We start from the raw sequence: 57,671 nt of genomic DNA on the forward strand, positions 1-57,671 counted from the left end.
CGTCAGCTTCTTGCGCGGCCCCCGAGCGGTGGTGTCGAGGGCGTGCAACTCCTCGAGCAGCGCCAGGCCGTCCTTGATCTGGCGGGCGTCGGGCGCGTCGACGAACGGGAAGCGCGCGATGTCGCCGAGGCCCAGGGACGTCATCTGCAGGATGACGCTCGCGAGGTTCGTCCGCAGGATCTCGGGGTCGGTGAACTCCGGGCGGGACGCGAAATCCTCCTCCGAGTACAACCGGATGCAGATGCCGTCGGCGACGCGGCCGCACCGGCCGGCGCGCTGACGGGCGGAGGCCTGCGAGATCGGCTCGATCGGCAGACGCTGCACCTTCGTGCGCTGGCTGTAGCGCGAGATGCGCGCGGTGCCGGTGTCGATGACGTAGCGGATGCCCGGCACCGTCAGCGACGTCTCGGCGACGTTCGTCGCCAGGACGATGCGTCGCCCGTGGTGCGGGGCGAAGACGCGATGCTGCTCGGCGGCGGACAGGCGCGCATACAGCGGCACGATCTCGACGTCGTGACGCGCGCGCCCCCAGTCAGCGCCCTTGAGCGCGTCCGCGGCGTCGCGGATCTCGCGCTCACCGGAGCAGAAGACGAGGATGTCCTGCGCCGAACCGTCACCGCTGCCTGAGCGCCACAGCTCCTGTGCGGCCTCGACGATGCCCGTCACCTGATCGACGTCCTCGAGCTTGGGGTCCTCCCCCGGCTTGCTCTGCGCGAGCTCGCGCACGAGGGGGCGATACCGCGTCTCGACGGGGTAGGTGCGCCCCGAGACCTCGATGATCGGCGCGGGCCCGTCCGGGCCGGCGAAGTGCTCGGCGAAGCGCTCCGGGTCGATCGTCGCGGACGTGATGATCACCTTGAGATCGGGGCGCCGCGGCAGCAACTGCTTGAGGTAGCCGAGGATGAAGTCGATGTTGAGGCTGCGTTCGTGCGCCTCGTCGATGATGAGCGTGTCGTACTGACGCAGATCCCGATCGCGTTGCATCTGCGACAACAGGATGCCGTCGGTCATGACGCGCACACGGGTCTTCTTCGACGACTCGTCGACGAAGCGCACCTGATAGCCGACCGTCTCACCGAGCGGCGACTCGAGTTCTTCGGCGAGCCGCTCGGCGACCGAACGCGCCGCGATGCGTCGCGGCTGGGTGTGGCCGATGGCGCCGGCGCGCCCGCGCCCCAGTTCGAGGCAGAACTTCGGCAGCTGCGTCGTCTTGCCCGAACCCGTTTCGCCCGCGACGATGACGACCTGGTGGTCGCGGATCGCCTCGAGGATCTCGTCTTTCGCCTCGACGACAGGCAGGTGGCCCGGGTAGCGCAGGACGTACGACGCTGCTTCCGATGTGGGGTCGGGGATGGCCTCGGCGGCCAGGGCCGGTTCGTCCCCTCGGGGCGACGCGTTCGCTCTGCTCCGGCGCGGCCTGCGCCGGCGGGACGATGAGGCGAGCGGCGGCCCGGGCGTCGCCGGATCGCCGTTCGAGGAAGGTTGCGAAGGTCTTGGAGTACTCACGATTCGCTCACTTTCTCACGCGCGCCGGTGATGGCCGCGCGCGTTCGGGCAGGGCCCAGCGCCCCCGCCGTCAGGGCAGGAGCTGGCTGAGCGTGTAGATGAGGAGGCCGACGAGGCCGCCGACGACGGTGCCGTTGATGCGGATGAACTGCAGGTCGCGCCCGACGAACGACTCGATGCGCTCGGAGGCGTCCTGCGCGTCCCAGCGCTCGACCGTCGAGGAGATGAGGGCCGTGATCTCGTGGCCGTAGCCCTCGACGCCGGCGGCTGCGACGTCCTCGAGGCGACGTTCGAGGCTCGCGTGGAGCGCGTCCTCGGTGCGGATGCGCTGCGCGAGCGCCCGCAGGTGGTGGACCATCCGCGCCCGCAGCTCGCCGTCGGGATCCATGAGAGCGTCACCGAGCATCCGACGCACCGACGACCACACGTTCAGGGCCGCGTCGGCGACGCTGGGGTGGGTGAGGAAGCGCTGCTTGAGGTTCTCCGCCTGCTGCTGGGTCTTCTCGTCGTGCTGCAGGTCGTGCGCGGCGCGAGCGAGGAACGCGTCGATCGCGCGACGCATCGCGTGATCAGGTGTGTCGCGCACCTCCGCGAGCCACTTGACGATCTCGAGGTGGATGCGGTCGACGACGGCGTCGTCGAGCCACTGCGGCGACCACCACGGCGCCTTCGCCCCGACGATGCGCGTCACCGCATCCTTGTTCTCGCTCACCCAGACGTGCATCTCGGTGATGCAGACGTCGACGAACCCGTGGTGCGTGCCGTCCGCGACGACCCCTTCGAGCAGGTGCCCGGCGAGTTCGCCGATGGGCTCGCGCTGCAGACGCGGGATGAGGACGGCGTCGAGGAAGTGGCGCACCTCGTCCTCGTCGAGGCTCTCGAGCGCCTTGTTGAGCTGCGGGGTGATCTGGGCGACGAGCCGCTCGGCCTGACCGGGGCGCTCGACCCAGGCCGCGACGCGTCGCGGGACGTCGACGCCGCGGATGCGCTCACGCACGAGATCGGGGGTGAGGAAGTTGGAGGCGACGAACTCCTCGAGGCTCTTGCCCAGCTGATCCTTGCGCGTCGGGATGATGGCCGTGTGCGGCACCTTGAGACCGAGGGGGTGACGGAACAGCGCGGTCACCGCGAACCAGTCGGCGACGGCACCGACCATCGCAGCCTCGGCCGCCGCGTTGACGTACCCCCACGCCCCGCCATGGCCGTGCGTGAGGATGTAGATGACGGCCGCGAGGACGAGCAGCCCCGTCGCCACGAGGCGCATGCGACGCAGCGCAGCACGGCGCTCGAGATCGGCGGGGGCCAGGTTCATCGTCGTGGACACGCCGCCACGATAGTCGGGCTCTCGCTCGCGCACCGCCTCGACGGCACCGGGTTTCGCTCAGGGCGCACTGCGGACGCCGGTGCGTGGCGGCCGCGGGGTGACGTGCGCGGCGTCTCGGGTGACAGGAGACGCAGGGGGCGTGCGCAGCCGCAGGAGCTCGGCGCCCGTCACCCGCACAGACGCCGCACGTGCGCCGCGAGATCGTCGAGGCCATCGCTCAGCTCACGCCACGACGCGTCGAGGTCGACGTGCCACGAGTGGACGCTCGCCCGCGTCGCCGGCATCCGGATGCGGCTCGCCGGGCGGCGCCGCGCGTGGGCATAGACGACGAGTGCTGCGTCGAGGTCGAGCGAGGCGGCCTGCACCATGACCGGGAAGAACGCGGCCGCGTCGTTCGCGACGGCGGCGGCCGGGTCGCGAGGAGTCCGCGCGGTGTCGCGACCTCCGCCCGTCATGAGGTGCAGCGGGTCACCCGTGCGGCGGGGCACGTCGTCGTCACCGAGGTGGTAGCGGGTGCCGATGACGAGGCGGGGGCCGCTCGCGTCACGCACGAGGATGTCGGCGGTAGCGCGCAGCGACGCGGCGTCGTCGAGCGCGAGCTCCTCGGCCTGCTCGACGCGATGCGCGGGCCACAACCGCGCCCGCAGCTCGGTGGCGACGAAGCGCAGGAAGACGAGGTCGACGTCGACGAGGAACGCGTTCGCACCGCGCTCACCCGCGTCATGACGGATCGAGAAACCGTCGATCGCGAGACGCGCCAGACCCATCGCGTGCTCGTAGTGCGCATTGAGCCGCGTCAACGGGATCTCGAGCGCCAGCTCCCGCGGATCGGCGTCGGCGACCCCGTCGAACCGCGCGAGCAGCTCGACGGCGAGACGCCGCGTCTGCGGGCTGAGGCCGGGGGCGCCGAGCACGCGGACGACGGCCGCGCGCAGCAGGTGGTTCTCGACGACGTCTGACGTGAACTCCTCGAACCGGCACACCGGGGCGCCGACCGTCCACGGTCTGCGGGCGAGCTGGTCGACGAGCAAGCGGCCCCGCAGCGTCGAACTCTCCTCCTCGCGCGTGCGATACCCGTGCAGCAGCCCGCGGCGGGTCGCCGCCTCGACAGCGCGCAGGACGACAAGCGCCGATCCGTCGAGCAGTTCGCCGTCACCCGCGAAATCGCTCGTCTCACTCCCCCACGCGATCGACGCGTCCTGCCCGCCGAGCATGGCGAAGATCGATGCCATCGGCACGCGCGGCACGATCCGCACCTCGAAACCGGGAACGCTGACCGTGCCGACCCACGACGTCGTCTCGACGACGACGGCCTCCGGATCGGCAGTGGCGAGCAACCTCACCCGATCCGAGCCGACCGAGAACAGGGCGCGACGCGCACTGCTCGGCACGCGGACCGGCTCCGAACGCGAGTGCTCCGCCAGGGTGAGGCGAACGCGCTCGTCCGGCGCGAGGGCGCCGACCGCGAGCGCCGTCATGACCCCTCGGGCGCCGCGTCGTTCGTGGCGCGCGCCGCGTCGTCGTCAGCATGCGCAGCCTGGGCGTGCCGTTCGAGCACGGCCTCCCAGGTGAACGTCGCGAGCACGTCCTCGCGCCCGTAGAGCTGATCCTCGATGAACGGGTAGACGCCGTACTTCCAGATGCGGGCGAGCGCGGCGTCGTCGAGGTCGCGCACCATGAAGTGGCTGTGGCCGATCTGCAGGTGCGGGCCGCGCAGGATCTGACGCAGCTCCTCGTTGACCCGATCGACGACGCCCGCCACCCACACGGGGCCGTTCTCGCGCTCCAGCCAGCGCGCCAGCAGCCCCTCCATCGGGCCTTCGTGCGGCATGAACGGCAGGAAGTGGAAGCGGCGTCGCAGCGCAGCGTCGACGAGGGCGATCGATCGGTCGGCCGTGTTCATCGTGCCGATGAAGTACAGGTTCGAGGGCAGCTGGAAGCCCTCGTCGGGCCGGTAGCTCGTCATGACCGACTGCGAGCGATACTCGAGCAGGAACAGCAGCTCACCGAAGACGCGCGGCAGGTTCGCGCGGTTGATCTCGTCGATGACCATGATGTGCGGCGTCGTCGGGTCGGCCTCGGCGGCCTCGGCCATGAGCGCCAGCGGCCCCTTGCGCAGTTCGTAGACCATTGCGCCAGCGGCGTCGAGACGCGGGCGGAAGCCCTCGAAGAAGTCCTCGTACGACGTGGAAGGGTGGAACTGCACGACGGCGCGCTTCGTCGGGTCGGGCTGCAGGGCCGCCGCGAATCGCTGCGCCATGAACGTCTTGCCCGTCCCGGGCGGACCGTAGAAGATGAGCTGCTTCTTGTCCTGCAGCAACTCGTCGATCTCGCGCAGGAACTCCTCGTCCACGAGCAGATCCGCCGCTGCCTCGGCGACCAGATCTCGTTCGGGGTCGACGCTCGTCTCGCCCTTGCGCAGCAGCCACAGCGCGAACTGCACCTGCCCCCACGGGTCGTTCGGCAACAACGGTTCGAGCTTGCCGCGCAACCGGTCCGCGGCGATGACCTGCAGCCGACCACGCGACAACTCGCGCCGACGCGGCAGGACGACACCGAGCGCCTGCGCGAGAGCGACCTTGCCGTCACGCCCCGTCATCGCGTACACGGGCAGGTAGCGGTGCGGGTGCGCGATCGCCAGGAGCTTCATCGCGACCGCCTCGTCGAGCGAGACCTCATCGGCGCCCTCGGGGTCGATGACCGCGTCGATGCGGTCGGCGTCATCGCCCTCACCCCACAGCAGGTGCGTGACGGAGCGCGCGAGGTTCTCGAGGCCACGCGCATCGAGCGCGGCGAGGCGTGCGTCGAGGACACTGTGCGTGCCCGTCGACCCGTAGGCGCCACCGGCGATGATGCGCTTGAACGTCGCGAGGTCGAACGCGGCGAGCGCCTCCGCTTCGAGCGAGGCCGCGAAGGTGCGGCGCTGCTCGACGTGCCACTGATCGCGCTCCGCCGGGTACGGACGGTCGGCCAGGAAGGCGCGCAGCGCGATGGCGAGCTCCTCGTCGATGCCCTCGACGGGCGCATCGGAGCCGCGCATCGTGTCGACCAGCGGCAGCACGCGGCGGACGGTGTCCTCGACGTCCGCGGCGAAGCTGCGCCGCCCCACCCCGTCGGGGTGCGGGAACCAGCGGCCGACGAACACCTCGCCACCCTCGTACGACGCCCCCGTCGGCGTCAGGCGGTCCGGCGCGCCGGCCGGGCCGAGATGGATGAACTCCAGACCGGCAGGCAGGTTCTGCTCGAGCCGCGAGCCGAGCTCCTCGTGACGTTCGGCGCCCGCCGCGGAATCCCAGCCCGACATCAGCCCGACGGCGATGCCGGAGCTCGTCATCCACACGCGCAGGGCGGGCGCTCCCCCGCTGCTCGCGGGCAGCAGCCACGTCGAGTGCGAATCGCTGCGGTAGGCCGCGCGCGAGGACGCCTCCGTCCGGGTCTGCAGGCTCGTCTCGGCGAGCTTGACGCCGGTGGCGCGCTCGAGCTGCTCGTGCAGGCTGCGCGCGACCAGCGCGGCATGACCGCGCAACTGCAGCGCCAGGGACGCGGCGCGGGCCTCCGACTCGCCGTCTGGATAGCCGACGCCCTGCTCGAAAGTACGGTGCAGTTGCGTCGACTCGGTCGCCAGCGCAGGCAGCGCCGCGCCGAAGCCGACGAACGACGGCTTCTCGCCCAGCGCCGTGACGACGCGCTGCGCCCGGTAGGCGCCGGCGGGGCTGAACGCACGGCACAGCGTCACGAAGTCGACGTAGCGCTCGGCGTGCGTGAGGTGGCGCCCCATCCACCCCAGGGTCGCGAACGCGTCCGCCCCACCAGGCCACAGCACCGGCCAGTCCCCCTGGCCGGAGGTGGCCCACACGAGCGACAGGAACGTCGGCACGCGCGCGAGATCAGGCCCACCGGATCCGATGACGTCCTCGAGACGCGCGATCGACGTGCCCGCCTCGTCGAGCGAGGTCGGGGTGACGAGCACCTTCGCCAGCACGTCCTCGAACTCGCCGAGGCGGTCCTCGCAGTGCGCTACGACGCGCGGCAGCCAGTGTCGCGCGAGCGCGCCGGCCCCGACATATGGGCCCGGCCGCGCGCCCCACTGCGCGAGGGCCTCGGCGAAGCGCTCGATGTCGGGGCGACGGATCATCGCCTCGACGTCAGCCGTCAGTTCGACGTCGCGGGCGTGCGCGAGCGCGTCGAGCTGCTGCCACGACGCGGCGAACGCGGGGTCGGCCTCGACGTGCTCGGCCATGAGGTCGTACGTGCTCCGCCACCGACCCAGATCGGTCTCGCGCTGGCCATCCGCAGCCTCGTCGGACCACGTCATGGGGGCTTGCATCACACCGTCACTCCCGGCACGGCGAACCCTCAGCGAGGGCCGCCGTCACCTGCGTCGAAGGGGGCATTCGGCGACGCGGAGCCTGCGGCTGCGGCGTCGTCGGTTCTGCCGGTCAGTCTAGCCTGCGACGCACCCTTCGGACGGTGTGCGTCCGGTGGCTCAAGAGGACGTCCGAAGGCGCCGGCGCCCACGCGATGGCGCGGGTACGCGCTTCGCGTGGGCGGTTCGTGGGCCGCTGACGCTGCACTCGTACACCGTCGCGGGACGGGTCGCGGCAGGTCGGTGCGGCTCAGCGCACGACGCGCAGCCTGATCGTCTCCGGCATCGCGCGCAGCTGGTCCAGGACGGCGTCGGGCAGCTGGGAGACGACGTCGGTGACGACGTAGCCGGTGTCCGAGGCGGTGTCGAGCATCTGACCCTCGATGTTGACGCCGTGCTCGGCGAGGATGCCGTTCATGCGCGCCAGCGCACCCGGCACGTTCTTGTGGAAATGCACGATGCGGTGCTGACCCGGGCGCTCGGGCAGGTTGAGCGACGGGAGGTTGACGTTGAGCGTCGTCGAACCACGCTGGACGTAGTCGCGCAGCTTCGCGGCGACGAACCGTCCGATGTCCTCCTGCGCCTCCTCCGTCGAGCCGCCGATGTGCGGCGTCAGCACGACGTTGGGGATGCCCTGCAACGGTGAGTCGAACGGATCGCCCTTCTTCTTGGGCTCGGTCGGGAACACGTCGACCGCCGCACCGGCGATGTGACCGGATTCGAGATGCGTCTTGAGCGCGTCGTAGTCGACGACGAAGCCGCGCGAGAGGTTGAGGAACAACGAGCGCGGGCGCATCGCGGCGAACTGCTCGGCGCCGAAGAAACCGGCGTTGCCGGAGCGCCCGTCGACGTGCAGCGTGATGACCTCGGCGATCGACAGCAGCTCCTCGAGCGACGAGCAGCGTGTCGCGTTGCCGAGGGCGAGCTTGTCGTCGGTGTCGTAGAAGTAGACCTGCAGGCCGAGCATCTCCCCGACGACCGACAGCTGCGAGCCGATGTTGCCGTACCCGACGATGCCAAGCTTGCGGCCGCGGATCTCGTGGCTGCCCTTCGCGTCCTTGTGCCACACCCCGTCGTGCAGCGCGCGGTCCTTCTCGCTGAGGCGGCGCGCCATCATGATGATCTCGGCGATGGCAAGTTCAACGACCGAGCGCGTGTTGGAGAACGGTGCGTTGAACACGACGATGCCCCGCCCCGCGGCGTGCGCGAGGTCGATCTGGTTCGTGCCGATGCAGAAGGCCCCGATCGCCTGCAGGTCGGGCGCATTGTCGAGCACGCGCGCGCTCACCTCGGTCTTGGAGCGGATGCCGAGCAGGTCGACGCCCTGCAGCGCCTCGATCAGCTCGTCCTCGTCCATCGCGCCGATGCGCATGTCGACCTCGAAGCCGGCCTCGCGCAGCAGCGCCTCCCCCAGGGGGTGCACGTTCTCGAGCAGCAGTGCCTTCACGGCCGGTTCCTTTCGCTGGCGGTGACGACGACCTGACGCGTCGCTCACATCATGAGACTTCATCGAGGCGATCGCAGGACGATCCATCTCAGCGGGCAAGACGGCAGGCGCCGTCGATGACTCTCGTCACCGGCGACGCCTGCCTTCATGCCTCAGCGAAGCATCAGCTGCAGCCGGAGGTGCTTCCGCAGCCCTCGCACACGTAGCAGCTACCGGCCGGACGCATCTTCGTCCCGCACGTCATGCACATCGGCGCATCCGCGGCGTGACCCTGGAACTTCTCGAGCAGCTCGGTGGAGCTGTGGATCTCGTTGCTCACCTCACGGGCCGAGGCTGCACCCGAGCCCGAGATGACCTCGTCGGCATGCTCCTCCTCCGACGTCGTCGGAGCTGCCGGCGCAGTGGTACCCGCGCGCTCCTGACGGGCCGGGGCGGCCGTCTGCGAGTTCGACTCCGCGTCGAAGCTCTCGTCGTCGCCCTCGCTCGGAGCGTAGGAACCCGTCTCGAGCTGACGCGCACGCTCGGCCGCGGTGTGGATGCCCATGAACGAGCGCGTGTCGAAGTCGAGGTAGTCGAGCGCCAGGCGGCGGAAGACGTAGTCCATGATCGACTGCGCCATGCGCACGTCGGCGTCGTCCGTCATACCGGCCGGCTCGAAGCGCAGGTTCGTGAACTTCTCGACGAACGTCTCGAGTGGCACGCCGTACTGCAGGCCGATGGAGACCGCGATCGAGAACGCGTCCATGACACCGGCGAGCGTCGAACCCTGCTTGCCGAACTTGAGGAACAGCTCGCCGAGGTCACCGTTCTCGTACGTGCCGGCGGTGAGGTAGCCCTCCGCGCCGCCAACGGCGAACGACGTCGTCTGCGACGAGCGACGCTTCGGCAGACGCTTGCGGACCGGACGGTACTCGATGACCTTCTCCGCAGCCGCGGTCTCGGTGCTGGTCGCGGCGGGCTCGGACTTCTTCTCCGCCTTGCCGTCGGACAGCGGCTGGCCGACCTTGCAGTTGTCGCGGTAGACCGCGATGGCCTTGAGGCCGAGCTTCCAGCCCTCGAGGTGCACCTCGGCGATGTCGTCGACGCTCGCGGTCTCGGGCAGGTTGACCGTCTTCGAGATGGCGCCCGACAGGAACGGCTGGCAGGCGGCCATCATGCGCACGTGGCCCATCGGCGAGATGGCGCGCGCACCCATGGCGCAGTCGAAGATCTCGTAGTGCTCGGGCTTGAGACCGGGCGCGTCGATGACGTGGCCCTTCTCGGCGATGTGCTCGACGATCGCCTCGATCTGCTCGTCCTGGTAACCCAGCTTCTTCAGCGCACGCGGGATCGTCTGGTTGACGATCTGCATCGAACCGCCACCGACGAGCTTCTTGAACTTGACGAGCGAGAAGTCGGGCTCGATACCCGTCGTGTCGCAGTCCATCATGAAGCCGATCGTGCCGGTCGGGGCGAGGACGGAGGCCTGCGCGTTACGGAAGCCGTTCTTCTCGCCGAGCGTGACGACGTCGGCCCAGGCCTTCGTGGCGAGGGCGTGGATGTCGCTCGCCATCGCACCCATGTCCTTGTGCGACGACAGCTCGTCGTTGGCCGCGCGGTGCTTGCGCATGACGCGGTTGTGCGCCTGGCTGTTCTGGGCGTAGCCGGCGTAGGGGCCGACGACGGCCGCCATCTCCGCGGAGCGCTTGTAGGCGGCACCCGTGAGCAGCGAGGTGATCGAGGCCGCCAGGGCGCGGCCACCGTCGGAGTCGTAACCGTGGCCCGTCGCCATGAGCAGTGCACCGAGGTTGGCGTACCCGATGCCGAGCTGGCGGTAGTCGACGGTCGTCTTGCCGATCGACTCGGTCGGGAAGTCGGCGAAGCAGATCGAGATGTCCATCGCCGTGATGACGAGTTCGACGACCTTGGCGAACGTCGCCGCGTCGAACGTGTCGTCTTCCTTGAGGAACTTCAGCAGGTTGAGCGAGGCGAGGTTGCAGCTCGAGTTGTCGAGCGACATGTACTCCGAGCACGGGTTCGACGCCGTGATACGGCCCGTCTCGGGGTTCGTGTGCCACGCGTTGATCGTGTCGTCGTACTGCACGCCCGGGTCGGCGCACTCCCACGCGGCCTTGTTGATCTTGTCGAACAGCTCACGCGCATCGACGGTCTCGATGACCTCACCGGTGTCGCGGGCGCGCAGACCGAAGCTGCCGCCGTCGACGACCGCCTGCATGAACTCGTCGTTAACACGAACCGAGTTGTTGGCGTTCTGGTACTGCACGGAGACGATGTCGCGGCCACCGAGGTCCATGTCGAACCCGGCGTCACGCAGCGCGCGGATCTTGTCCTCCTCGCGCGCCTTCGTCTCGATGAACTCCTCGATGTCGGGGTGGTCGACGTCGAGGACGACCATCTTGGCCGCTCGACGCGTCGCGCCACCGGACTTGATCGTGCCGGCCGAGGCGTCGGCGCCGCGCATGAAGGAGACCGGGCCGGATGCGGTGCCGCCCGAGGAGAGCAGCTCCTTGGAGGAGCGGATGCGGGAGAGGTTGAGACCGGCGCCCGAACCACCCTTGAAGATGAAGCCCTCCTCCTTGTACCAGTTGAGGATCGAATCCATCGAGTCCTCGACCGACAGGATGAAGCACGCGCTGACCTGCTGCGGGCTCGCGGTACCGACGTTGAACCAGACGGGCGAGTTGAACGAGAACACCTGGTGCAGCAGGGCGTAGGTGAGCTCGTGCTCGAAGATCTCCGCGTCCTCGTCGGTAGCGAAGTAGCCGTTGTCGCGCCCGGCCTTGGCATAGGTCAGCACGACGCGGTCGATGAGCTGCTTGAGGGAGCTTTCACGCGCGTCGGTGCCGACGGCGCCACGGAAGTACTTGGTCGTGACGATGGTGGAGGCGTTGAGCGACCAGAAGTCGGGGAACTCGACACCCGACTGCTCGAAGATCGTCTCGCCCGTCTTCCAGTTCTGCTGGAGGACGTCCCGCTTCTCCCAGGTGACCTCATCGTACGGGTGCACGCCGGGCGTGGTGAAAATGCGTTCGATCGTGACGCCGCCGGTGCGGCGTCCCGTCTTGGCGCGGGCCTTCGTCGTCTCGGTCATGACCGTGAGCCTCCTGGCAGGTGGGGTGAGCTGGTACGTGAGGGTGATCTGGGGGGCGCGCCCTCGGCAGGCGCGCGGGGTCAGGACGCCGAGGCGGCGTACTGACGCAACTCGCTGACCGCCGTCTCGAAGTCCTCGAGCGATTCGAAGGCCTGGTAGACGGAGGCGAAGCGCAGATACGCGACGTGGTCGAGTTCGCGCAGGGGCCCGAGGATCTCGATGCCCACGTCATGGGCGTCGATCTCGGCGGCGCCCTTCGAGCGAATGGACTCCTCCACCTGCTGGGCGAGAACGGCCAACTGGTCGTCGGTGACCGGGCGGCCCTGGCACGCCTTGCGAACCCCGGACATCACCTTGTCGCGCGAGAACGGCTCGCTGACCCCGGAACGCTTGACGACCGTGAGACTTGCGGTCTCCATCGTCGAGAACCGCTTGCCGCAGTTCGGGCACTGACGGCGCCGCTTGATGCAGGTGCCGTCCTCGCTCGAGCGCGAATCGACGACGCGGGAGTCGGTGTTGCGGCAGAACGGACAGTGCACGTCAAACCTTCCGACGGGGCTGGGAACACTCGGGACGGCGGCGCTCCACCCCGGGATTCCGGCCTCAGAGCGCAGATGCACATCAGCGGAGGAGAATCAACATCTAGGGGGAAGCGGGGGCCAAAGCCCCACATGTAGAGATATTAGGCCCCTGAGACCCGACGCGCAACAGCACCGAGGCCGCGTCTACTCGCCCTGCGCAACCTCGCGACGACCCCCGCCACTCGTGCGCCGCGGAATCCTGCGCCAGCCGGGGGAGGCGACTCACGCCCCCTCGAACCCCCGAACCCGACGATGGCGATCGTCACACTTCACGGTGCGGGGATGATCACCTTCTGGCCGGCCTGCACCTGCGACGAGCCGAGGTTGCTCTCGTGCTCGATCGCGACAACCGCCTGGTCGTTGCGCACGCCCGGCATCTCACGCGCCGCGATCTGCGAAAGCGTCTCCCCCGCGCGAACGGTGACCTCGTGCCGCTGCGTACCGTCGACACCGCTCGCCATCGCCCGGCCCGCGAGGATGGCACCCGCCACGACGACGAGAGCCACGCACACGGCCGTGAAGCGACGACGGGCGAAACGAACGCTCTGAGAGTTCGTGACGACCTGCACCGCGCCACCCGTGGGCACGAGGTGGAGGTGTGAGCGGGATGCCGCAGCGTCGACCCGCGCCACGCGGCGCACGTCGACACCCGAACCCAGCACGGGCTCACGTCGAACTGCAGTACTCGAAGCAACCATCGAAACCACTCCTTCTCTCGGGACACCCCCGAGGCGCCGCCACACCGTCACCGGTGCGGCTTCCTCACGCGACACGGTCAGCCCGGAGGGACCGATCGAACACGCGTGCGATAGAACAACTGTACGACACCCGAACGTGCTTTCGAACGGGGCGCACGGATTTCTTCGTACACATTTTTGAAAACTGTGTGCGACACCGCGTACTGTGGGTGATGTCAGATACACAAGCACCGCGCACCGACAACCCCGTCATGGCGGGCATTTCCGCCCCGCCGGAGGGTGCACGTGTCGCCACCGCGACCACCGACGTGCGACGAGGACCAGGAGGGGTCACACCATGGGTGACGTTCATTCGATGCAGGAGCGCACGCCGGGCAAGCTGACGCCACGCCAGCACAAGGTGCTCACCGTGATCCGACGTTCCGTCGACGAGCGCGGCTACCCCCCGAGCCTGCGTGAGATCGGCGAGGCCGTCGGTCTGACGAGCCCGAGTTCGGTGGCCCATCAGCTCGCCGCACTCGAGCGCAAGGGATACCTGCGCCGCGACCCGAACCGCCCGCGCGCCATGGAGGTCGTCTCCCCGGACTCGGGTGCGGCGACCCGCGGCTACCGCGGCAACGCCGTGTCTGCGCTATCCGAGTCGCAGCACGACGAGACGGGCTCGGGCGACGAGCGACCCACGCCGTCATACGTGCCGGTCGTCGGCCGCATCGCGGCCGGTGGCCCGATCCTCGCCGAGCAGGCCGTCGAGGACGTCTTCCCGCTACCGCGTCAGATCGTCGGTGACGGCGAGCTGTTCCTGCTGCGCGTCGTCGGCGACTCGATGATCGATGCGGCCATCTGCGAGGGCGACTGGGTCGTCGTGCGACGCCAGGCCGACGCCGCCAACGGGGAGATCGTCGCGGCACTGCTCGACTCGGAGGCCACGGTCAAGACGCTGCGCCGCAGCGAGGGCAAGACGTGGCTCATGCCCGCGAACGAGGCCTACTCCCCGATCGACGGCGACCACGCGAGCATCATGGGCAAGGTCACGGCCGTCCTGCGCAGCATCTGAGGCGCTGGCCCCGCCGCGCGGATCGGTCCAGCGTGTGGTTGCAACTCGACTCTCAGCCCCTTCTGCGCCCCGACGTTCGACGCCGAGACGTCAGGACGTCGCGAGGTCGAGCCCCAGCGCGTCGCACACGGCGGTGAGGGTCGGGCCGAGGGGTTCGCGCACGACGAGGTCGACCCGCTCCTCGCCACGCATCGCGCCGAGCCCGACGAGGGCGACCGGCTTCTGCTGCTTGAGGGCGGCGAGCACGAACCGGTAACCCGACATCACCTTGAGCGAACTGCCGAGCACGAGCACGCCCCGGCAGCGTTCCACTGCCCGCATCTGCGCCTCCACGACCTCAGGAGCGACGGACTCACCGAACATGACGACGTCCGGCTTCACCGTCGTGGCCTTGCAGCGCAGGCACGCCGGCACGATGACACCGCGCTCCAGCTCGACCGCGACGTCCGCGTCGCCGTCGGCGAGCAGGCGCGCCTGCGTCGGCAGCTGGGGGTTGAGTTCGCGCAGGCGTACCTGGAAGCCACGGCGCCCTTCCCGCGTCCCGCACGCGACGCAGACGACGTGCTCGAGCGACCCATGCAGCTCGGTGACGTCGCGGGCACCGGCACGCGCATGAAGGCCGTCGACGTTCTGCGTCACGAGGTGATCGACGAGGCCGCCACCCTGCAGTCGCGCCAGCGCGACGTGCCCGACGTTGGGTTCCGCCGCGTCGAAGATCTCCCAGCCGACGGCACTGCGCGCCCAGTACCGTTGACGCGCCTCGTGGGTGGCGAGGAACTGTTGGTATGTCATGGGAACCGTGCGGCGCGTGCCGTCGGGGCGCCGGTAGTCGGGGATGCCGGATTCGGTCGAGATGCCCGCGCCGGTGAGGACGAAGAGCCCTCCCGCGCGCACGAAATCGGTCAGTTCCGCGACGCCGCTCATCGTCCTGCCCCTCCCATAGGTCTGCGTTCGATTGTCTCAACAATGGATAAGAGCACGTTATTCTTGGTGCATGATCGATGCAGCCGGGCTCCGCGTCATGAAGGCGATCAGCGACGAGGGCAGCTTCACCGCCGCCGCTGCCGCTCTCGGCTATTCTCAGCCGGCCGTGTCGCAGATGGTGCGCCGTCTCGAGGAGAAGACCGGGACGGCTCTCGTGGAGCGCCTCGGCCGCTCGGTGCGGCTGACGGAGGCCGGGCAGGTGCTGGCGCGCACGGCGACGCCCGTCCTCAGTGCCCTCGAGGCCGCCGAGGGTGAGGTCGCCGCCATCGCGGGGTTGCGCGCCGGGCGGGTGCGCCTCATGGCGTTCCCGTCGGCATCGTCAACGCTCGTCCCGCGCGCCCTCGCACTCGTCAAGGAGCGGTTCCCAGACGTCAAGGTCAGCTTCGCCGAGGCCGAACCCCCGGAATCCCTGGCGAGCCTGCGTGCCGGCGATTGCGACGTCGCCGTGGCGTTCACGTACGACGACGCGGACCCGCTCCCCGCAGGCGAGGACCTGGACCCGTTCCTCACCCGCGGGCTCCTGCACGACGACGTGCGTCTCGCCGTCCCGCGCGATCACCCCCTCGCCGCAGCCGAGAGCGTCCGCATGGAGGAGCTCAGCGACGCCTCGTGGATCGCGGGGTGCCCCCGATGCCGTGGCCACCTCGTCAGCCTCGCCCAGGGCGCCGGTTACGCGCCCGACGTCGCGTTCGAGACGGAGGACTATGTCACCGTTCTCGGCCTCGTCGCGGAGGGCCTCGGCGTCGCGCTCATTCCCGAGCTGATCCTGCGCTCCACGTCGCATCCGGACGTCGTGACGTTGCCGCTGCTGCCGTCGAGCCGGCGCTGCGTGTTCGCCGTGACGACACCCGACCTGCAGCGGGTCCCCGCCGTCACCGCCACCCTCGAAGCCCTCGCCGACGCGGCAGCACGAGTGCCGAGCGCGCAGCACGCTCATCGCTGAGCCTGCAGGCTGATCGAGCCACCCGTCGCGAGGGCGTCCACGTCACCCTGCGTGTCGGTACGCCAAACCCGCGCGTCGTGCCGGGCCAACAGTTCGAGCGTCTTCTTCGTCGGGTGGCCGTAGTCGTTGCCGGCGCCCACCCCGATCACGGCCTGACGCGCGGCCGCCGCCTCGTAGAGGCGCTCGTTCTGGTTGGAGCTACCGTGGTGCGCCACCTTGACGAGGTCGAACGCGCGTCGCCGGGCGCTCTGACGCACCTGTTCGATCACCGCGGCCTGCGCCTCACGTTCGCAATCGCCCAGCATGAGCGCGTGATACGCGGGCGCCGATACGTCGAGCACGAGTGAGGCGTTGTTCTGCACCGACCCCTCCGTCATGACGCGGCGCGGCCACAGCACCTCGATCGTCACCTCGCCGATGACGAGGCGTTGTCCCGGTGCGAGCGCCCCGAGCGAAGCCCGAGGCTGTTCGAGCGCTGCTTGCACCGAACCCAACGCGCCCTGCTCGCCGCGCGATCGTGACGACGCCGCTGTACCGCGGCCTTTGAGTCCCTCGCTCTCCTGAGCGCCCTCCATGACCCACGTTCCGAGGACCGCCACCGGAGCGTCGGAAGCACGCAAGACCTCAGCCAGTCCGCCCACGTGGTCGGCGTGGAAGTGGGTGAGGATGACGGCGTCGAGCGTCGTGATGCCGTGGCGCTCGAGGCATTGCGCGGGATGGCCGTCGGCAGGCCCCACGTCGATCATGACGGCGCGCGTCGCCCCGGTGCGCACGAGCGCGGCATCCCCCTGACCCACCGCGCACTGCGCATAGACCCACGCGGGCGGTGCGGCCGACTCCCCCGGCAACGGCGCGAGCACAGCCGCCAGGAGCGCCCCCGCGACCCCGAGCGCGACGAGACCGAAGCGACCGGTGAAGACGATGGCCCGCCACGCGCACAGGAGCACGGCCACGACGACAATGGCGAGCACGACTCCGGCCAGCCCCGGGAGCCAGGGCACCGAGCCGCCGGGGACGGCGTCAGCGAGGCGGGCCACTGCGCAGATCACCCAGGTGGGCAGCCCCGGCAACCACACGAGCCACCCTGCGAGCGTCGGAGCGATGACGGCGACGGTCGACACGATCATGCCACCGAGCGTCGCCGGCGCGACGAATGGCTCGGCCGCGACGTTCGCGGGGATCGAGACCCACGACACCGACGAATTGAGGGCGACGAGCACCGGCAGGCACAGCGCCTGCGCGGCGAGCGGGACGCAGGTGATCTCGACCATCCCGTCGACGAACCGGCCGCGCCGCGAACCGAGCTTCGTGAGCAGGGCCTGCGACCAGCGTCGCGCGAACAGAACGAGCCCGAGCGTCGCCAGCGCCGACAAGGCGAAGCCGACGCTGACGGCAAGCCACGGATCCCACACCAACAATCCGACGATGGCTGCCGCGAGCGCCGGGCAGGCGGCGCGTTCGCGTCCCCACGACGTGCCGAGCACTCCCACGGCACCCATCGCGGCCGCGCGCACCACGCTCGGTTCGGGTCGGCACAGGACGACGTACGCGGCGAGCGCGACGAGAGCCAGGGCCACCCGCACCCGACGTGACGTGCGCGACCACCCCAACAACCACATCGTCGCGACGAGGACGACCGTCACGTTCGAACCGCTCACGGCGTTGAGGTGCGACATGCCGGTGGCGTTCATCGCGTCCGTCAGGTCGTCCGGTAGATGGGCCGTGTCGCCCACGACGAGCGCGGGCAACAGGCCGGCGGGGTCGTCCGGCAACTGCGACGAGGCGCCGACGAGCCCGGCCCGAACAGGTTCGAGTGTCGTCACCACCCAGGGCGGAGCGCCGACGACGTCCGGGGCACCGTTGACCTGCACGACGGCGCGCGCCGCCCCGAGACGCTGCGATGGGGCCAGACGCCCGCGCGCCCGCAGGTGGGACTGCCAGGTGAGGTTCGTCCACCGACGATCGCCGACGAGGATGACGGGCGTCGCGACCTCCTGCGTGCGTCCGCGCGCCGTGATGCGGTCGATCTGGGCCGGGACGACGAAGCGCTCGTCGCCTCCGGCGCCGACGACCCGGTGCGGCTGGCCCGTCACTCTCGCCTCGAGTGTCGCGACGGCGCGGTCACGGGCCAGCGTCGTCACCGGCCCGGCTTCCTCGTGCGCCAACGTCACCTGCGCCGCAGCGAGGACGATCGTCGTCAGCGCGATGACCAGCAGCGCCCAGAGCGCCCACCCCGACCCGTGGGATGACGCCGGATTCTCGTCATCCTCGCCCTCGTGCCGGGCTCGGGCTGACTGGTCCGCCCGTAGACCAGGCAAGCGCGTCCCGAACGCGAGGGCCCCGGCGACGATCGTCACGAGGGCGAGGACGACGACCACGATCGCGGGGTCGGGGCGAGCCGAGAGCAGGGTGGCGAGGGCCGCCCAGGCGACGCACGCGGCCGACAACAACCGCATGTCGTGGCCGCCGAGACTCACACGGTGACCTTGCTGCGCAGGCGATCGAGCATCTTGTCGCCGATACCGGAGACCTCACCGAGTTCGTCGACGCTCGAGAACCGACCGTTCTTCTCACGCCACTCGACGATGCGCTGCGCGAGAACCGGCCCGACCCCGGGCAACGTGTCGAGCGATGTCGCGTCCGCGGTGTTGACGTTGACGACGCCCCCGGCCGCGGCCCCGCCACCGGGCGCTCCCGGAGCAGTCGGGCCCGCCACGGCCGCCGGAGCGCCCGGTGCGGTGGCCCCTGCAGCCGGCGCCACGGGCACCGGCGGGGGGACGCTCTCGCCCGGGCGGGGGACGTGGACCTGCTCCCCATCGGCGAGCGGCCGAGCCAGGTTGATCGCCGTCGCGTCGGCACCCGACATCCCGCCGGCCGCCGTCACGGCATCCGCGACGCGGCTTCCGGCCGGCACCTGGACGACGCCCGGGCGCCGCACCGCCCCGACGACGTGAATGCTGAGAGGCGCGCCGCTCGTCGCGCCGGCGACCGAAGCCATGGCAGTGCTGTGAGACGGCGTCGACGCAGCACCCCTACTCCCCGTCGTCGCCACGCTGGCGCTCCCGGCGATACGCGGCGATGACGACGCGATGAGCGCCTTCGGTGCCGCACCGTCATCTCCGGAACTGAGCAGCAGACGCAGCCCCAGCACGGCGACGGCGAGCACCGCGCACACGCCGATGAGCAGGGCAGCCGGACGCGAGGGACGCCATCGGGCGTCCTCGAGGCCGTCCGGTGCTCGGACGAGTCGGCGGGCGGTGCGTTCCGGTTCGGGCACCCACGTCGGTTCGTGGCGGGCGCGTTCGATCTCGGCGAGCACCTCGTCGAGCCGGTCGTCGGTCTCGGGCAGCGTTCTGCGGGTCATGCCTCGACGGTAAGAAGCCCCATCCCTCCACGCTCGCTGACGCGAGCCGAAGGTGTGGAAACGCGTGCAGGCGCGTGCCGGATGGGCCCGTGGCCGTCACAGCTGTGGAAGAGGCGCGCCCGATGCGGCTCGCAGCAGCCTTCGTCAGCCCGGCGGTTCCGGCATCACCGCGACGACGGCGCCGAGTGCTCCGGCGCCCACGTGCGCGGTGACGACGGCTCCCAGGCGCGCCTGCACCGGCGCCATGGCCCACCGCACGGCTGACGACGACGCGGCGTCGGCCTCCGCTGCAGCGCGGGCACCGTCGCCCCGTGTTCCGTCCGGCGAGGACGCTCCGAGCGCAGCCACGTCGCCAACCTGGTCGGCCGCATCGGGGCCCGCCGCGCCTGGGGCACCGTCCGCTCGCGGACCCGCAGCCCGGCTGCCCGGCCGGGCCGGCCCCGTCGCATCGTCACCGGTGCCCCCAGACGAACCGGTCGAGCTCGCTTCAGCGGAACGCGCTTCACCGTCCCGCCCCGCCCCAGGGGACGCGCCACCGCCCAACCGGTCGACGAGCACCTGCGCCAACTCGGAGTGCTGCAGCGAGTGCACGGCGCAGACGCGTTTGCCCTCGCCGAGGTTCTCGGCCTGAGCCAGAGCCCACGTCCCGAGCCGCTCGACGGCCTTGCCCCGCGATCGCACGCGCGTGAGCGGCGCGATGACGCCGTCGTCGACCTGCAGCAGCGGTTTGATCGACAACGCCGAGCCGAACAGAGCCCCGGCTCGCCCGATCCGCCCGCCGCGGCGCAGCGGTTCCAACGAGTCGACGTAGAACGCCGTGCGCGACGACGCGCACGTGGCGCGCGCCGCCTCGGCCACGGCGTCGACGTCATACCCGGCCTGCGACCAGCGCAGCGCCGCGAGCACGCCGAAACCGAGCGCCATGCCCAGCGTGCGCGAGTCGACAACCTCGACGTCCAACCCCGCCTCGAGCGACGCCAGCCGCGCCGAGCTCACCGTCGACGACAACGCCTGCGATGCGTGCAGCGACACGATGCTCGTGCATCCGGCGTCCGCGAGCGCCCGGTAGGCCTCGACGAACGCCGCCGGTGACGGGCGCGACGTCGTCACCGCTATCCCCTCGGCCTGTGCGGAGGCGACCGCGTCAGCCCCCAACTCGTCCTCGGGGCGCGTGACGTCGCCGATCGTGACGTTGAGCGGCGCGACCCTCAGCAGGCTCGCCGCGTCAGGCGCGCAGCCTGCGACCAACTCGGCGGGGAGGCAGGCGGTCGAGTCGGTGACGACACCGACCCGACCGGCCCTGCCACCGGCTCGAGCCATCAGCCCGCGACGATGTTGACGAGCTTCGGCGCGCGCACGATGACCTTGCGCACCTGCTTGCCCTCGAGGAAGTTCTGCACCTTCTCGCTGGCGAGCGCCGCGGCCTCGAGGTCGGCCTCGCTGATGTCGGCGGCGACGTCGAGACGGTCACGCACCTTGCCCGCGACCTGGACGACGGCGACGACGGTGCCCTGCACGAGGTGCGCCGGGTCGGCTGTCGGGAACGGCTCGAACGCGAGGCTCTGCTCGTGTCCGAGGCGGCGCCACAGCTCCTCGCCGAGGTGCGGGGCGAGCGGCGCCGTCATGAGGACGATGGCCTCCGCGGCCTCGCGCGGCACGGCGTCGAGCTTCGTCAGCGCGTTGTTGAGTTCGATCAGCTTCGCGACGGCCGTGTTGAAGCGCAGGTTCTCGTAGTCGCCGGTGACGCCGTCGATCGTGCGGTGCACGAGGCGTGTCGTGGCCTCGTCCATCCCCTCCTCGTCGACCCGCAGCTCACCGGTGTTCTCGTCGACGACGTTGCGCCACAGGCGCTGCAGGAAGCGCTGTGATCCGACGACGGCGCGCGTCTCCCACGGTCGCGAGGCGTCGAGCGGACCCATCGACATCTCGTAGACGCGGAACGTGTCGGCACCGTAGGTGTCGCACATCTCATCGGGCGTCACGACGTTCTTGAGCGACTTGCCCATCTTCCCGTACTCGCGGGTGACTCGCTGGCCCTGCCACTCGTAGATCGTCTCGTCGCCCTCGACGCGCTCGCGCACCTCCGCGGCCGGCACGGGTTGGCCGCGCCCGTCGCGGAAGGCGTACGCCTGGACCATGCCCTGGTTGAACAGCTTGCGGAACGGCTCCTCACTCGAGATGAGGCCGAGGTCGAACAGCACCTTGTGCCAGAAGCGCGCGTACAGCAGGTGCAGGACGGCGTGCTCCGCGCCACCGACGTACAGGTCGACGCCGCCCGGGTCGTTCGCGACACCCTTGCCGAAGCCGCGGCCCTTGCCGAGCCAGTACTCCTCGCACCCCGCGTCGACGAAGCGCTCGGTGTTCGCGGGGTCGGCATAGCGCAGCTCGTACCAGCACGAACCGGCCCAGTTGGGCATCGTGTTCGTCTCACGCGTGTACCTCTTGACACCGTCGCCGAGGTCGAGTTCGACGCTGACCCACTCGTCGGCGCGCGACAGCGGCGACTCGGGCATCGACTCGGCGTCCTCCGGGTCGTACGTCTTCGGCGAGTAGTCGGCTACCTCGGGCAGTTCGACGGGCAGCATCGACTCCGGCAGCGCGTGGGCCGTCCCGTCCTCGTCGTAGACGATCGGGAACGGCTCGCCCCAGTAGCGCTGACGCGAGAACAGCCAGTCGCGCAGGCGGTACGTGGTCGTGCCCGTGCCACGCTCGTTGGCCTCGAGCCACTCGATGACCTTCCTCTTCGCCGTCTCGATGTCGAGCCCGTCGAGCGACAGCCCGGCCGTCGACGAGTTGATCGCGGCGCCCTGGCCCGTGTACGGCTGATCCTCCGGGTGGCCCTCGCTCGGCTGGACGGTGCGCACGATGTCGAGGCCGTAGGCCTGCGCGAACTCCCAGTCACGCTCGTCCTGCGCGGGCACGGCCATGATCGCGCCCGTGCCGTAGCCCATGAGGACGTAGTCGGCGACGAACACGGGCACCGCCCGACCCGTCACGGGATTCGTCGCGAAGGCACCGGTGAACACACCCGACTTGCCCTTCTCCCCCGCCTGACGCTCGACGTCGCTCTTGCGCGAGGCCTCACGGCGGTAGGCGGCGACGGCGTCGCGCGGCGTCCCGGCACCCGCCGTCCACGACTCATTCGTCCCGGCTGGCCAGGCTTCCGGGACGATCGTCTCGAGCAGCGGGTGCTCCGGCGCGAGCACCATGAACGTCGCGCCGAAGATCGTGTCGGGACGCGTCGTGAAGACCTCGATCTGTTCGCCCGAACCGGCCTGGGTCGCGACGTCGAAACGCACCGACGCGCCGTTGCTGCGCCCGATCCAGTTGCGCTGCTGCAGCTTGATCGACTCGGGCCAGTCGAGGCGCTCGAGATCGTCGACGAGACGGTCGGCGTAGTCGGTGATGCGCATCATCCACTGCGGCAGGTTGCGCTTGAACACCGGGAAGTTGCCGCGCTCGGTGCGGCCGTCCGCCGTCACCTCCTCGTTCGCGACGACGGTGCCGAGGCCCGGCGACCAGTTGACGGGGGCGTCCGACTTGTACGCCAGGCGGCGCGCGTTGATCGCCTCAGCGCGCCCAGCGGCGTCGAGGTCGCCCCACGCCTCGCCCGACGGCGTCGCGACGCGGCCGCTCTCGTACGCCTCGACGAGGGTGTCGATCGGGCGGGCCTTGCTCTCGTCCGGGTCGTACCAGGCGTCGAAGATCTGCAGGAAGATCCACTGCGTCCACTTGTAGTACGACGGGTCGATCGTCGCGAACGTGCGGCGCGCGTCGTGCGACAGCCCGAGCTGGCGCAGCTGACGACGCATGTTGACCATGTTGTCCTCGGTCGTCTTGCGCGGGTGCTGGCCCGTCTGAACGGCGTACTGCTCGGCAGGCAGCCCGAACGCGTCGTAGCCGAGGGTGTAGAGGACGTTCTTGCCCTGGGTGCGCTGATAGCGCGCGTAGACGTCCGTCGCGATGTAGCCGAGCGGGTGACCGACGTGCAGCCCCGCACCCGAGGGGTAGGGGAACATGTCCTGGATCATGACCTTCTCACGCCCGGCGACGCCCTGCTCGTCCGCCCACGGTCCGCTCGGGTTGGGGGCCTCGAAGGTGCCTGCCTCCTCCCACGCGTCCTGCCAGCGGCGCTCGATCTGCCCCGCCAGTTCCGCGGTGTAGCGCTGGCTGTGTTCGGTCTCGCTCAAGGGATCGTCCTCACATCGCGTCGGTGCGGGCAGGCCCCGCGAAAGTTCCGGCTCATTATGTCAGGGCGGCCGGGGGCACGTCGTCGGCGTTTTCCCGCGCTGGCCGGTTCGGGCAGCGCGTCGCCTCGTCCTCGGCCCGCCCGGGCCCTGGCATGACGAAGGCCGCCACCTCGGGAGGTGACGGCCCACGTCATGCGAAGCGCTTCTCGCGAAGCACCACGGCGATCAGATCTGGTTGAGCTGCTTCGCCATGGCCGACTTCTTGTTGGCGGCCTGGTTCTTGTGGATGACTCCCTTGGAGACAGCCTTGTCCAGCTTGCGCGAGGCAGCAGCGAGGGCCGTCGACGCGGCGTCCTTGTTGCCGGCCTCGACCTCGGCGCGGAACTTGCGGATCCACGTGCGCAGTTCGGACTTGTAGGCCTTGTTGCGCTCGGTACGAATCTCGTTCGTCTTGATCCGCTTCATCTGCGACTTGATGTTTGCCACGAAAATCTCACTTCTTCGGTCGAATGTGTTCTGTCGTGAGGGCGACAGACGGCCTCTCGGATATGGCGTGGGGACACCTGGCGATGAGAGACCGCTGGTTACTGCTGTTGCGTGTGCGCACGACCTGAGCCCACACGCACTCGCTCAAATCTACCAGCCAAGCGACCGCGCGGCGCAATCGGGGCGGCGGGCCCGAGGCCGTCAGTGACGCTCGCTCGGCGCGTGGCGCTGACGACAGATCTCGAGGACCACGTGCTCGACGGCGTACTGCGGATCGCGTCCACCACCCTTGACGGCGAAGTCGGCCGCGGCGACGGCCTGGATCGCGCGTCCGAGACGGACGCCGTCCCATCCGCGCGACGCCGTCCGCGCCTTGTCGACCTGCCAGGGTGGCATCCCCAGCTGCTTCGCGAGATCCGCACTGCGTCCACTGCCGGCCGAGGCGACCTTGGCGACCTGGCGCAGCTGCGAGGCGAGGACGGCGACGATCGGCACGGGATCGATCCCAGAGGCGAACGCGTGGCGCAGCAGCCGCAGGGCCTCGGGCGCGTTGCCGGCGACGGTCGCGTCGGCCACGCGGAAGCCCGTCGCCTCCACCTTGCCGCCGTGGTAGGTGCCGACGGTGTTCTCGTCGACGATGCCGCTCGTGTCGTCGACGAGCTGACGGCACGCCGCGGCGAGCTCTGAGGTGTCCTTGCCGGCCGCCTCGAGCAGCGCCCGCACGCCCTCGGGTGTGATGCGGCGGCGTGCGCGACGAAACTCGTTCATGACGAACGCCGACTTGTCGCGATCCGACTTGATCGCCGGCGCCTCGATGACGCGCGCCTTCGCCTTCTTGAGTGCATCCAGCACGCGCTTGGCGCGGTTGCCGCCCTTGTGCAGCACGATGAGGTTGGCGTCGTCGAGACCGACCTTCAGCGCGTCCTCGAGCTCGTCGACAAGGGCGTCCGGCGCCTCGTCGAAGTCACGCACGACGATGACGCGGCGCCCACCGAACAGGCTCGGCGACAACTCCGTCGTGAGACGCCCGGGCTGGTACTCGGCGACGTCGATGCGCACGATCTCGGCCTCCGGGTGCGCGGCCGTGATGGCCTCGAGGCTCTCCTCGACGGCGCGCTGGGCGAGGATGCGCTCAGGCCCGGTGACGAGGATGATCTGCGGGACGTCGCTCATGCCGTCACCCTGTCACTCGCCACCGACAACGCGCCCGCGCCACACCATGCGCCATCCGCCACGTCAGGATCCCTGCGGGCGCAGGCCGAGCTGTTCGCAGCGCGCGACGACGGCGTCCTCGCTCATCTCGAGGTGATCGGCGAGTTCGTCGAGCGTCAGGCCCATGCCGATGCCCTCGCGCAGTTCCTCGTCGGCCTCGGCCGTCCAGGCGTGCCCGTCGGTGACGGCGGTGCGGGCGCTCTCCTCGGCGGGGGCAGGCTTCGGCGGGGGTGCCTGCAGCGCGCTGGCGGTGCCCATGCCGCTGACGCCGGCCGCCTGCGCCGCGGCCAGGGCCCGGGAGCGCGCCTCCTCACGCCTCGCCCCCGACGCGGCGTCGGCACCGGCCTGCCCGGCCTGCTGTGACGTCGCGGGTTTCTTCGTCGGCGCCTTCGTCGAGCGGGTGCCGGCCTCCGCGACGGCGCGGATCGGGGGCGCGTTCTCGTCGAGGCGCGCGAGGGCCTTGAGGATGAGCGCGCGATCCGTCGTCGGCCAGAACGGTGGGAGCGACCGCTGCAGGAACCCGGCGTAGCGCGCCGTCATCATGCGCGAGTCGAGAAACGCGACGACGCCGCGATCGTCGGCATGACGGATGAGGCGACCGGCGCCCTGCGCGAGCCGCAACGCCGCGTGCGTGCCGGAGACTGCCATGAACCCGTTGCCACCCATCTTGGCGATGGCCTGCGAGCGCGCCGAGGCGAGCGGGTCGTCGGGGCGAGGGAACGGGATGCGGTCGATGATGACGAGCTGCAGGCTCGAACCGGGCACGTCGACGCCCTGCCACAGCGTCATCGTGCCGAACAGGCAGGTGTTCGCGTCGGAGGCGAAACGGCGCACCAGCGTGCCCATCTGGTCCTCGCCCTGGCACAGGACGGGGAAGTCGTCGCCGAGGCGTTCGCGCATCGCCTCGGCGGCGCTCTGCGCGGCGCGCATCGAGGAGAAAAGCCCGAGCGTGCGCCCGCCCGCGGCGCGGATCAGCGTCTCGATCTCCTCGAACGCCTGCTCGGACATGCCGTCGCGCCCCGGCGCGGGCAGGTGCTGCGCGACGTAGGCGATGCCCTGCTTGGGGTAGTCGAACGGTGAGCCGACGTCCAGGCCGTTCCACGCCGGGCCACCCGCGCCGCGCAGGCCGAGCGTGCCGGCGACAGCGTCGAAACTGCCGCCCAGTTCGAGGGTCGCCGACGTCATGACGACGGTCCGCTCGCCGAAGATCTTGTCGCGCATGAGCATCGCGACGCTCATCGGCGCGACCCTCAGCGCCGTGATGTTCGCGCGCGCATTGTGCGAGATCCACAGCACGTCGAGTTCGCGTTCTTCGAGGATGCGCTCGCAGGTGGAGAAGATGTCGTCGATCGCCGCGCGCGCCATCTGACGCACGCCGTCGTTGTCCTGCGGGTTCTTGGGCTTGAGCTCGCTCGCGATCGAGCGTGCCGCGTCGAGGATGGCGCGGATTGCCATCTCGAGCGGGTCGGACAGCCCGAGCAGCCGCCCTTCCTGGTGTTGCTCGAGGGCGTCCTTGAGCAGGTCGGCCGAGCGCTTGAGGTCGTCGGTGTCGGCGAGGCGCCCGCACCGTTTCGCGGCGGCGCTGATCGTGCCCGTCGTCAGCTCGTCGGTGATCGTCGCCGTCACCCGATCGACGAGTTCGTGCGCCTCGTCGACGACGACGACGTCGTGCTCGGGTAGCATCTGGCGGCCCTCGAAAGCATCGATCGCCATGAACGAATGGTTCGTGACGACGACGTCGACCTCCTTCGCGTCGGCACGCGCCAGCTCGACGAAGCACTCCTCGACGACGGGGCACTTGCTGCCGAGGCATTCGTGGCTGGAGACCGACACCTGCCGCCATGCCTTCTCCGAGACGCCGGGCACGAGCTCGTCACGATCCCCCGAGTCGGTCTCGTTCGCCCACTCGCGCAGCCGGACGACCTCGCGGCCCGTGCGACCCGCGTCGGCGTCGACCTGGCCGACACCGAGCAGCGTGTCGGCGTCGTCGTCGGGGTAGCCGCCCGCCAGCTTGTGCTGGCACAGGTAGTTGCGCCTGCCCTTGACGAGCGCGTACGTCGGACGCCGCCCGAGCAGCGGCTCGAGGGCATCGGCGAGGCGTGGCATGTCGCGGTCGACGATCTGCGCCTGCAGCGCGAGCGTCGCTGTCGCGACGACGGCCGGCTTGTTGACGTCGAACGCGTGCCGGATCGCGGGAACGAGGTAGGCAAGCGACTTTCCGGTGCCGGTGCCCGCCTGGACGAGCAGGTGCTCGCCCGTCTGGATGGCCTGCTCGACGGCCTGCGCCATCTTCGCCTGGCCGGGGCGCGGCACCCCACCCACACCACTGACGGCGGCAGACATGAGCTCATCGAGGGAGGGCAGTTCGGGCATGCCCCAACCCTAGGCCAGCGCGTACCGCGGCACCGACTCGAGCGCGCCGGGGCTGTGGATCAGCCTGCGCCGCCACCCTGACGGCGCCCCCAGCCGTCACGACTGGGGACGACGACGTCACTCCCCCGGCAGCAAACCGGGCAGCGCCGGCGCGTGGTCGGAGCAGATGTAGTGCGCGACGAGCGCGGTCCAGCCCGTCTGGTGCGCGGCGCCGAGGCCGACGCCGGTGTCACCGTGGAAGTACTCGCTGAACGTCACGTGCTCGTCCCACAGCGGGCCCTCGGGGTACTCGCGCTGATCGCCCGGGCGTCCGTTCGGCCCGAGACGGAACAGGTTCGTCAGGCGATCCTCGAGGTCGAGGACGATGTCGGACAGCTTCATGAACCGACCCGAGTTCGTCGGGTATTCGTACTCGGTGTCGCCAGGCGTCGAGGCCGCGTAGAGGCGCAGCGCGTCGACGACGAGGAAGTTGACGGGAAACCACACAGGCCCACGCCAGTTCGAGTTACCGCCGAACAGGTCGATGTCGGACTCGCCCGGCGTGTAGTGGATCGACATCTCCCGCCCGCCGATCTGGGCGGTGTACTCCTCGCGGTAGGCGGCCGACAGCGAACGGATGCCGTATTCGGAGAGGAACTCCTCCTCGTCGAACAATCGCTTGAGCAGCAGATCCCGTCGGCGCTTGGAGATGAGCGACAGCGTCAGCTTCTCACCGCCCGAGTCGTGCTCGGCCTGCGCGATCGCCTTCATCATCGCGGGCTCGCGCTCCATCATCCACTCGACCTCACGGACGAAGTCGGGCAGTTCGTGCTGCACCCAGCTCGGCGCGATGAGCACGGCCATGAGCGGCAACAACCCCACCATCGAACGCACGCGAAGCTGCGTGATGTGGCCTGCCGGGTCGGACAGGGCGTCGTAGAAGAAGCCGTCCTCCTCGTTCCACAGGCTGGAGACGACGTCGGGGCTCGTGCGGTCCATCGCCCGGGCGAGGTTGATGAAGTACTGCAGGAACGTCGTCGCGGCGTTGTCGTAGCCGCGCTCGCGCCGCGCGAGCTCGAGCGCCATCCGCAGCATCGACTGGGAGAAGAACGCCATCCAGCTCGTCGCGTCCGACTGTTCGAGCTTGTAGCCGGGCGGCACGTCGGTGGAGCGGTCGAAGAGTGTGATGTTGTCCATGCCGAGGAAGCCGCCCTCGAACAGGTACGTCCCGTCGGCGTCCTTGCGGTTGACCCACCACGAGAAGTTGAGCAGCAGCTTGTTGAACACCTGGATGAGGAAGGACTGATCCTGGCCGCCGTCGATGGCGTACACCTGCCAGCACGCCCAGGCGTGGACGGGCGGGTTGACGTCCTCGAACGCCCACTCGTACGCGGGCAGTTGGCCGTTCGGGTGCTGCGCCCACTCGCGGCACATGAGGACGAGTTGATGCTTGGCGAACTCGGGGTCGATGTGCGCGAGCGGCACCGTGTGGAACGCCAGATCCCACGCGGCGAACCACGGGTACTCCCACTCGTCCGGCATCGAGATGACGTCCGCGAGCGCCAGGTGCCGCCATCCGACGTTGCGCCCCGGGCGCCCGTCGAGGCCGGTGACGCGCGAGACCGGCGGCGCCTCGCCGGCCGGGTCGCCGGCGAGCCACTCGTCGACGTAGTAGCGGTAGAGCTGCTTGCCCCACAGCAGACCCGCGAAGGCACGACGCGCGATGCGCCGGTCGTCGGGCGAGGCGGAGGTGGGGATGACGGCGTCGTAGAACTCGTCGGCCTCGTCGCGGCGCGTGCGCATGACGATGTCGAAACCCTCACCGAATGCGGGATCGCCGGGCGGCGGCTCCTGGTGGGCGGTGCCCTTCGGTTGGTGCGCGGTGGAACGGCCCACCCCGCGCATCCGCAGCCTGACGGTGACGCTCTCGCCCGGGCCGATGTCGTCGAAGTGGTACCAGAACCCCACCTTTGTGCCGTAGTCGAGGCGGATCGCCTCGCTGTCACCGTGCACGATGCGGGCGTCGAAGCCGTCCTTCGTCAGCTCGCGACGGTTGAACTCGTGGCCGAAGACGGCACCTTCGTTCGTCTCGTTGTCGCAGAAGATGATGCGCGGGCTGCCGTCGGCATGCAGCTCGTAGTCGCCGAGCCAGCCGTGCTCGGCGCGCACGGTGTTCGCGTCGACGAGTGAGATCGACGGCTCCCGGTCGTCGCGCCCCCACGACCAGGTGTTGCGGTACCAGGCCTGCGGGACCAGGTCGAGCGGTGCAGCATCGGGCCCGTGGTTGGTGACGGTGTACTCGAGGCACAGGTCGGTCGGGTTCGCCTTCGCGTGCTTGACCTCGACGTCGAAGAAGCGATTCTCGGCGAAGACACCCGTGTCGATCAGCTCGTACTCGTCGTCGGTTCGCGAACGCTGCGCCGCCTCGGCCCGCAGATGGTTGTAGGGGAATTTGGCCTGTGGGTAGCGGTAGAGCCAGCTCGCCCACGAGTGCGTTGGCGTCGCGTCCGTCGGCCACCAGACCTCCTTGACGTCCTCGCCGTGGTTGCCCTCGTTGTTCGTCAACCCGAACAGGCGTTCCTTGAGTCGGTCGTCCTTGCCGTTCCACATGGCGAGGGAGACATTGAAGAAACCGAACCGGTCGCACAATCCTGCGAGGCCGTCCTCGCCCCAGCGGTAGGCGCGCTGGTGCGCGTGGTCGAACGGCAGATACGCCCACGCGTTGCCGTCGGCCGAGTAGTCCTCGCGCACCGTCCCCCACTGCCGCGACGCCATGTACGGCCCCCACAGCCGCCAGGGGTCGCTGTCCTTCGGCGCCTGGGCAAGACGGCGGTGCTCCGCGGTGGCGGTAGGGCGGGAAGTCGATGACACCCCCGCATTTTAGGTGAAGTGGGGGGACACACCACCGCGCCGTCTGACAGGTGAGCCATCTCACCCGCGTGGGCACCGACGAGCCACCACCCCCACGGGAGCGTGACAGTGGTGGCTCGTCGTCGGCCGTCGCTGAACTCGCGACGGCGTGGCTTCAGGCGTTCGTCAGGTACGCCTGGAGTTCACCCTCGAGCTCCGGCATCACCTTGGCGTGGACGTAGGTGCCCTCGCCGCGGTGCTCGATCGAGAGGACCTCCGCGTCCGCGTGGAGGCGGCTGAGCAGGTCGCCGCGCTCGTACGGCAGCAGGACGTCGACACGGCGCTCCGGCTTCGGCAGCTCGTCGGCGATGAGCTGGAGCAGCTCGGGCAGGCCCGCGCCGGTGCGCGCCGACACCGCGATCGCGTACTTCTCGTGGCGCATGAGCCGATCGATGACGTCGGGGTCGGCGACATCGGCCTTGTTGATGACGATGATCTCCTTGACGTCGCTCGCATCGACGTCGGCGAGCACCTCGCGCACCGCGGAGATCTGAGATTCGGGGTCGGGGTGCGAACCGTCGACCACGTGCAGGAGCAGGTCGGCGTCCGCGACCTCCTCGAGCGTCGAACGGAACGCCTCGACGAGCTGGTGCGGCAGGTCGCGCACGAACCCGACGGTGTCGGCGAGGGTGTAGGCCCGCCCGTCAGCCGTCTCGGCGCGACGCACCGTCGGATCGAGCGTCGCGAACAGCTGGTTCTGCACGAGCACGCCCGCGTTGGTGAGGCGGTTGAGGATCGAGCTCTTGCCGGCGTTCGTGTACCCCGCGATGGCGACGCTCGGCACGTTGTTGTGACGTCGGCCGCTGCGCTTGGTGTCGCGCGTCGTCTTCATCTCGGCGATCTCGCGGCGCAGCTTCGCCATGCGCGTGTTGATGCGACGACGGTCGAGTTCGATCTTCGTCTCACCCGGACCGCGCGAGCCCATGCCCTGACCGCCCGCGGCCTGACCGCCGGCCTGGCGCGACATCGACTCACCCCAACCGCGAAGACGCGGCAGCAGGTACTGCATCTGGGCGAGCTCGACCTGGGCCTTGCCCTCCTTGCTCTTCGCGTGCTGGGCGAAGATGTCGAGGATGAGCGCGGTGCGGTCGATGACCTTGACCTTGACGACGTCCTCGAGCGCGCGTCGCTGGCTGGGCGCCAGCTCGCCGTCGGCGATGACGGTGTCGGCGCCCTCGGCGATGACGATCTCCTTGAGTTCCTCGGCCTTGCCCTTGCCGAGCCACGTGCCGGGGTCGGGTCGCAGCCGGCGCTGCACGACGCCGGCGAGCACCTCGGAACCGGCCGTCTCGGCGAGCGCGGCGAGCTCGCGCAGCGAGTTCTCCGCGTCCTCGGCGCTGCCCTCGCTCCAGACGCCCGCGAGGACGACCTTCTCCAGGCGCAGCTGGCGATACTCGACCTCGGAGACGTCCTCCAGCTCGGTCGACAGACCGTGGACACGTCGAAGCGCCGCGCGTTCTTCGCGCTCGAACTGGTCGCCGTCATAGGCGTCGACGACGAAGCCGCGCTCGTCGTAGGTGGGGGACGCGTCGTCACTGTCGGCGAGAGCCTGGGCTCGGCGGGACAGGAAGTCGGCGGGGTTGCGCTCGTTCAGGGCTGGATCCTCACGTCGAAGGTCGTCGTTCGTTGCGGTGCGGTTCATTGTCTCGCAAGCGAGAGCCGCACCAGCATCGTCGCAGGAGAGAACGTCCGGGGCCACCGATTTAGTCCCGTCGCGCAGGAGGCAGCGGCCGGTCGTCGGGGCTGATCGCCTCGGGTGGCTGCCTGGTTGCGGCTTCCGGATGCCCCACGGACACGCCGTAGGCTGGGCCCTGATGAACGACCACTACTTCAGCGCCGAGCCCGCCTCCGCCGACGAGCGTCGCACCCTCACGCTCCGCCTCGCCGACCGCGCGGTCTCGATGACGACAGCACCCGGCGTCTTCTGCCCCGATCGCCTCGACGCCGGTACCGCCGTCCTGCTTAACCACGCTCCGACGCCGCCGCCGAGCGGGACGTTCCTCGACGTCGGTTGCGGGTGGGGCCCGATCACGACGACGCTCGCGCTGCGCTCCCCGTCAGCGCAGGTCTGGGGCGTCGACGTCAACCGTCGTGCGCTCGACCTGTGTGCCGACAACGTTGCGGCGCAGGGGTGTTCGAACGTCACCGTCGCGCAGCCGTCGCAGGTGCCGGACGACGTCCGGTTCGACCTCATCTGGTCGAACCCGCCGATCCGGGTCGGAAAGAAGGTGCTGCACGAGCTGTTGCTGACATGGCTGCCGCGCCTCGTCGTCGGCGGGCACGCCTTTCTCGTCGTGCAGCGCAACCTCGGCTCGGACTCGCTGCAGAAGTGGCTCGCCGAGCAGCTCGGCTCGTCGTATGCGATCGAGCGGCTGACGAGCGTCAAGGGATTCCGCATCCTCGCGATCGAACGCCTCGACGACGGCGGGCCGCTGCCGCTGCCGGCGTCCGACGACGTCACCCGCAGCAGCGACGCCTGACGCGAGCGGTCACAGAGGCAGCCTCACAGCTGCGACAGGTCGATCTCGCCGTCGGCGACGAGCACGGCGGGGCCGGACAGCGCGACCTCGGTGCCCTTGATGTGCACGCCGAGCGTGCCCCCGAGCACGTCGACGCGCCAGTCGACCTGATCGGCCGGCTGGCCGCCCCACCACCACGTCGCGAGCGCCGCGGCAGCCGCGCCGGTGCCGCATGAGCGGGTCTCCCCCGAGCCGCGCTCGTGGACGCGCATGCCGATGTGCGCGTGCTCGATGGCGTGGACGAACTCGACGTTCGAGCCCTGCTCGGGGTGCGGGTCGATGTGCGGAGCGTCGCTCAGGTCCAGGGCCGACAGGTGCACCGACGGCGGCAGCGCGACGACGGTGTGCGGGTTGCCGAGGTCGAGGCTCAGGGCGGGCAGCGGGTCCGGTGACCCGTGAACCTGGACGACCGAGTCCATCCCCCGCCGCTCGGCCTCCTCTGCGCGGGCGAGGCGCCACTGGCCGAGGTCGACGGCCCAGCCGTGCGGCACGGCCACCATCTCCTTGAGCCCGGCACGCGTCGCGATCACGAACGGCGCCCCCTCGTCACCGCTCACGAGACCGCGGGAACGCAGGTACTCGGCGAAGACGCGCGTGCCGTTGCCGCACATCTCGGCCAGCGAGCCGTCAGCGTTGCGGTAGTCCATGAACCACGTCGCCTGCGGCGCGAGATGGGCGACCTCGGGCACGTTCGCCGTGCGCACGACACGGATGACGCCGTCGGCGCCGATGCCGGCGTGGCGGTGGCACAGGTAGGCGACCTGCTCGGGCGTCAGGTCGAGCTCGCCGGATTCGTCGGGAACGAGGACGAAGTCGTTCTGCGTGCCGTGGCCCTTGGTGAAGTGGATGCGCGTCACGCGCTCATCGTGTCACACCGCGTCGGCGTCAGGTTTCGCCACCGCGCCGTGCCGCTCCGGCGCGTAGGCGACGATCTCCGCGAGCGTACGACCGAGCAGATCGGGAGCGTCGAACGGCAGCCACACCGGCCGCGGATCGGGCCGGAACCAGGCGCGCTGACGGCGCGCGAACTGGCGCGTCGCGATGGCCGTCTCGGCCTTCGCTGCGGCCTCGTCGAGGTCGCCGTCGAGCTGTCGCAGCGCCTGGCTGTAACCGATCGCGCGGCTCGCCGTGCGGCCCTGACGCAGGCCGCGGGCGTCGAGGGCGCGCACCTCGTCGAGCATTCCGGCGGCCCACATGAGGTCGACGCGGCGTTCGATGCGGGCAACGAGGACGTCTGGGTCGGCTTGCAGGCCGAGGACGATCGTCGGGCGCAGGAAGGTCTTGGTCGGCGCGCTCGCGCTGAACGGGCGCCCGGTGATCTCGATGACCTCGAGGGCCCGCACGACCCGCCGCACGTTGCTTGCGAGGATGTCGCGTGCTGCCTGCGGATCCTTCGCGGCCAGCTCGCGATGCAGGGCGCCGGAACCCTCGGCCACCGCGCGTTGTTCGAAGTGGGCGCGCACCAGCGGATCCGTCGGCGGGATGTCGAGGACGTCGAGCGCGGCGCGCACGTACAGGCCCGAACCGCCGACGACGATGGGGCGCCGGCCGCGCGCGAGGATGGCGGCGATGTCGGCGCGCGCCCCCTCCTGGAAGCGAGCGATCGTCGCCTCGTCGAGGATGTCGAGCGTGTCGATCTGGTGATGCGGGATGCCCCGACGCTCGTGCGGCGCGAGCTTGGCCGTCCCGACGTCCATGCCGCGGTAGAACTGGGAGGCGTCGGCGTTGACGATCTCGCCGCCGAGACGCTCTGCGAGGTCGAGCGACAGGTCGCTCTTGCCCGTCGCCGTCGGGCCGACGAGCGCGATGACCTCCAAGGGCGCGGGAGTGCCGTTCACGGCATCCATTGTGGCGGATGCGCCGGTCATGAGGCGCCCAGCGTGGCCGCGGCCTGCGTCCGTCGCGTGACGGCGACCAGCCACGCCGCGATGAGCGCCGCCAGAACGACGAGCGCGCCGACGAAGAGGCTCGCGCCCGCCCAGCCGGAGCGGGAGAACGGCAGCCCGACGAGCGCCCCGACGACGGACGAGCCCGTGTAGTAACCGAAAAGGTAGAGGGAACTGGCCTCCGCGCGGTGCTCGTCGGCCATGGCGCTCACCCAACCGCTAGCGCTCGAATGAGCGGCGAAGAACGCGCCCGTGAACACGAGCATGCCGACGAGCACGCCGGGCAACCAGTCGACCCACGCGAGGGCGAGACCGACGAGCATGAACGCGATCGACGCGAGCAGCACCCGGCCGCGGCCGAACCGGTCGGCGAGGCGCCCCGCCCACGCCGACGTCACCGTCCCCGACAGGTACATGACGAACACGAGGCTGACGAGCGCCTGCGGCAGCGCGAACGGCTCGTCGAGCAGACGGAAGCCGAGGATGTTGTAGAGCGACACGAACCCGCCCATGAGCAGGAACGCAATCGCCACGAGCGCCATGACGCGTGCGTTGCGCAGATGCGTCGCGACGTTGTGCATCGATGCTCGAACACCGATCGGTTTGGCCGCGAAGAACCGGCTCGGCGGCGCGAGGCGCACGAAAACGGCCGTGAAGACGAGGGCCACGACGGCTGCCGCCTCCATCGCCCACCGCCAACTGACGACGTCGAGGGCCAGCCCCGCGACGAGGCGCCCCGACAGTCCACCGATCGTCGTGCCCGCGATATAACGGCCCATCGCGGCGCCCAGATCGCGCCCGTCGACCTCCTCCGCGAGGTACGCCATCGCGACGGCCGGCACGCCCGCGAGCGTCAGGCCCTGCAGCGCGCGACCGGCGAGCACGACACCGAGATCGTGCGCGAGCGGGATGAGCAGGCCGATGAGCGCGGAGACCAGAGCCGACGCCGCCATGACACGGATGCGCCCGAACCGCTCCGACAGGATGCTCGCCGGCACGATCGCGAAGGCCAGCACGCCCGTCGTCGCGCTGACGGCGAGCGCCGACGTCGCCGGGGAGACATCGAACTCGCGAGCGAGCTGCGGCAGGACGGCCTGCGCCGAGTACATCGAGATGAACGTCGCCATCCCCGCCGCGAACAGCGCGGTCGTGATCCGGGTGTAGCCGTTGGTGCCGCGCCGATAACCGCGCGGCGCCTGCGGCGTCAGCTGCGCACTCGTGGGAATCCTGCTCCTGTCGTGACGAGATCGTCGGACGAGCCGACGTGGGTGCCTCACGTGCGGCGGCGCGATGGTCAGCGCCGCCGTCGCTGCCGCGCGAGGTTCAGTTCGCGGCGCAGGCTGGCGCCGTCGCGACGGGCATCTGCGGCTGCCCGATCGACGGCATGCCGAGGCTGACGGCGGGCTTCGCGGCGCCGGTCGGCGTACCGTCGGCCGCCGCGTCCTGCAACGCCTGCCAGGCATCACCACCGCGGGTGCGGCGCACGCTGTACGTGCCGCCGTCGAGACCGGAGTCGGCGACGAGGTGGTGCGGCGCGCCGTACGTGACGTCGACCGTCACCATGTCACCGGGGCGCGGGCGCTTGGCACCCTCCGGCACGGCGAAGTGGACGAGACGGTTGTCCCGCGCCCGGCCCGACATGCGGTGCGTCTCGGCGTCCTTGCGGCCCTCGCTCGGCGCGACGAGCACCTCGACGGTGCGCCCCTCCTGCTCGCGGTTGCCCGCCCAGGAGACGCGTTCCTGCAGCTCGATGAGGCGCTCGAAACGCTCCTGGACGACCTCCTTGGGGATCTGGTCGTCCATCGTCGCGGCCGGCGTGCCAGGGCGGATCGAGTACTGGAACGTGAACGCCGAGCTGAAGCGGGAGGCCTCGACGACGTCGAGGGTGCCCTGGAAGTCCTCCTCCGTCTCGCCGGGGAAACCGACGATGATGTCGGTCGTGATCGCCGCGTCCGGCATCTTCTCGCGGACCTTCTCGATGATGCCGAGGAACTTCTTGCTGCGGTAGCTGCGGCGCATGTCCTTGAGCACCTTGTCGCTGCCCGACTGCAGCGGCATGTGCAGGCTCGGCATGACGTTCGGCGTCTCCGCCATCGCGTCGATGACGTCGTCGGTGAACGCCGCGGGGTGCGGGCTCGTGAAACGCACCCGCTCGAGGCCCTCGATCTCGCCGCACGCGCGCAGCAGCTTGCTGAACGCGTGACGGTCGCCGAACTCGACGCCGTAGGTGTTGACGTTCTGCCCGAGCAGCGTGATCTCGACGACGCCCTGCGCGACGAGGGCCTTCACCTCGGCGAGGATCTCACCGGGGCGGCGGTCCTTCTCCTTGCCGCGCAGCGCCGGCACGATGCAGAACGTGCACGTGTTGTTGCAGCCGACGGAGATCGACACCCAGCCGGAATAGGCCGAGTCGCGACGCGTCGGGAGCGTCGAGGGGAAGACCTCGAGGCTCTCGAGGATCTCCACCTGGGCCTCGGCGTTGTGACGGGCACGATCGAGCAGGGCGGGCAGCGAGCCGACGTTGTGCGTACCGAAGACGACGTCGACCCACGGCGCGCGCTCGACGATCGTCGCGCGGTCCTTCTGCGCGAGGCAGCCGCCGACGGCGATCTGCATGCCCGGCGTCGCGTCCTTCGTCGGACGCAGGTGCCCGAGGTTGCCGTAGAGCTTGTTCGCTGCGTTCTCGCGGACGGCGCACGTATTGAACACGACGAGATCGGGGTTCTCGGAGCGCTCCGTCTCCGGAAGCGCCGCGAAGTCGGTGTAACCGGCCTGTTCGAGCAGCCCCGAGATGCGCTCGGAGTCGTGGACATTCATCTGGCACCCGTGGGTGCGCACCTCATACGTCTTAGCCATGGCCATCCAAGTCTACGCCGGTCGGCGTGGTCGAGTTCCGGGGCGCTACGGGGCCTGATTCGTGCTCGCTCATGACGCTTCCTCCTGCACCTGCCGGATGACGGACCACACGAGCTCGCCCGAGTAGCCCTTGCGAGCGAGCAGCCCGGCGAGGCGGCGCGTCTGCGTCGGCTCGTCAAGCCGGCTCATCGTCACCATCTTCTTGCGCGCCAGGACGAGAGCTTGCTCGCGTTCGACATCGTCGTCGACCTGTTCGAGCGCGACGGTCGCGACGTCGTCGTCGATGCCCTTGCGCTTGAGCTCCTGACGCAGCGCGCGACGGGCGAGCCCCCGGGAGGCGAGCTTCGAACGCACGAGCATGGCGGCATAGGCCTCGTCGTCGACGAGCCCGATGTCCTCCATGCGGTCGAGGACGACGTCGATGACGTCCTCGCTCACCTCCTTCTCACGCAGCTTGTCGGCGAGCTGCGAGCGGCTGCGCGGCATCGCCGTGAGCTGCGTGAGGACGATCTCGCGCGCGTACCCGATCGGGTCCTTCTCGCGCTCAGATGCCTCGGCTTCCCGTCGCGCCGCTGCCCGCTTCTCGCGCCGCTCGGCTTTCTCGGCCCACGTCAGCTGCTTCTTGGCCTTGCGATTGGCGCCTGAGCGCGCGCCTACGCCCGAGGACGAGGCGCCGAAGGACGACGTACCGAACGATGATTGGCCGAACCCGGACGACGAACCGCCCCGACCCTGGCGCCGGCGCCCGGCGCGGCCGGGCCGGGCGCTGGCGTTGTCGCCGTCACCACTGTCGTCACCGGCGAAGCGGCTTTCGTGGCCCGCCGAGCCGAAGGGACGAGCGACTCCGGCGGCAGGGTCGCCGGTCGACAAGCCGCGCGCCGTGGCCGGTCGCTCGTCGCCCCACGTCTGTGACGCGGCGAGGCTCGCCTCGCCGACGTCGACGGGGTCGACGAAGTCGGGCAGCCCCAGAGACTGCCTGACGTCGTCAGGTCGTGAAGGCATGTGTCGCGCTCACCGTCTCCCACACGCGGCGACGTCGATCCCCGGTCGGAGCGGGGGCGTCACCGCCGCGTCGTGGCGTCGATCAGAAGTCGACCATGACCTCGGCGTCGATGGGCGCGTCCGGGTCGAGGCCCTCGAGCACCGCGTCGTCGTCCGGGATGATGCCGAGCTTCTTCTTGATCTTGAGCTCGAGTTCATCGGTGAGCTGCGGGTTGTCCTTGAGGAAGGTGCGGGCGTTCTCCTTGCCTTGCCCCAACTGGTCGCCCTCGTACGTGTACCAGGCACCCGACTTGCGGACGAAGCCCTGCTCGACACCCATGTCGATGAGGCCACCCTCGCGCGAGATGCCCTGGCCGTAGAGGATGTCGAACTCCGCCTGCTTGAACGGCGGCGCCACCTTGTTCTTCACGATCTTGGCGCGAGTGCGGTTGCCGACCGGCTCCGAACCGTCCTTGAGCGTCTCGATGCGGCGCACGTCGATGCGGACGGACGCGTAGAACTTGAGGGCCTTACCACCGGTCGTCGTCTCCGGGGAGCCGAACATGACACCGATCTTCTCGCGCAGCTGGTTGATGAAGATCGCCGTCGTGCCGGTCGAGTTGAGCGCACCGGTGATCTTGCGCAGCGCCTGCGACATGAGGCGCGCCTGCAGACCGACGTGGCTGTCACCCATCTCGCCCTCGATCTCGGCCCGGGGCACGAGCGCAGCGACCGAGTCGATGACGATGATGTCGAGCGAACCGGAACGGATCAGCATGTCCGCGATCTCGAGCGCCTGCTCACCCGTGTCGGGCTGGCTGACGAGCAGCGAGTCGGTGTCGACACCGAGCTTGCGGGCGTACTCCGGGTCGAGCGCGTGCTCGGCGTCGATGAAGGCCGCGATGCCGCCGGCCTTCTGCGCGTTGGCGACGGCGTGGAGCGCGACCGTCGTCTTACCCGAAGATTCCGGGCCGTAGATCTCGACGACACGGCCACGGGGCAGGCCACCGATGCCGAGCGCGACGTCGAGCGCGATCGAGCTGGTGGGGATGACCTCGATCGGAGGACGCACGTCCTCGCCGAGGCGCATGATCGAGCCCTTGCCGTGGGCCTTCTCGATCTGAGCCATCACGGTGTCGAGCGACTTGATCTTGTCGCCCGATGCTGACGGGTTGGGGGTGGTGGGTGCCTTGGCCATGGCCGTTCTCCTTCGAAATCGTGGGTGGTCGCGCCTACCGGCGATCGACGAGGAGGCCGACGTGCTGGGTGACCTCGTGTCGAATCAGACGCTAGATGCGACCACCGACAACACCGGAATCACGGGCCACGCACGCTGTGGAGAAGGGTTCCCCGGCGTCGCATCTGTGGACCACATTACACGAAATAGAACACGCGTTCGAACATCGTCGCGTGGCGTGTCCGCGTGCGGTCGACGAGCCACCTCAGACCCGCGACGGCGGCACCCGCCATCCTCGTTCCGCTCACCCCTACCCACTGCCGGGACGACCCGCCCGGCTCATCGGAACCGAGACGGCCTCACTCGAACGGGTGGTCGATGACGGGCCGGTCGCGGCCCAGGCGGCGCTCTTCGGGGATGTCGAAGGCGTCGCACACGGCCAGCCAGACCCGTCGGGCGGGGACGCCGGCCGCGAGCGCCTCGTTCGCGGTGCGCCCGTCGAGCGCGCCGAAGACGTGGCTGCTCGCCACCATCGAGCCGTAGGCGTCGCCGAACTCGTCTGCCATGAGGCGGTTGAACTCACTCTCTCGCACCCCGCCACCCTCGCCCACGGGCCACTGCGGGGGCAACCTGACGGGGCGGAAACCGCGAAACGACGGGTTGTCGGCGCCGCGTGGCACGCTTGGGCGCATGAACAGCCCTGTCGTCGAACGTTTCTGGCCGGCCACCCGTGAGTGGTTCACGGGCACGTTCGGCGCACCCACCCCCGCTCAGGAGGGCGCGTGGGAAGCGATCAGTGAGGGGCAGCACACGCTCGTCGTCGCCCCGACCGGTTCGGGCAAGACCCTGAGCGCCTTCCTGTGGGGGCTCGACCAGGTCATGCACGCCGGCGACGACGCGCAGCCCGACGTCGACCACCGCTGCCGGGTCCTGTACGTCTCGCCGATGAAGGCCCTCGCCGTCGACGTCGAACGCAACCTGCGCTCCCCCCTCGTCGGCATCCGTCACGCGGCGACGCGCCTCGGCCTGAGCGAGCCCGAGGTCTCGGTGGCGGTGCGTTCCGGCGACACGACTCCGAAGCAGCGGCGCGACTTCGCGAGCAAGGGCGCCGATGTCCTCATCACGACCCCGGAGTCGCTGTTTCTGCTTCTGACGAGCAACGCGCGCGAGCGGCTGAAGGGCGTGCAGTACGTCATCATCGACGAGATCCACGCCGTCGCGGGCACCAAGCGTGGCGCGCACCTCGCCGTCACGCTCGAACGCCTCGACGAGTTGCTCGACTCCCCCGCGCAGCGCATCGGCCTGTCGGCCACCGTCCGCCCGATCAGCGAGGTCGAGCGCTATCTCGCCGGCGGGCGCCCCGTCACGACGGTCGCGCCGCCGATCACGAAGACGTGGGAGCTCGACGTCGTCGTCCCCGTCGAGGACATGGCAGACCTCGCCTCCAGCCCGCGGGACGACGACGCCTCGTTCGACGATCACGCCCCGGAGCGGACGGCGTCGATCTGGCCCCACGTCGAGGAACGCATCGTCGACCTCATCGCCGCGCACACCTCGACGCTCGTGTTCGCCAACTCGCGGCGACTCGCCGAGCGTCTGACGGCACGCCTCAACGAGATCTGGGCCGAGCGCCTCGACGCCGCGGCGCAGGCGGAAGCGCTCGGCAGCTCAGCCGGGGCAGACGACATCGACCTCGACGAGGCCGATCTGAACGACGACGACGCGATCGACGCAGACGCGGACAAGCCAGCGCAGGCATCGTCGAGCTCCCTCGTCGACCCGTGGGCCACAGGCCCCGTCGGCGACGCCATGACCGGCGCTGCCCGGGCTGACGAGGCTCGCGCCGGAGATGGCCGGGCAACCCGCGACGAGGTCATGCCTGGGTATGACGCGCGCGCCTCGACCCCACCTGCGGCGCTCATCGGCGGTGCCGGGACGTCGGCGGGCACGCCGGCCGTCATCGCGCGCGCTCACCACGGGTCGGTGAGCAAGGACGTGCGGGCGGAGATCGAGGGCCAGCTCAAGGCGGGGCGCCTGCCCGCCGTCGTCGCGACGAGTTCGTTGGAACTCGGCATCGACATGGGCGCGATCGATCTCGTCGTACAGGTCGAATCGCCACCGAGCGTGGCGAGCGGGCTGCAGCGCATCGGCCGTGCGGGTCACCAGGTCGGGGCGACGAGCCACGGTGTGCTCTTCCCCAAGTACCGCGGCGATCTGCTGAGCGCCGCCGTCGTCGTCGACCGCATGCGGCGCGGCCTCATCGAGTCGATCGCGGTTCCGGCCAACCCCCTCGACGTTCTCGCGCAACAGGTTGTCGCGATGGTTGCGATGGACGAGTGGCGTCGCGATGACCTCGAACGGGTGCTGCGTCGCGCGGCGTCGTTCGCGGGTCTGACGGGCAGCGTCCTCGACTCCGTCCTCGACATGCTGTCGGGGCTGTACCCGAGCGACACCTTCCGTGAGCTGCGCGCCCGCATCGTCTGGGATCGCAGCGACGACGTGCTGCGCTCGCGCCCCGGCGCGCAACGACTGGCCGTCACCTCCGGCGGCACCATCCCCGACCGCGGCCTGTACGGCGTCTTCCTCGCGGGCGGCGACGGGCCGGGGCGCCGCGTCGGCGAACTCGACGAGGAGATGGTCTACGAGAGCCGCGTCGGAGATGTGTTCACCCTCGGCACGAGCACGTGGCGCATCGAGGACATCACGCGCGATCAGGTGCTCGTCACCCCCGCGCCGGGGCAGGTGGCGCGGTTGCCGTTCTGGAAGGGTGACGCACTGTCGCGACCCCTCGAACTCGGTGAGGCGATCGGTGCGTTCACCCGGGAGATGGCCGAGACGAGCGACGACGACGCCCTCACGCGCGCCCGCGAACTCGGGCTCGACGAACTCGCCGCCCGCAACCTGCTCACCTACCTGCGTGAGCAACAGGAAGCCGTCAGGCACATGCCGACCGACCGCACCGTCGTCATCGAACGCTTCCGCGACGAGATGGGCGACTGGCGCATCGTCGTGCACTCCCCCTTCGGCGCGTCCGTGCACGCACCGTGGGCGCTCGCCGTCAGCGCCCGGATGGCGGAGCGGTTCGGCGTCGAGGTGCAGGCCATGCACACCGATGACGGGCTGGTCTTCCGCCTGCTCGAGACCGAGGGCGATGACGACACCCTGACGAACGCCCTCATCGAGGCGATCGTGCTCGACCCGGACGACGTGGCCGACATCGTCACCCATCAGGTCGGCGGCACGCCCCTGTTCGCGGCGCGATTCCGCGAGTGCGCCGCGCGTGCGCTGCTGCTGCCGCGCGGTAACCCGGGCAAGCGTCAGGCGCTGTGGCAGCAACGTCAGCGGGCCGCGCAGCTGCTCGAGGTCGCGAGCGCCTACCCCAGCTTCCCGATCGTCCTCGAGGCGGTGCGTGAGGTGCTGCAGGACGTCTACGACGTGCCCGGCCTCGTGAATCTCATGCGTTCCATCGCCAAGCGCGAGGTGCGTGTCGTGCACACGCAGACGACGTCGCCGAGCCCGTACGCCAAGGCGATGCTGTTCAGCTACGTCGCGCAGTTCCTCTACGAGGGCGATTCGCCGCTCGCGGAGCGGCGCGCCGCCGCGTTGTCGCTCGACCCGGAGTTGCTCGCCGACCTGCTCGGGTCCGCCGGCGGACTGTCCGTCGCCGACCTGCTCGACCCCGACGTCGTGCGGTTGTTCGAGTCGCGCACCCAACGGCTCGCGCCCGACCGGCGTCTGCGCCATGCCGAGGATCTCGCCGATGCCCTGCGCGCCCTTGGCCCGCTGACGCTCGAGGAGATCGCCGCAAGGGCTGTGCCGGCCTCGACGTCGTCGGCCGACCCGGTGGTATCGCAGGCGGAGTCATCCGGTCCGGCGCCGACGGCGGCAGGTGAGCTGGCGGAGACCGGCGACGACGCGGTGGAGGCGACCTCGACGGACGTGACGGCTGACGACGTGGGGTCGGACGCGGCCGACCATGAGTCGGAGCTCGACCCACCTCCCGGTGCCGAGGCCCGCGACGTCGAGCCGTGGTGGCGCGAACTCGTCGCGGCCCGGCGCGCCATCGAGGTGCGTTGGGGCGGTGACGTGCGCCTCGCCGCGATCGAGGACGCGTCGCGTCTGCGGGATGCGCTCGGTGTCGCGCTTCCGCCCGGCGTTGCGCAGGCGTATCTCGAACCCGTGACGGCGCCGCTCGACGATCTACTGCTGCGATACGCGGCGAGCCACGCCCCGTTCACCGCGGCCCGCGCGGCGCGACACTACGGCCTCGGCGTCGCCGTCGTCACGAGTGCGCTGACGCGGCTCGCGCACGACTCGCGCCTCGTCCACGGAGCTCTGCTGCCCGACTCGCTCGGCGGCGGCGATCGTGACGGGGAGTTCTGCGACCCGGGCGTCTTGCGCACGCTGCGACGCATGTCGCTGGCGTCATTGCGCGCGGAGATCGAACCGGTCGCCGCGGAGCAGTACGCCCGTTTCCTGCCGCGCTGGCAGCAGGTGGGTGGGGGGCTGCGCGGACCCGACGGTGTGCTCGCCGCCCTCGAACCGCTCGTCGGGGTGCCGCTGCCCGCGTCCGCGATCGAGAGCCTCATCCTGCCGGCCCGCGTGACGAACTACCGCCCCTCCGACCTCGACGAGCTGCTCGCCGCCGGTGAACTGCTGTGGCAGGGGCACGGCAGCATCTCCGCCGACGACGGTTGGATCAGTTTCCACTTCCCCGACACCGCTCCCCTGACGCTGGCCGCGCACGCCCTTCCGAGTGAGCTCGACGCCCCCGGCCGTGAGGCGCCCGCAGAAGAGCGGTCGACGGCCGCTGCCGCATCGTCCGAGATTGCGAGATCTGGTGCCGCCCGATCTGACGCCGAGCCAGATGCGCAGACATCCGACGCGGCGGCCTCTGGCGTTGTCGATAACACCGACGATGCCGACGTCAATGGCTCGGGTGTGAGCGAACCACCCGCCGACCAACTCGCCGAGGTGGCGGGTGCCGCCGCCCCGATGACGGCTGACTCAGGTGCGCACGGCGCGACCGCTGAGTCCCGCGACGACAGGACGGCAGCGCCCACTCAGACCGGGACGCAGAAGGGGCGTTCGCCCCTCACCGGCGCCGCAGTGGCGCGAGCCCTCGGGGCTGGTGGTAGCCACCTGTTCGCCGATCTGCGCACTCGCCTGGCAACCGCGGACGACTCGGCTCTCACGAGCGCGCTGTGGGACGCGGTGTGGAACGGTCACGTCAGCGGCGATACGTTCGCGCCCGTGCGCGCTCTGCTCGCCGGCGGCGCGAGTGCGCACAAGCCGCGGGTGTCGACGGCGCGCGGCTCGCGGTATGCCCGCCTGCGGGGTCCGTCGTTGTCGTCGCGTGCCGGCCGCCCCAGCGCAGCGGCCGCCGGTAGGACCCCTCCGACCGCCGTCGGACGATGGCGCCTCCTGCCCGCAGCCGAGGATGATCTCACCGAACGCACGTTCACGCGGGCCGAGGGGCTGCTCGCCCGCCACGGCATCGTGACGCGCGGCGCCGTCGTCGACGAGGACGTCGTCGGCGGGTTCGCCGCCGTCTACAAGGTGCTCGCCGGCGCCGAGGAGCGCGGGCTCGTGCGGCGCGGCTACTTCGTCGAAGGTCTCGGTGCCTCGCAGTTCGGGGCGTCGGTCGCCGTCGATGCGCTGCGTGCGACGCGCGCGCCGGAGCCCGATCCGTGGGGTTCGCGGCCCGTCGAGTGTCTCGTGCTCGCGGCCTGCGACCCGGCCAACCCGTTCGGTGCGGCGCTGCCGTGGCCTCCGGCACGTGACGAGCACGCCGGTCACCGTCCCGGGCGCAAGGCGGGCGCGCTCGTCGTCATCGCCGACGGCGCTCTCGTCGCCTACGTGGAACGCGGCGGCCGCACGGCCCTCACCTGGACGGCCGAGGACGCCGTCTGGCCGGAGGTGGGCGCACGATTGGCGGGGCTCGTCAGCGGCGGCCAGGTCGACTCGCTCAGCATCAAGACGGTGAACGGGATCAGCGCCCTCACCTCGGAGGAGCCGATCGTGAAGGCGCTGATGGACGCGGGGTTCGTCGCCGGGCCGCACGGCATCCGCAAGCGACGCTGAGCATCACCACGGCGGGCTCCCCGCGACGGCGCCGCTCAGCCGAGGGCCGTCACGCAGCCTTGGCGACCGCCGCACGGTTGGGGTGCAGGACGAGGGGTGCGTGCGCAGCCTCGGCGCGCGCGACGTTCTGGGCGACGAGGTGCAGTGTCTGCGACATCGGCAGCTCGAGCGCCTCGCAGACGGCGGCGAGCAGCTCGGACGAGGCTTCCTTCTCGCCGCGCTCGATCTCGCTCAGGTAACCGAGCGAGACGCGCGCCGCCTTCGAGACCTCGCGCAGGGTGCGCCCCTGCGCCTGACGCTGGGAGCGCAGCACGTCACCGAGCTCTTCGCGAAGCAAGATCATGCGTATCTCCTGGTGACGATGGCACGTGCGTGCCAGTTGTGGTTGCTCTCACTGTAGCGGCGACGGGTGACAAACCTCCGAGGGCCGCCGTGGACGAGCCGCCGACGACGGTTTCGTCGGCGGCGTGTTCCATACGGATCGTGTGAGCCCTCACGCCTGGTCGAGGCTCATCCGCCATGCTGCTTCGCTCGCAGCCTGACGGATCGCCGCACGATCACCGCTGAAGGTGAACTCTTGAACGTGACAACGCACACCGTCGGGCTCGGATTCCCGGTCCACGACCGCGATCGCCACGTAGCAGCGTCCGACAGGTTGACCGTCCTGTTCGCTCGGCCCGGCAACGCCCGTCGTCGCGGCGGCCACGTCGGCTTCGAAGAGACGTAGCGCACGGCGCGCCATCTGGGTGGCGACCTCGGCATCGACGGCTCCGCGTTCGGCGAGCAGAGCTTCGTCCACCCCGAGGACGGCGGCTTTCGCCTCCGTCGCATAGGTGACGGCCGCGCCGCGCAGCACACGGCTGGCGCCGGGGACGTCGGCGATCCCCGCGCTGACGAGCCCCGCCGTCAGCGATTCTGCGCAGGCGAACCTCAGCCCGCGACGGGTGAAATCCTCGACGAGCCGCTGAGCCGTCTCGGACGCTCCCACGCTCATGCCGACCCTTCCGTCCCGCGCCCCCCATGACGGCGGTTGAGCCGCGCCGCCTGGACGAAGTAGTCGACGCCGGTGACGACGGTGACGACGATCGCGCCCGCGAGAATCGCCCACGCCAGCGCGTGCCCGACCCACGGCAGCGGCAGCACGAACAGGCCGGCTGCGAGTGCCTGCAGCGCCGTCTTGATCTTGCCGCCGCGGCTGGCCGGCATGACGCGGTGGCTGCGGCGGATGACGACGAATCGCAGTGCGGTGACGGCGATCTCGCGCGCGAGGATGAGCACGGTCGCCCACCACGGCACGACGTCGATGAGTGACAGGCCGACGAACGCCATGCCGGTGAGGGCCTTGTCGGCGATCGGGTCCATCAGCTTGCCGAAGTCGGTGACGAGTCCACGCTTGCGGGCGATGTCGCCGTCGATGCGGTCGGTGATCGCCGCGACGGCGAACAGCACGAACGCGATGATGCGGAACGTGTCGTCGTGCCCGCCGCGAGCGACGAGGAACCAGCCGAAGAACGGCACGAGCGCGATGCGACCCATCGTCAGGGCGTTCGCAATGTTCCAGTCGCTGACGGTCTCGCGGCCCGCAGGCGCGTCGACGGGGGCCGCAGGCTCGCAGGCTGCGTCGTCCGTCACGCCACCCTCGGTCGCCTCGGGCGTGTGGCCCTGAGTCGCACGATGCGCCACGTCAGCGCAGCTCCCCGACGAGGTCGATTCCTTCGGTGGCGACGACCTCGACCTCGACGATGTCGCCGACGCGCAGTTCGCGCCCGTCGGGGGCCTCGACGTAGGTCATGCCGTCGACGTCCGGGCCCTGCTGCCCGGCGCGGCCGACATGGCGAACGGCGGCCTCGGGGTCGTCCTCGTCGTCCGACTCGGTGGCCTCGATGAGCACCTCGAGACGCTCCCCAATGCGCTCCTCGGCGCGCTGCAGGTTGAGCTCCTCGGTCAGGGTGCGGAAGTGCTCGAGGCGCGCGTCGATCTCGTCCTGCGGCAGCTTGTCGGCATAGGTCTCGGCCTCGGTGCCGTCCTCGTCGGAGTAGCCGAAGACACCGACGACGTCGAGGCGCGCCGCGACGAGGAACTGTTCGAGTTCGTCGAGGTCCTTCTCACTCTCGCCCGGGAACCCGACGATGACGTTCGAACGGATGCCCGCGTTCGGCACGCGGCGACGCACGTCGTCGAGCAGGCTGAGGAAGGACTCGCGATCGCCGAAGCGCCGCATCGTGCGCAGCAACGGGCCGGAGGCGTGCTGGAACGAGATGTCGAAGTACGGCGCGATGCCAGGCGTGTTCGCCATGACGTCGAGCAGGTCGGGCCGGATCTCCGCGGGCTGCAGGTACGACACGCGCACACGTTCGATGCCGTCCACGGCGACGAGCTCGGGCAGCATCGTGTCGAGCAGGCGCAGGTCACCGAGGTCCTTGCCGTAGGAGGTCGAATTCTCCGAGACGAGGAAGACCTCCTTGACGTCGTGCTCACCGAGCCAGCGCGCCTCCGCGAGGACGTCGGCGGGGCGACGCGAGATGAACGCGCCGCGGAACGCGGGAATCGCGCAGAACGCGCACCGTCGGTCGCAGCCGCTCGCGATCTTCAGCGGCGCCCACGGGCGTCCGTCGAGGCGGGCACGGATGACGCGCGGCGTCGCGACGGGCGAGGCCACCTCGACGTCTGACGGCTCGCTGACCGGCGCACCGTGGCCGGGCAGCGCGAGACCGTCGGCGCCCTCCTGCCGCTTCGCGGGCGAGATCGGCAGTAGCTTGCGGCGGTCGCCTGGCATGTGCGCCTCGGGCTTGTGGCCGTTGAGCACCGACGTCAGGTGCGTCGACATGTCGGTGTAGGAATCGAAACCGAGCACCGCGTCGGCCTCGGGCAGCTGATCGGCGAGCTGCTTGCCGTAGCGCTCGGCGAGGCAGCCGACGGCGACGACGGCCTGCGTCCGCCCGGATTCCTTGAGTTCGTTCGCCTCGAGCAGCGCGTCGATCGAGTCCTTCTTCGCCTGCTCGACGAACCCGCACGTGTTGACGACGGCGACGTCCGCCTCTGCGGCATCGTCGACGAGCGTCCAGCCCTCCGCGGACAGACGCCCTGCGAGCTCTTCGGAGTCGACCTCGTTGCGCGCGCATCCGAGGGTGATGACGGCGACGCTGCGGGTGGGGGCGGAAGTCATGCTCGAAAGTCTAGTGGCGCCGCCCTCGCCCAAGGTTCGGCCCACGCCGAGCGACCTATCATTGGCGCGTGTATGACGCCCCTCTGATCGTCCCGGCCGTCCTCCTCGCGTTCGTGCTCCTCGTCTCCGGCGTCGCGAAGCTCGCGGATCTCGAGACCGCCGCCCAGGCCTTCACGAGCCTGCGCCTGCCGCGATTTCTCATGCGGTGGAAGGTGCCGACGCTGCTGCCGGTCGCCGAGATCGTGCTCGCGATCGCGCTCATCGTGACGTCGGGGTGGCTCGCGGCCGTGGTCAACGTAGCGGCCGTGCTGCTGTTCGTCGCCTACCTCGTCGTCATCGTGCGCGCGCTGGGCTTCGGCGAGCCCGTCACGTGCTCGTGCTTCGGCAAGCTCGGCCTCGGCTTCGTCGACCGACTCACTGCGGTACGCAACGTCGTCCTCGTCGCGCTCGCGGCGCTGTCGCTGTTCGACGCGGCGCGTGGTGACGGCGTCCTGGCGCGCCTGCGTGATTTCGACGGCGGCGAGTGGGCCTGGCTCGCGGGCGTGTTGGGCGCGGTGCTGCTGACGTGGCTCATCGCTGGCCACCGCGGCGACGACTCGGTGGCTTCTGCGGTCTCGGGCCCGGTGGCCACCGCGGGCGGCGGCGACGAGGACGACTACCTGCGCGTCCCCGTCCCCTTCGCCGCCGTCACGACGCCGGGCGGGCAGCGCGTGACCCTGCGCGATCTCGCGGCGCGTGAAGCCGTTCTGCTGCTCTTGGTGTCACCGACGTGCGGCTCGTGCATCGACGTCATCGAGCACGCGCGCACCTGGCAGCGCACCATGCCGGCGCTGCGCACGAGCCTCGTGCTGCCGATGGCGCCGCGCGAGGTCGTGCCGGGCCTCGACGACGCCGACGACTTCGACCTGCTCTTCGACGAGACGTACGCCGTCGCGCGGCTGTTCGGCGTCGGCACTCCCTCGGCCGTGCTGCTCGGCGCCGACGGCAAGCTCGCCGGCGGGCCGGTGGGCGGCACGAAGGACGTCATCGCTCTCGTGGGTGACATCGCCGACCAGCTCGATGCCGCGCCGAACGAGAACCCCGCCGACACCTCAACCGTGGGGGTTTCGGACGCCGCGCCATTGGACCCCGCAGTTGCCCCGGCCACCGGCGCCGCGGCCCCGAACCCTCCGAAGCCTCACGCGAGTGGCGCCCCGGCCGCCGACGCCGCCGCGTCGAGCGCCGTCGAGTCTCACGGGGTTGACGCCCTCACCGCTGAGACGCCCGTCGCCCCTGATGGCACTCGCGCCGGTGATGCCCCTGAATCTCCGGCCGCCTCCGTCAACCAAGCGCCTCAAGCCGCGGGCGTTCACAACGTCTCTGACCCCTCAGAGGCGAGCGACGATGATCTGCTCGACTACGTGCCGACGCCGACGCCGTTCATGATGTTCGAGGACGCGACGGGCGCGACGACGTCACTGCGACAGATTGGCGCGATGGGCCCAGCGATCTTTCTCTACGTCTCACCTTCGTGTGGGTCGTGTCTGCACGTCATGGACGCAGCGCCGGCTTGGCAGGAACAGCTCGGTGCCCTGCCGATCCACTACGTCGTCACGACGCAGCCGCAGGCGGACGTCATCGTCGAGCGCGGCACCGACCCGGCCCGTGTCATGATCGACGAGCCGCTCGCCATCTCACAGATGATGCGGGTCGGCACGCCGACGCTGTTCGCCGTCGGCCCGACGCAGGAACTCATCGCCGGCCCCGTCTCGGGATTCGATGCCATCGAGGCGACGATGCAGGACATCCTCACCGAGGTCGCCGCTGCCCGCCCGGCTCACTCCTGACGCACCCGTCCTGTCCCCTCGCAGACGTCCCCATCGGCGATTTACGTCCACGTTCGCGATTCCCGTCCTCTTCTGCGAACGGCGTCCACCTTCGCGATTCCTGTCCACAACGGCGATTCTTGGCCACCTTCATGGAAGTGACCAAGAATCGCGAATGTGGACGGGAATCGCACATGTGGATGTGATTCGCCGATGGGGACGGGAATCGCAGATGAGGACGCGCCCGAGCCGCCGGCGGGCGGGTCAGCGGCGGGCGGACGAGCGGGTCAGCGGGCGTTGCTCGTGAGGTTCCAGGCGTCCTCAGAACCGTCGTCATCGGACGAGTCGTGCCCGTCGTAGTACTGCTCGCCCGGCTCGGCGAGGTCGGCCTGCGACTGCGCGACGAGGTCGATCGGCCCCGCTCCCATCGAACCGCCCGCACCCATCGAGCCGGGTGCACCCGTGGAACCCCCGGAGCCGCCCGAACCCCTACCGCCGAGGGCGTCGTCCTCGTCAGCATCCGCGAAACCGTCGCCACCCGACGCATCGGGCACGTCCTCGCCCTTGAGCAACGCGAGCGTCTGCGGCAAGTCGTCGGGCTTGACGAGCACGTCGCGCGCCTTCGACCCCTCGGACGGGCCGACGATGGCGCGCGATTCGAGCAGGTCCATGAGGCGCCCGGCCTTCGCGAATCCGACGCGCAGCTTGCGCTGCAGCATCGAGGTCGATCCGAACTGTGTCGTGACGACGAGTTCGGCGGCCTGCAGCAGCACGTCGAGGTCGTCGCCGATGTCGTCGTCGATCTCCTTCTTCGGCGCGACCTGCGCGACGTCCTCGCGGTAGTTCGGCGCGAGCTGGCTCTTGACGTGCGCGACGACGGCGTGGATCTCGGATTCGTTGACCCATGCGCCCTGCACGCGCATCGGCTTGCTCGCACCCATCGGCAGGAACAGCGCGTCACCCTGACCGAGCAGCTTCTCGGCACCGGGCTGGTCGAGCACGACGCGGCTGTCGGCGAGCGACGACGTCGCGAACGCCAGGCGCGACGGCACGTTGGCCTTGATGATGCCGGTGACGACGTCGACGGACGGGCGCTGCGTCGCGAGGATGAGGTGAATGCCCGCGGCACGCGCGAGCTGCGTGATGCGCTGGATCGACGCCTCGACGTCGCGCGGCGCGACGAGCATGAGGTCGGCGAGCTCGTCGACGACGACGAGCAGGTAGGGGTACGGCGCGAGCTTGCGCTTGCTGTCGGGCGGCAGCTGCACCTTGCCCGCGCGCACCGCCTTGTTGAACTCGTCGATGTGCTTGTAGCCGAACGCGGCCAGGTCGTCATAGCGTGCGTCCATCTCGCGCACGACCCACTCGAGTGCCTCGGCGGCCTTCTTCGGGTTCGTGATGATCGGCGTGATGAGGTGCGGGATGCCCTCGTACGCCGTCAGTTCGACGCGCTTGGGGTCGACGAGCACCATGCGCACCTCTTCGGGCGTGGCCCGCATGAGCAACGACGTGATCATCGAGTTGACGAAGCTCGACTTACCGGCGCCCGTCGCACCCGCGACGAGCATGTGCGGCATCTTCGCGAGGTTCGCGACGACGTAGCCGCCCTCGACGTCCTTGCCGACACCCATGACCATCGGGTGCGTGTTGTTGCGCGCCGCCTGGCTGCGCAGCACGTCGCCGAGGCTGACGAGTTCCTTGTCGGCGTTCGGGATCTCGATACCGATGGCCTTCTTGCCGGGGATCGGCGACAGGATGCGCACGTCGGCGCTCGCGACGGCGTACGAGATGTTCTTGCTCAACCCCGTCACACGGTCGACCTTGACGCCGGGGCCGAGTTCGACCTCGTAGCGCGTCACCGTCGGGCCGCGCGTGAACCCGCTGACGACGGCGTCGATACCGAACTGCTCGAGTACCTCGGTCAGCGCGTCGACGACGCGGTCGTTCGCGGCGGAACGCTCCTTGGGCGGGGTCCCCTGTTCGAGGACGTTCGAATCGGGCAGCGTGTACGTGACGTCGCCGCCCATTGCGAGCTGCTCGACACGAGGTGGAAGCTGTTCGGTGGGCTGAGCCTCCACCTGACGTTGAGGGACGGCTGCGGCCGGCGCAGCCTGCTCGACGCGCGTGGCACCGGCATCCTGACGGGCCGCCGCGGCCTTCGGCGACTCCCCCGGCCGCTGTGCCGACGCCGGGCGCGACGCCTGCGCCGCACGTGCGGAGGCCTGGTCGACGACGGCATCGTCGACGGAATCCATGGGTGCGGAGCGGCGCGCTGCCCCACCTGCCGCCTCCCCTGCCGGCGACGCTCCGGAGCGCGATGCCCGGGCTCGCGCGAGCGCAGCGGCGCTCGCGTCGCCGGCGCGCTCGTCGTCAGAGCCGCCGTCGGGCATCTCTCGCGTCTGATCGACGCCCGCCGGGGCGCCGTCGATCGTGTCGATGTCGTAGATCTGCTGCTCACCGCGACGGCGGTTGAGCGGGTTGCGTGATGTGCCACGGCCCTTGCCGCGCGGTCCCTTGCCGACGACCTCGGCGGCCTGCTCGTAGGGCTCATCGCCGCGCCGGGCGTCGTCACCCGCGCCGCGACGCGAGCCGCCCCGCGCGCGGTTGCCGATGTCGGCGCCGTGCAGGTCGTCGGCGACGGCGTCACGCTGAAGCAGCTCGCCCTCGTCGTCGCGTTCATCGAGGGGGTGGCCGAAGATCTGCGCCTCGACCTCGCGGATGCGCTGCGGGATGCGATTGACGGGCGTGCGCGTCAGCACGAGGAAACCGAAGAACGACACGAGCGCGAGGATGATGCCCGCGCCCCACACCGTGAGCGCGGCAGACAGCGGCCCTCCCGTGATGACGCCGAGGATGCCGCCTGCGCCGCGCACCGCGGTCGAATCCCCTGTCGACGGACGCCCGCCGACGAGGTGGGCGATCCCCGTCGAGCCGAGCGCGAGGATCGTCAGCCCGATCGTCATGCGGTTGGTCGGCTGGTGCCCCCGCGGGTGGCGGAACATGTGGATGGCCATGCCGGTGAGGACGACGGGCAGGACGTAGGCGATGACGCCGAACGTGCCGGCCGCGACGGCGTGGACGACGTCCCCGAACATGCCGGGCAGCCCCCACCACTCCCTTGCAGCGACGACGATGCCGAGGGCGAGGAGGGCGAAACCGAGCCCGTCGCGACGGTGTTCGGGTTCGAGGTCAGAAGCGGCGGCGCCGACGCGGCGGACGGTGCCGCCGGCGACGTGCGAAACACCCATCCACGCGCCACGAGCAGCGCGACCGGACGCGGAGGGACGCGCTTCAGCAGCCCCTCGCGACGAGCCGGTCTTGCGCGCGGGTGCATTCTTCGTCGTGCCGCCCGAACGTGGTGCGCTCGACTTCGGCGGGGTCGTGCGGGCGCGCGTCGTCGAGGCCGCAGATGCGCCGGCCGGGCGCGAGCTCTTGGCGCGCGGCTGCGAAGAGGCCTTCTTCGCGACGAGGACGCTGTCGTTCGCTGGTCTGTTTCGGGTCGCCACCCCGCAAGGCTAGTGGGGGTTCCGGCCGTTTTCGCGGACCCACGCCGTGACAAGGGTCCAATGGTGACGGCGGGTCGGCTCGACACCTTCGAATCCGCGTCCCGATGCGCTGGCGCGTTGACGCGCTCGCATCCGACAGCGCCCTGACCCGTGTCGGAGGCGCCGCCAGCTGCCCGGGGGACCACGGGCATCCCCACCGCGAGACGCCGACTCTTGCGCGCGGCGCTCGCCATCCGCGATCCCACAGGTGATCTCACGATGCGAACCTCTGGCCGCACGTCGGTGGACGCGGCGGAGGGCCGGGTGCGAGCGTTCACGTAGGTCATGAGTTTCAGCGCACAGCCCCGGCTTGCTGGACGGCAACCCTCCACCGCGGTGGGGTGCTCCGGGTGACGACCTGGCCGCCACCAGCACCGGTGTCGGCAAGCGCGGGCCGAGCCATCTGGCGACGGCGAGGCCCCTGACTCGAGGAGCCTCGATGCCCCGTTCTGCCATTCTCTCGATCCTTGACTCCGACGCGCGCCGCCACGCTGCGAGCCACACGAGCCACACGAGCCGCCCCGCTCACGCCGTAACCCCCGGGGCTCCCGTCGCGGACCCCGAGCGTCACCACACCCAGCCCGCGCACCCCGGCGGGTCCCGTCGCGAGACGCCCGCAACTACCCATCATCGCGCGGACGCGCCGCAGCAGGCCAATGCCTCCCTGGCCACGATCGGCGCCGATCTCGGCGTCGCGACGCTCGACGGGCGCGTCGTCGAGCACGCGAACTTCGACCATGGCGCGACGGCTCCCGCGCTGCAGGCCGTCGCACGGGCCGTCGACACGACCCTGCGCACGTACGGTTCGGTGCATCGCGGTGCGGGACGGGCGTCGCAGCTGACGACCCGGTGGTACGAGGAGGCTCGGCAGGAGGTCGCCGCGTTCGTGGGCGCGCGCGAGGACGACGTCACCGTCTTCACGCGCAACACCTCGGATGCGCTCAACCTGTTGGCCCACTGTCTGCCGCAACAGACGCAGGTCTTCGTGTTCCGCTCGATGCACCACGCGGCGCTGCTGCCGTGGGCGGACGAGCGGACGACGCGGCTGCCGATCCCTCACTCTCACGCCGAGGCTGAGGGTTACCTCGACGTCGCTCTGGCGGAATTCCGCGCCCACAACGATGCTCCCGTGTTGGTCCTCATCACCGGCGCCTGCAACGTGACGGGCGAGGTGTGGCCCATCGAGCGCCTCGCCGCCGTCGCCCGCCGGCATGAGGCGCGGACGGCTCTCGACGCCGCGCAGCTCGCCCCGCACCGCCGCGTCGACATCGACGCCTGGGGCATCGACTACGTCGCTCTGTCCGGCCACAAGGCCTACGCGCCGTACGGTTCAGGAGCCCTCGTCGGGCGCCGCGACTGGCTCGACACCGCCCCTCCGTACTTCCGCGCCGGCGGCGCGAGCCACCGCGTCAGCGAAGATGCATCAGGCGCCGGCGACGTCGCTTGGGCGCCCGCGCCCGCACGCCACGAGGGCGGCACCCCGAACGCGGTCGGGGCCATCGCGCTCGCGGCCGCAGCCTCGACGCTGTCCGCGCAGCGCGGCGAAGCCGAGGCGCGCGAGGAGAAGATCCACGCCATCGTCCGCGACGGTCTCGCCTCGATCGACGGCGTGAGGATCGTCGAACTCTTCGACGAGCAGAATGCCGCGGACGCTCACCTCGACGATGGCGCGCCAAGGCGGAATGCGAGCGACAACGTCGGCGTCACGACGTTCACCGTCGCCGGGTACGACCCGACGCTCGTCGCTCAGGTGCTCGCAGACGAGCACGGCATCGCTGTGCGCGACGGGCGATTCTGCGCTCACCTGCTCTGCGACGCGCGCCTCGGCGAGGGCGCGACGGCAGTGCGCGCCTCGATCGGTCTCGCCACGACGACAGAGCACGCACGACGCCTCGTCGACGCCGTGCGTGCTCTCGTCACCCATGGGCCCGCCTTCGACTACACCCACACCCCGGGCCTCGGATGGAGCCCCGTCACCGACCGACGCGACCTCTCAGAGCCCCGCCCCTGGTGAGGAGAACGAGCGGCGGTGGGCCCCAGCGAGGGGCTCACCGCCGCATTTCGTCAGATACGGGATGCCGACGCGGTGGCTCCTGTCGAAGGGCCCGCTCGCGCGCTGATGCGAGTTTTTTGACCACGCTCAATAACAAACCTCGACGTCCATTTCGAATCCCGTTGCACCCCAACGGACGAAGGGTGCGACGCGTCACACGCGTCGCACCCTTCATTCATCCGAGATGGCAGCCAGAGGCGATCTCAGCCGCCTCACACAACCCCCTGACATACCCCCGAGGCGTCAGGCGTCGATGACCACCGGGATGATCATCGGTCGGCGGCGCAGCTTGCCGCCGACGAAACCGCCCACGGCGCGCCGGATGACCTGCTGCAGTTGGTGGCTGTCCTTGACACCCTTGTTGCGTGCCTCGAGCAGCGCCTGCTCGATCTTCGGCCGGACGCGGTCGAACACCTCGTCGCCCTCGGCGAAGCCGCGCGTGCGGATGTCCGGGCCGGCGAGGATCGCGCCCGTCTTCGCGTCGCGCACGACGATGACGGTGACGAAGCCCTCGTCACGCAGGATGCGACGGTCCTTGAGCATGTCCTCGTCGGTCGTACCGACGAGCGAACCGTCGACGTAGACGTACCCGACCGGCACCGCGCCCGTGATGGCAGCCTTGCCGTTGACGAGGTCGACGACGACGCCGTTCTCCGCGAGCAGCACCTGGTCGCTCGGCACACCCGTCGCGGCGGCGAGCTTGCCGTTGGCGACGAGGTGACGCCACTCGCCGTGGATCGGCATGACGTTCTTCGGCTTGACGACGTTGTAGCAGTACAGCAGCTCGCCGGCGGAGGCGTGGCCCGAGACGTGCACCATCGCGTTGCCCTTGTGCACGACATTGGCGCCGAGACGCATGAGGCCGTTGATGAGGCCGTAGACGGCGTTCTCGTTGCCCGGGATGAGCGAGCTCGCCATGAGGATGGTGTCGCCCTCCCCCACGTCGATACGGTGGTCGCGGTTCGCCATGCGCGCGAGCGCCGCCATCGGCTCACCCTGCGAGCCGGTGCAGATGAGCACCTGCTTGTCCTCGGGCATCTGCTCGAGCTTCTTGATGTCGACGAGCACGTTGTCGGGCACCTTGAGGTAGC

The 57,671-nt window shown here is 70.2% G+C and carries 37 protein-coding genes and 1 riboswitch (2 of these 38 only partly in view); of the genes, 6 read left to right on the forward strand and 31 right to left on the reverse strand.

All coding sequences use genetic code 11. The features are described from left to right. The 8 genes from hrpA to DYE07_RS03565 form a co-directional block, all read right to left on the reverse strand. Positions 1-1,506: the 5' portion of an ATP-dependent RNA helicase HrpA gene (gene hrpA / locus DYE07_RS03530; RefSeq protein WP_115296358.1), read on the reverse strand. It extends 2,457 nt beyond the left edge of the window; 1,506 of the gene's 3,963 nt are visible here — the first part of the coding sequence; its start codon is at positions 1,504-1,506; its stop codon lies beyond the left edge, outside the window. A 70-nt stretch (positions 1,507-1,576) separates the two neighbouring features. Continuing rightward, complete coding sequence (locus tag DYE07_RS03535) at positions 1,577-2,830, reverse strand: DUF445 domain-containing protein (RefSeq protein ID WP_083603914.1); 1,254 nt, start codon at positions 2,828-2,830, stop codon at positions 1,577-1,579. 167 nt (positions 2,831-2,997) lie between these two features. After that, positions 2,998-4,308 carry an McrC family protein gene (locus tag DYE07_RS03540; RefSeq protein ID WP_115296359.1) on the reverse strand — a complete coding sequence of 437 codons (1,311 nt, stop codon included), beginning with the start codon at positions 4,306-4,308 and terminating at the stop codon, positions 2,998-3,000. Further along, entirely contained in the window at positions 4,305-7,145 is a 2,841-nt protein-coding gene (locus DYE07_RS03545) for an AAA family ATPase (protein WP_115296360.1), read from the reverse strand. The genes DYE07_RS03540 and DYE07_RS03545 overlap by 4 nt, the downstream gene beginning before the upstream one ends. Before the next feature lie 301 nt (positions 7,146-7,446). After that, positions 7,447-8,643, reverse strand: coding sequence for a phosphoglycerate dehydrogenase (gene serA / locus DYE07_RS03550; RefSeq protein WP_115297068.1), 1,197 nt, complete (start codon positions 8,641-8,643; stop codon positions 7,447-7,449). 163 nt (positions 8,644-8,806) lie between these two features. Further along, positions 8,807-11,734 (reverse strand): vitamin B12-dependent ribonucleotide reductase, encoded by a 2,928-nt coding sequence (locus DYE07_RS03555; RefSeq protein WP_006946589.1) that lies wholly within the window; start codon positions 11,732-11,734, stop codon positions 8,807-8,809. Positions 11,735-11,814: 80 nt separating this feature from the next. After that, on the reverse strand, positions 11,815-12,273 hold the full coding sequence (gene nrdR / locus DYE07_RS03560) for a transcriptional regulator NrdR (protein WP_006946570.1): 459 nt from the start codon (positions 12,271-12,273) through the stop codon (positions 11,815-11,817). Between the two features lie 311 nt (positions 12,274-12,584). After that, positions 12,585-13,013, reverse strand: a complete 429-nt coding sequence (locus tag DYE07_RS03565) for a LysM peptidoglycan-binding domain-containing protein (RefSeq protein WP_131940810.1) — start codon at positions 13,011-13,013, stop codon at positions 12,585-12,587. A gap of 337 nt (positions 13,014-13,350) precedes the next feature. Here DYE07_RS03565 and lexA point away from each other — a divergent pair, with 337 nt between their 5' ends. Further along, positions 13,351-14,067: a transcriptional repressor LexA gene (gene lexA / locus DYE07_RS03570; RefSeq protein ID WP_006946650.1), complete on the forward strand. Its 717-nt coding sequence runs from the start codon at positions 13,351-13,353 to the stop codon at positions 14,065-14,067. A 90-nt stretch (positions 14,068-14,157) separates the two neighbouring features. On the opposite strand, the gene DYE07_RS03575 is transcribed toward lexA, so the two are convergent. Then, positions 14,158-14,991, reverse strand: a complete 834-nt coding sequence (locus DYE07_RS03575; protein WP_115296361.1) for a Sir2 family NAD-dependent protein deacetylase — start codon at positions 14,989-14,991, stop codon at positions 14,158-14,160. Between the two features lie 70 nt (positions 14,992-15,061). Between DYE07_RS03575 and DYE07_RS03580 the strand changes: the two genes are divergently transcribed. Next, positions 15,062-15,994 (forward strand): LysR family transcriptional regulator, encoded by a 933-nt coding sequence (locus DYE07_RS03580; protein WP_006946558.1) that lies wholly within the window; start codon positions 15,062-15,064, stop codon positions 15,992-15,994. On the opposite strand, the gene DYE07_RS03585 is transcribed toward DYE07_RS03580, so the two are convergent. The 9 genes from DYE07_RS03585 to hflX form a co-directional block, all read right to left on the reverse strand. Next, positions 15,985-18,471, reverse strand: coding sequence for a ComEC/Rec2 family competence protein (locus tag DYE07_RS03585; RefSeq protein ID WP_115296362.1), 2,487 nt, complete (start codon positions 18,469-18,471; stop codon positions 15,985-15,987). The two genes, DYE07_RS03580 and DYE07_RS03585, sit on opposite strands and share 10 nt — an antisense overlap. Continuing rightward, positions 18,468-19,358, reverse strand: a complete 891-nt coding sequence (locus DYE07_RS03590) for a ComEA family DNA-binding protein (RefSeq protein ID WP_115296363.1) — start codon at positions 19,356-19,358, stop codon at positions 18,468-18,470. The genes DYE07_RS03585 and DYE07_RS03590 overlap by 4 nt, the downstream gene beginning before the upstream one ends. A 144-nt stretch (positions 19,359-19,502) precedes the next feature. Beyond that, positions 19,503-20,678: a DegV family protein gene (locus tag DYE07_RS03595; RefSeq protein ID WP_074040524.1), complete on the reverse strand. Its 1,176-nt coding sequence runs from the start codon at positions 20,676-20,678 to the stop codon at positions 19,503-19,505. Continuing rightward, a complete protein-coding gene (gene leuS, locus DYE07_RS03600) occupies positions 20,678-23,548 on the reverse strand; it encodes a leucine--tRNA ligase (protein ID WP_115296364.1) in 2,871 nt (956 codons plus the stop codon). The genes DYE07_RS03595 and leuS overlap by 1 nt, the downstream gene beginning before the upstream one ends. A 225-nt stretch (positions 23,549-23,773) precedes the next feature. Next, positions 23,774-24,034 carry a 30S ribosomal protein S20 gene (gene rpsT / locus DYE07_RS03605; protein ID WP_006944584.1) on the reverse strand — a complete coding sequence of 87 codons (261 nt, stop codon included), beginning with the start codon at positions 24,032-24,034 and terminating at the stop codon, positions 23,774-23,776. A 201-nt stretch (positions 24,035-24,235) separates the two neighbouring features. Next, positions 24,236-25,207 (reverse strand): DNA polymerase III subunit delta, encoded by a 972-nt coding sequence (gene holA / locus DYE07_RS03610; protein WP_115296365.1) that lies wholly within the window; start codon positions 25,205-25,207, stop codon positions 24,236-24,238. Between the two features lie 63 nt (positions 25,208-25,270). Then, the gene (locus tag DYE07_RS03615; protein ID WP_115296366.1) at positions 25,271-27,619 is read right to left on the reverse strand and encodes an ATP-dependent DNA helicase; all 2,349 of its coding nucleotides are present in this window, start codon (positions 27,617-27,619) and stop codon (positions 25,271-25,273) included. Between the two features lie 117 nt (positions 27,620-27,736). Beyond that, positions 27,737-30,469 (reverse strand): MGH1-like glycoside hydrolase domain-containing protein, encoded by a 2,733-nt coding sequence (locus DYE07_RS03620; protein WP_115296367.1) that lies wholly within the window; start codon positions 30,467-30,469, stop codon positions 27,737-27,739. 154 nt (positions 30,470-30,623) lie between these two features. Continuing rightward, positions 30,624-32,150, reverse strand: coding sequence for a GTPase HflX (gene hflX, locus DYE07_RS03625; protein ID WP_115296368.1), 1,527 nt, complete (start codon positions 32,148-32,150; stop codon positions 30,624-30,626). 172 nt (positions 32,151-32,322) lie between these two features. Here hflX and DYE07_RS03630 point away from each other — a divergent pair, with 172 nt between their 5' ends. Beyond that, complete coding sequence (locus DYE07_RS03630; RefSeq protein ID WP_115296369.1) at positions 32,323-32,988, forward strand: class I SAM-dependent methyltransferase; 666 nt, start codon at positions 32,323-32,325, stop codon at positions 32,986-32,988. A 23-nt stretch (positions 32,989-33,011) separates the two neighbouring features. On the opposite strand, the gene dapF is transcribed toward DYE07_RS03630, so the two are convergent. The 7 genes from dapF to DYE07_RS03665 form a co-directional block, all read right to left on the reverse strand. Further along, on the reverse strand, positions 33,012-33,884 hold the full coding sequence (gene dapF / locus DYE07_RS03635; protein WP_062258675.1) for a diaminopimelate epimerase: 873 nt from the start codon (positions 33,882-33,884) through the stop codon (positions 33,012-33,014). 12 nt (positions 33,885-33,896) lie between these two features. Then, positions 33,897-34,874, reverse strand: coding sequence for a tRNA (adenosine(37)-N6)-dimethylallyltransferase MiaA (gene miaA / locus DYE07_RS03640; protein WP_172463007.1), 978 nt, complete (start codon positions 34,872-34,874; stop codon positions 33,897-33,899). A 17-nt stretch (positions 34,875-34,891) separates the two neighbouring features. Next, the gene (locus DYE07_RS03645) at positions 34,892-36,190 is read right to left on the reverse strand and encodes an MFS transporter (RefSeq protein ID WP_202775054.1); all 1,299 of its coding nucleotides are present in this window, start codon (positions 36,188-36,190) and stop codon (positions 34,892-34,894) included. 46 nt (positions 36,191-36,236) lie between these two features. Continuing rightward, a complete protein-coding gene (gene miaB, locus DYE07_RS03650; protein ID WP_006944587.1) occupies positions 36,237-37,775 on the reverse strand; it encodes a tRNA (N6-isopentenyl adenosine(37)-C2)-methylthiotransferase MiaB in 1,539 nt (512 codons plus the stop codon). A gap of 63 nt (positions 37,776-37,838) precedes the next feature. Then, complete coding sequence (locus tag DYE07_RS15055) at positions 37,839-38,771, reverse strand: regulatory protein RecX (RefSeq protein WP_237723948.1); 933 nt, start codon at positions 38,769-38,771, stop codon at positions 37,839-37,841. A gap of 82 nt (positions 38,772-38,853) precedes the next feature. Continuing rightward, complete coding sequence (gene recA / locus DYE07_RS03660; protein ID WP_369815079.1) at positions 38,854-39,879, reverse strand: recombinase RecA; 1,026 nt, start codon at positions 39,877-39,879, stop codon at positions 38,854-38,856. Positions 39,880-40,286: 407 nt separating this feature from the next. Continuing rightward, on the reverse strand, positions 40,287-40,520 hold the full coding sequence (locus DYE07_RS03665; RefSeq protein ID WP_038567672.1) for a DUF3046 domain-containing protein: 234 nt from the start codon (positions 40,518-40,520) through the stop codon (positions 40,287-40,289). Positions 40,521-40,617: 97 nt separating this feature from the next. Here DYE07_RS03665 and DYE07_RS03670 point away from each other — a divergent pair, with 97 nt between their 5' ends. Then, positions 40,618-46,011, forward strand: coding sequence for a DEAD/DEAH box helicase (locus DYE07_RS03670; protein WP_115296370.1), 5,394 nt, complete (start codon positions 40,618-40,620; stop codon positions 46,009-46,011). Between the two features lie 49 nt (positions 46,012-46,060). Here the strand turns inward: DYE07_RS03670 and DYE07_RS03675 are convergent, their stop codons facing one another. The 4 genes from DYE07_RS03675 to rimO all read right to left on the reverse strand — a co-directional run bounded on the left by DYE07_RS03675 (position 46,061) and on the right by rimO (position 49,177). After that, complete coding sequence (locus tag DYE07_RS03675; protein WP_006944575.1) at positions 46,061-46,354, reverse strand: helix-turn-helix domain-containing protein; 294 nt, start codon at positions 46,352-46,354, stop codon at positions 46,061-46,063. A 150-nt stretch (positions 46,355-46,504) separates the two neighbouring features. Further along, the gene (locus DYE07_RS03680; RefSeq protein ID WP_006944589.1) at positions 46,505-47,005 is read right to left on the reverse strand and encodes a CinA family protein; all 501 of its coding nucleotides are present in this window, start codon (positions 47,003-47,005) and stop codon (positions 46,505-46,507) included. Beyond that, the gene (gene pgsA, locus DYE07_RS03685; RefSeq protein WP_006944586.1) at positions 47,002-47,694 is read right to left on the reverse strand and encodes a CDP-diacylglycerol--glycerol-3-phosphate 3-phosphatidyltransferase; all 693 of its coding nucleotides are present in this window, start codon (positions 47,692-47,694) and stop codon (positions 47,002-47,004) included. Before pgsA ends, DYE07_RS03680 begins: the two co-directional genes overlap by 4 nt. A 1-nt stretch (position 47,695) precedes the next feature. After that, complete coding sequence (rimO, locus tag DYE07_RS03690; RefSeq protein WP_115296371.1) at positions 47,696-49,177, reverse strand: 30S ribosomal protein S12 methylthiotransferase RimO; 1,482 nt, start codon at positions 49,175-49,177, stop codon at positions 47,696-47,698. Positions 49,178-49,245: 68 nt separating this feature from the next. Here rimO and DYE07_RS03695 point away from each other — a divergent pair, with 68 nt between their 5' ends. After that, positions 49,246-51,003 carry a TlpA family protein disulfide reductase gene (locus DYE07_RS03695; protein ID WP_115296372.1) on the forward strand — a complete coding sequence of 586 codons (1,758 nt, stop codon included), beginning with the start codon at positions 49,246-49,248 and terminating at the stop codon, positions 51,001-51,003. 266 nt (positions 51,004-51,269) lie between these two features. Here DYE07_RS03695 and DYE07_RS03700 read toward each other — a convergent pair whose 3' ends face one another. Further along, entirely contained in the window at positions 51,270-54,488 is a 3,219-nt protein-coding gene (locus DYE07_RS03700; RefSeq protein WP_370447729.1) for a DNA translocase FtsK 4TM domain-containing protein, read from the reverse strand. 320 nt (positions 54,489-54,808) lie between these two features. Further along, a riboswitch (SAM riboswitch) is annotated at positions 54,809-54,923 on the forward strand. 43 nt (positions 54,924-54,966) lie between these two features. Between DYE07_RS03700 and DYE07_RS03710 the strand changes: the two genes are divergently transcribed. Beyond that, positions 54,967-56,541 (forward strand): aminotransferase class V-fold PLP-dependent enzyme, encoded by a 1,575-nt coding sequence (locus DYE07_RS03710; RefSeq protein ID WP_115296374.1) that lies wholly within the window; start codon positions 54,967-54,969, stop codon positions 56,539-56,541. Positions 56,542-56,823: 282 nt separating this feature from the next. Here the strand turns inward: DYE07_RS03710 and DYE07_RS03715 are convergent, their stop codons facing one another. Further along, a protein-coding gene (locus DYE07_RS03715; RefSeq protein ID WP_115296375.1) for a ribonuclease J crosses the window boundary here: on the reverse strand, positions 56,824-57,671 show its 3' portion. 832 nt of this gene lie beyond the right edge of the window; 848 of the gene's 1,680 nt are visible here — the last part of the coding sequence; the start codon falls outside the window, past its right edge; it ends in the stop codon at positions 56,824-56,826.

Source organism: Dermacoccus nishinomiyaensis, from assembly GCF_900447535.1.
In the GTDB taxonomy this organism is placed as follows: domain Bacteria; phylum Actinomycetota; class Actinomycetes; order Actinomycetales; family Dermatophilaceae; genus Dermacoccus; species Dermacoccus nishinomiyaensis.

Coding starts and splice junctions, on each gene's coding strand:
- DYE07_RS03540 (WP_115296359.1), bottom strand. CDS start 4,308: ATGACGGCGCTCGCGGTCGGCGCCCTCGCGCCGGACGAGCGCGTTCGC.
- DYE07_RS03545 (WP_115296360.1), bottom strand. CDS start 7,145: ATGACGTGGTCCGACGAGGCTGCGGATGGCCAGCGCGAGACCGATCTG.
- DYE07_RS03555 (WP_006946589.1), bottom strand. CDS start 11,734: ATGACCGAGACGACGAAGGCCCGCGCCAAGACGGGACGCCGCACCGGC.
- DYE07_RS03565 (WP_131940810.1), bottom strand. CDS start 13,013: ATGGTTGCTTCGAGTACTGCAGTTCGACGTGAGCCCGTGCTGGGTTCG.
- lexA (WP_006946650.1), top strand. CDS start 13,351: ATGGGTGACGTTCATTCGATGCAGGAGCGCACGCCGGGCAAGCTGACG.
- DYE07_RS03575 (WP_115296361.1), bottom strand. CDS start 14,991: ATGAGCGGCGTCGCGGAACTGACCGATTTCGTGCGCGCGGGAGGGCTC.
- DYE07_RS03580 (WP_006946558.1), top strand. CDS start 15,062: ATGATCGATGCAGCCGGGCTCCGCGTCATGAAGGCGATCAGCGACGAG.
- DYE07_RS03590 (WP_115296363.1), bottom strand. CDS start 19,358: ATGACCCGCAGAACGCTGCCCGAGACCGACGACCGGCTCGACGAGGTG.
- DYE07_RS03595 (WP_074040524.1), bottom strand. CDS start 20,678: ATGGCTCGAGCCGGTGGCAGGGCCGGTCGGGTCGGTGTCGTCACCGAC.
- holA (WP_115296365.1), bottom strand. CDS start 25,207: ATGAGCGACGTCCCGCAGATCATCCTCGTCACCGGGCCTGAGCGCATC.
- DYE07_RS03615 (WP_115296366.1), bottom strand. CDS start 27,619: ATGCCCGAACTGCCCTCCCTCGATGAGCTCATGTCTGCCGCCGTCAGT.
- hflX (WP_115296368.1), bottom strand. CDS start 32,150: ATGAACCGCACCGCAACGAACGACGACCTTCGACGTGAGGATCCAGCC.
- DYE07_RS03630 (WP_115296369.1), top strand. CDS start 32,323: ATGAACGACCACTACTTCAGCGCCGAGCCCGCCTCCGCCGACGAGCGT.
- miaA (WP_172463007.1), bottom strand. CDS start 34,874: ATGGATGCCGTGAACGGCACTCCCGCGCCCTTGGAGGTCATCGCGCTC.
- miaB (WP_006944587.1), bottom strand. CDS start 37,775: ATGGCCATGGCTAAGACGTATGAGGTGCGCACCCACGGGTGCCAGATG.
- DYE07_RS15055 (WP_237723948.1), bottom strand. CDS start 38,771: ATGCCTTCACGACCTGACGACGTCAGGCAGTCTCTGGGGCTGCCCGAC.
- recA (WP_369815079.1), bottom strand. CDS start 39,879: ATGGCTCAGATCGAGAAGGCCCACGGCAAGGGCTCGATCATGCGCCTC.
- DYE07_RS03670 (WP_115296370.1), top strand. CDS start 40,618: ATGAACAGCCCTGTCGTCGAACGTTTCTGGCCGGCCACCCGTGAGTGG.
- DYE07_RS03675 (WP_006944575.1), bottom strand. CDS start 46,354: ATGATCTTGCTTCGCGAAGAGCTCGGTGACGTGCTGCGCTCCCAGCGT.
- DYE07_RS03680 (WP_006944589.1), bottom strand. CDS start 47,005: ATGAGCGTGGGAGCGTCCGAGACGGCTCAGCGGCTCGTCGAGGATTTC.
- rimO (WP_115296371.1), bottom strand. CDS start 49,177: ATGACTTCCGCCCCCACCCGCAGCGTCGCCGTCATCACCCTCGGATGC.
- DYE07_RS03710 (WP_115296374.1), top strand. CDS start 54,967: ATGCCCCGTTCTGCCATTCTCTCGATCCTTGACTCCGACGCGCGCCGC.